This window comes from Arsenicicoccus sp. UBA7492 (assembly GCF_002479615.1).
Classification (GTDB): Bacteria; Actinomycetota; Actinomycetes; order Actinomycetales; family Dermatophilaceae; genus Arsenicicoccus; species Arsenicicoccus bolidensis.
This window is the reverse complement of record NZ_DLOE01000049.1, coordinates 1-56,200: the sequence shown is the minus strand read 5'-3', so window position 1 is coordinate 56,200 and position 56,200 is coordinate 1. Positions and strand designations below refer to the sequence as shown.

General features: G+C 72.0%; 55 protein-coding genes (1 of these 55 cut by a window edge). 32 read left to right on the top strand and 23 right to left on the bottom strand.

Features of this window, described 5'->3' with window-relative positions; genetic code table 11:
* A protein-coding gene (locus B4E97_RS15725) for a hypothetical protein (RefSeq protein ID WP_286960651.1) crosses the window boundary here: on the top strand, nt 1–231 show its 3' portion. The gene continues 237 nt to the left of window position 1, outside the view; 231 of the gene's 468 nt are visible here — the last part of the coding sequence; the start codon falls outside the window, past its left edge; its stop codon occupies nt 229–231.
* Entirely contained in the window at nt 231–1,868 is a 1,638-nt protein-coding gene (locus B4E97_RS15720; RefSeq protein WP_286960650.1) for a DNA repair helicase XPB, read from the top strand. The genes B4E97_RS15725 and B4E97_RS15720 overlap by 1 nt, the downstream gene beginning before the upstream one ends.
* 168 nt (nt 1,869–2,036) lie before the next feature.
* Here the strand turns inward: B4E97_RS15720 and B4E97_RS15715 are convergent, their stop codons facing one another.
* The gene (locus tag B4E97_RS15715) at nt 2,037–2,321 is read right to left on the bottom strand and encodes a hypothetical protein (RefSeq protein WP_286960648.1); all 285 of its coding nucleotides are present in this window, start codon (nt 2,319–2,321) and stop codon (nt 2,037–2,039) included.
* Nucleotides 2,322–2,327: 6 nt separating this feature from the next.
* On the bottom strand, nt 2,328–2,966 hold the full coding sequence (locus tag B4E97_RS15710) for a hypothetical protein (RefSeq protein WP_286960646.1): 639 nt from the start codon (nt 2,964–2,966) through the stop codon (nt 2,328–2,330).
* A gap of 318 nt (nt 2,967–3,284) precedes the next feature.
* On the opposite strand from B4E97_RS15710, the gene B4E97_RS15705 reads away from it, so the two are divergent.
* From B4E97_RS15705 to B4E97_RS15665, 9 genes are all read left to right on the top strand, one after another.
* Nucleotides 3,285–3,989 (top strand): response regulator transcription factor, encoded by a 705-nt coding sequence (locus B4E97_RS15705; protein WP_029212484.1) that lies wholly within the window; start codon nt 3,285–3,287, stop codon nt 3,987–3,989.
* Nucleotides 3,986–5,521, top strand: a complete 1,536-nt coding sequence (locus tag B4E97_RS15700) for a sensor histidine kinase (protein WP_286960642.1) — start codon at nt 3,986–3,988, stop codon at nt 5,519–5,521. Before B4E97_RS15705 ends, B4E97_RS15700 begins: the two co-directional genes overlap by 4 nt.
* Nucleotides 5,522–5,566: 45 nt before the next feature.
* A complete protein-coding gene (locus B4E97_RS15695) occupies nt 5,567–6,952 on the top strand; it encodes a S1C family serine protease (RefSeq protein ID WP_286960641.1) in 1,386 nt (461 codons plus the stop codon).
* A 154-nt stretch (nt 6,953–7,106) separates the two neighbouring features.
* Nucleotides 7,107–9,161, top strand: a complete 2,055-nt coding sequence (locus tag B4E97_RS15690) for a HelD family protein (protein WP_286960639.1) — start codon at nt 7,107–7,109, stop codon at nt 9,159–9,161.
* A gap of 23 nt (nt 9,162–9,184) precedes the next feature.
* The gene (locus tag B4E97_RS15685; RefSeq protein WP_029212480.1) at nt 9,185–9,832 is read left to right on the top strand and encodes a hypothetical protein; all 648 of its coding nucleotides are present in this window, start codon (nt 9,185–9,187) and stop codon (nt 9,830–9,832) included.
* Between the two features lie 53 nt (nt 9,833–9,885).
* Nucleotides 9,886–10,587, top strand: coding sequence for a FadR/GntR family transcriptional regulator (locus B4E97_RS15680; protein ID WP_019284346.1), 702 nt, complete (start codon nt 9,886–9,888; stop codon nt 10,585–10,587).
* Between the two features lie 87 nt (nt 10,588–10,674).
* Entirely contained in the window at nt 10,675–12,108 is a 1,434-nt protein-coding gene (locus B4E97_RS15675; protein ID WP_029212479.1) for a four-carbon acid sugar kinase family protein, read from the top strand.
* A 111-nt stretch (nt 12,109–12,219) separates the two neighbouring features.
* Nucleotides 12,220–13,131, top strand: a complete 912-nt coding sequence (locus B4E97_RS15670; RefSeq protein ID WP_286960637.1) for an NAD(P)-dependent oxidoreductase — start codon at nt 12,220–12,222, stop codon at nt 13,129–13,131.
* A gap of 3 nt (nt 13,132–13,134) precedes the next feature.
* Entirely contained in the window at nt 13,135–14,523 is a 1,389-nt protein-coding gene (locus B4E97_RS15665) for a GntP family transporter (protein ID WP_286960636.1), read from the top strand.
* 63 nt (nt 14,524–14,586) lie between these two features.
* Here B4E97_RS15665 and B4E97_RS15660 read toward each other — a convergent pair whose 3' ends face one another.
* On the bottom strand, nt 14,587–15,360 hold the full coding sequence (locus B4E97_RS15660) for a DUF4031 domain-containing protein (RefSeq protein ID WP_019284351.1): 774 nt from the start codon (nt 15,358–15,360) through the stop codon (nt 14,587–14,589).
* Nucleotides 15,361–15,513: 153 nt separating this feature from the next.
* Between B4E97_RS15660 and B4E97_RS15655 the strand changes: the two genes are divergently transcribed.
* Nucleotides 15,514–15,804 (top strand): WXG100 family type VII secretion target, encoded by a 291-nt coding sequence (locus B4E97_RS15655; protein ID WP_019284352.1) that lies wholly within the window; start codon nt 15,514–15,516, stop codon nt 15,802–15,804.
* Between the two features lie 175 nt (nt 15,805–15,979).
* On the opposite strand, the gene B4E97_RS15650 is transcribed toward B4E97_RS15655, so the two are convergent.
* From B4E97_RS15650 to B4E97_RS15615, 8 genes are all read right to left on the bottom strand, one after another.
* Nucleotides 15,980–16,903: an EamA family transporter gene (locus B4E97_RS15650; protein ID WP_019284353.1), complete on the bottom strand. Its 924-nt coding sequence runs from the start codon at nt 16,901–16,903 to the stop codon at nt 15,980–15,982.
* 523 nt (nt 16,904–17,426) lie between these two features.
* Nucleotides 17,427–19,052 (bottom strand): chaperonin GroEL, encoded by a 1,626-nt coding sequence (gene groL, locus B4E97_RS15645; protein ID WP_029212475.1) that lies wholly within the window; start codon nt 19,050–19,052, stop codon nt 17,427–17,429.
* Between the two features lie 155 nt (nt 19,053–19,207).
* Nucleotides 19,208–20,653, bottom strand: coding sequence for a diguanylate cyclase domain-containing protein (locus B4E97_RS15640; RefSeq protein WP_286960635.1), 1,446 nt, complete (start codon nt 20,651–20,653; stop codon nt 19,208–19,210).
* Nucleotides 20,654–20,809: 156 nt separating this feature from the next.
* Complete coding sequence (locus tag B4E97_RS15635) at nt 20,810–21,247, bottom strand: hypothetical protein (RefSeq protein ID WP_286956035.1); 438 nt, start codon at nt 21,245–21,247, stop codon at nt 20,810–20,812.
* 70 nt (nt 21,248–21,317) lie between these two features.
* Nucleotides 21,318–22,379, bottom strand: a complete 1,062-nt coding sequence (locus B4E97_RS15630) for a P1 family peptidase (RefSeq protein WP_286960632.1) — start codon at nt 22,377–22,379, stop codon at nt 21,318–21,320.
* Between the two features lie 81 nt (nt 22,380–22,460).
* On the bottom strand, nt 22,461–22,754 hold the full coding sequence (locus B4E97_RS15625) for a DUF3263 domain-containing protein (RefSeq protein ID WP_286956039.1): 294 nt from the start codon (nt 22,752–22,754) through the stop codon (nt 22,461–22,463).
* A 73-nt stretch (nt 22,755–22,827) separates the two neighbouring features.
* Nucleotides 22,828–25,377 carry an ABC transporter permease gene (locus B4E97_RS15620; protein WP_286956041.1) on the bottom strand — a complete coding sequence of 850 codons (2,550 nt, stop codon included), beginning with the start codon at nt 25,375–25,377 and terminating at the stop codon, nt 22,828–22,830.
* Nucleotides 25,378–25,383: 6 nt separating this feature from the next.
* Nucleotides 25,384–26,316, bottom strand: coding sequence for an ABC transporter ATP-binding protein (locus B4E97_RS15615; RefSeq protein WP_019284363.1), 933 nt, complete (start codon nt 26,314–26,316; stop codon nt 25,384–25,386).
* 177 nt (nt 26,317–26,493) lie between these two features.
* Between B4E97_RS15615 and B4E97_RS15610 the strand changes: the two genes are divergently transcribed.
* Together B4E97_RS15610 and B4E97_RS15605 are read left to right on the top strand one after the other, a co-directional pair.
* On the top strand, nt 26,494–27,174 hold the full coding sequence (locus tag B4E97_RS15610) for a uracil-DNA glycosylase (protein WP_037210818.1): 681 nt from the start codon (nt 26,494–26,496) through the stop codon (nt 27,172–27,174).
* Nucleotides 27,171–28,007: an SGNH/GDSL hydrolase family protein gene (locus B4E97_RS15605; protein ID WP_286956046.1), complete on the top strand. Its 837-nt coding sequence runs from the start codon at nt 27,171–27,173 to the stop codon at nt 28,005–28,007. The genes B4E97_RS15610 and B4E97_RS15605 overlap by 4 nt, the downstream gene beginning before the upstream one ends.
* Nucleotides 28,008–28,100: 93 nt before the next feature.
* On the opposite strand, the gene B4E97_RS15600 is transcribed toward B4E97_RS15605, so the two are convergent.
* Nucleotides 28,101–29,402: a Fic family protein gene (locus B4E97_RS15600; RefSeq protein ID WP_286960628.1), complete on the bottom strand. Its 1,302-nt coding sequence runs from the start codon at nt 29,400–29,402 to the stop codon at nt 28,101–28,103.
* Nucleotides 29,403–29,720: 318 nt separating this feature from the next.
* Between B4E97_RS15600 and B4E97_RS15595 the strand changes: the two genes are divergently transcribed.
* From B4E97_RS15595 to B4E97_RS15545, 11 genes are all read left to right on the top strand, one after another.
* Nucleotides 29,721–30,737, top strand: a complete 1,017-nt coding sequence (locus tag B4E97_RS15595) for an LLM class F420-dependent oxidoreductase (protein ID WP_286960626.1) — start codon at nt 29,721–29,723, stop codon at nt 30,735–30,737.
* A gap of 105 nt (nt 30,738–30,842) precedes the next feature.
* Nucleotides 30,843–31,994: an acyl-CoA dehydrogenase family protein gene (locus B4E97_RS15590; RefSeq protein WP_286960624.1), complete on the top strand. Its 1,152-nt coding sequence runs from the start codon at nt 30,843–30,845 to the stop codon at nt 31,992–31,994.
* 64 nt (nt 31,995–32,058) lie between these two features.
* Nucleotides 32,059–32,823, top strand: a complete 765-nt coding sequence (locus B4E97_RS15585; protein WP_239262975.1) for an SDR family NAD(P)-dependent oxidoreductase — start codon at nt 32,059–32,061, stop codon at nt 32,821–32,823.
* A gap of 189 nt (nt 32,824–33,012) precedes the next feature.
* Nucleotides 33,013–34,323 (top strand): trypsin-like serine protease, encoded by a 1,311-nt coding sequence (locus tag B4E97_RS15580; RefSeq protein ID WP_286960622.1) that lies wholly within the window; start codon nt 33,013–33,015, stop codon nt 34,321–34,323.
* Between the two features lie 174 nt (nt 34,324–34,497).
* Complete coding sequence (locus tag B4E97_RS15575) at nt 34,498–36,012, top strand: acetyl-CoA hydrolase/transferase family protein (RefSeq protein WP_286960620.1); 1,515 nt, start codon at nt 34,498–34,500, stop codon at nt 36,010–36,012.
* Nucleotides 36,013–36,140: 128 nt separating this feature from the next.
* Nucleotides 36,141–37,307, top strand: coding sequence for a glycine oxidase ThiO (gene thiO, locus B4E97_RS15570; RefSeq protein WP_286955475.1), 1,167 nt, complete (start codon nt 36,141–36,143; stop codon nt 37,305–37,307).
* Nucleotides 37,304–37,504: a sulfur carrier protein ThiS gene (gene thiS, locus B4E97_RS15565; RefSeq protein WP_239262935.1), complete on the top strand. Its 201-nt coding sequence runs from the start codon at nt 37,304–37,306 to the stop codon at nt 37,502–37,504. Before thiO ends, thiS begins: the two co-directional genes overlap by 4 nt.
* A 6-nt stretch (nt 37,505–37,510) precedes the next feature.
* A complete protein-coding gene (locus tag B4E97_RS15560; protein WP_286955478.1) occupies nt 37,511–38,320 on the top strand; it encodes a thiazole synthase in 810 nt (269 codons plus the stop codon).
* Entirely contained in the window at nt 38,320–38,925 is a 606-nt protein-coding gene (locus B4E97_RS15555) for a thiamine phosphate synthase (protein ID WP_286960618.1), read from the top strand. Before B4E97_RS15560 ends, B4E97_RS15555 begins: the two co-directional genes overlap by 1 nt.
* 49 nt (nt 38,926–38,974) lie before the next feature.
* The gene (locus B4E97_RS15550; protein ID WP_286960617.1) at nt 38,975–39,703 is read left to right on the top strand and encodes a hypothetical protein; all 729 of its coding nucleotides are present in this window, start codon (nt 38,975–38,977) and stop codon (nt 39,701–39,703) included.
* A 156-nt stretch (nt 39,704–39,859) separates the two neighbouring features.
* Nucleotides 39,860–40,561, top strand: coding sequence for a DUF3592 domain-containing protein (locus tag B4E97_RS15545; protein WP_422652882.1), 702 nt, complete (start codon nt 39,860–39,862; stop codon nt 40,559–40,561).
* Nucleotides 40,562–40,852: 291 nt separating this feature from the next.
* On the opposite strand, the gene B4E97_RS15540 is transcribed toward B4E97_RS15545, so the two are convergent.
* From B4E97_RS15540 to fgd, 4 genes are read right to left on the bottom strand one after another with little or no spacing between them, the layout of a single operon-like run.
* Entirely contained in the window at nt 40,853–41,620 is a 768-nt protein-coding gene (locus B4E97_RS15540) for a dihydrofolate reductase family protein (RefSeq protein WP_286960614.1), read from the bottom strand.
* Nucleotides 41,617–42,243, bottom strand: coding sequence for a hypothetical protein (locus B4E97_RS15535; protein WP_286955488.1), 627 nt, complete (start codon nt 42,241–42,243; stop codon nt 41,617–41,619). The genes B4E97_RS15540 and B4E97_RS15535 overlap by 4 nt, the downstream gene beginning before the upstream one ends.
* Nucleotides 42,240–43,112 carry a dihydropteroate synthase gene (gene folP / locus B4E97_RS15530; RefSeq protein WP_286955489.1) on the bottom strand — a complete coding sequence of 291 codons (873 nt, stop codon included), beginning with the start codon at nt 43,110–43,112 and terminating at the stop codon, nt 42,240–42,242. The genes B4E97_RS15535 and folP overlap by 4 nt, the downstream gene beginning before the upstream one ends.
* Before the next feature lie 3 nt (nt 43,113–43,115).
* Nucleotides 43,116–44,177, bottom strand: coding sequence for a glucose-6-phosphate dehydrogenase (coenzyme-F420) (fgd, locus tag B4E97_RS15525; RefSeq protein ID WP_286955490.1), 1,062 nt, complete (start codon nt 44,175–44,177; stop codon nt 43,116–43,118).
* Between the two features lie 90 nt (nt 44,178–44,267).
* Between fgd and B4E97_RS15520 the strand changes: the two genes are divergently transcribed.
* The gene (locus B4E97_RS15520; protein ID WP_286955492.1) at nt 44,268–45,380 is read left to right on the top strand and encodes a PLP-dependent cysteine synthase family protein; all 1,113 of its coding nucleotides are present in this window, start codon (nt 44,268–44,270) and stop codon (nt 45,378–45,380) included.
* 29 nt (nt 45,381–45,409) lie between these two features.
* Here the strand turns inward: B4E97_RS15520 and B4E97_RS15515 are convergent, their stop codons facing one another.
* Genes B4E97_RS15515 through B4E97_RS15505 form a run of 3 tightly spaced genes read right to left on the bottom strand, consistent with a single transcriptional unit; the run spans nt 45,410 to nt 47,018 of the window.
* Nucleotides 45,410–45,970 (bottom strand): NADPH-dependent F420 reductase, encoded by a 561-nt coding sequence (locus tag B4E97_RS15515; protein ID WP_286960676.1) that lies wholly within the window; start codon nt 45,968–45,970, stop codon nt 45,410–45,412.
* Nucleotides 45,952–46,152 carry an NAD(P)-binding domain-containing protein gene (locus tag B4E97_RS15510; protein WP_286960611.1) on the bottom strand — a complete coding sequence of 67 codons (201 nt, stop codon included), beginning with the start codon at nt 46,150–46,152 and terminating at the stop codon, nt 45,952–45,954. The genes B4E97_RS15515 and B4E97_RS15510 overlap by 19 nt, the downstream gene beginning before the upstream one ends.
* Before the next feature lie 59 nt (nt 46,153–46,211).
* Nucleotides 46,212–47,018, bottom strand: a complete 807-nt coding sequence (locus B4E97_RS15505) for an NADPH-dependent F420 reductase (protein WP_286960610.1) — start codon at nt 47,016–47,018, stop codon at nt 46,212–46,214.
* Nucleotides 47,019–47,190: 172 nt separating this feature from the next.
* On the opposite strand from B4E97_RS15505, the gene B4E97_RS15500 reads away from it, so the two are divergent.
* Complete coding sequence (locus tag B4E97_RS15500; protein WP_286960609.1) at nt 47,191–48,522, top strand: aminotransferase class V-fold PLP-dependent enzyme; 1,332 nt, start codon at nt 47,191–47,193, stop codon at nt 48,520–48,522.
* Between the two features lie 77 nt (nt 48,523–48,599).
* Nucleotides 48,600–49,106 carry a YbaK/EbsC family protein gene (locus B4E97_RS15495; protein ID WP_286955499.1) on the top strand — a complete coding sequence of 169 codons (507 nt, stop codon included), beginning with the start codon at nt 48,600–48,602 and terminating at the stop codon, nt 49,104–49,106.
* Nucleotides 49,107–49,114: 8 nt separating this feature from the next.
* On the opposite strand, the gene B4E97_RS15490 is transcribed toward B4E97_RS15495, so the two are convergent.
* A complete protein-coding gene (locus B4E97_RS15490) occupies nt 49,115–49,717 on the bottom strand; it encodes a TetR/AcrR family transcriptional regulator (RefSeq protein ID WP_239262909.1) in 603 nt (200 codons plus the stop codon).
* Nucleotides 49,718–49,811: 94 nt separating this feature from the next.
* Here B4E97_RS15490 and B4E97_RS15485 point away from each other — a divergent pair, with 94 nt between their 5' ends.
* Nucleotides 49,812–50,318: a flavin reductase family protein gene (locus B4E97_RS15485; protein WP_286955503.1), complete on the top strand. Its 507-nt coding sequence runs from the start codon at nt 49,812–49,814 to the stop codon at nt 50,316–50,318.
* Between the two features lie 27 nt (nt 50,319–50,345).
* Entirely contained in the window at nt 50,346–51,668 is a 1,323-nt protein-coding gene (locus B4E97_RS15480; protein WP_286955504.1) for an NtaA/DmoA family FMN-dependent monooxygenase, read from the top strand.
* Nucleotides 51,669–51,821: 153 nt separating this feature from the next.
* Here the strand turns inward: B4E97_RS15480 and B4E97_RS15475 are convergent, their stop codons facing one another.
* From B4E97_RS15475 to B4E97_RS15465, 3 genes are all read right to left on the bottom strand, one after another.
* Nucleotides 51,822–52,316: a diadenosine tetraphosphate hydrolase gene (locus B4E97_RS15475; RefSeq protein WP_286955506.1), complete on the bottom strand. Its 495-nt coding sequence runs from the start codon at nt 52,314–52,316 to the stop codon at nt 51,822–51,824.
* A 250-nt stretch (nt 52,317–52,566) separates the two neighbouring features.
* Nucleotides 52,567–53,112: a dihydrofolate reductase family protein gene (locus B4E97_RS15470; RefSeq protein ID WP_286960606.1), complete on the bottom strand. Its 546-nt coding sequence runs from the start codon at nt 53,110–53,112 to the stop codon at nt 52,567–52,569.
* Nucleotides 53,109–53,684: a sugar O-acetyltransferase gene (locus B4E97_RS15465; protein WP_286960605.1), complete on the bottom strand. Its 576-nt coding sequence runs from the start codon at nt 53,682–53,684 to the stop codon at nt 53,109–53,111. The genes B4E97_RS15470 and B4E97_RS15465 overlap by 4 nt, the downstream gene beginning before the upstream one ends.
* 56 nt (nt 53,685–53,740) lie before the next feature.
* Between B4E97_RS15465 and B4E97_RS15460 the strand changes: the two genes are divergently transcribed.
* Together B4E97_RS15460 and B4E97_RS15455 are read left to right on the top strand one after the other, a co-directional pair.
* Nucleotides 53,741–54,136 (top strand): hypothetical protein, encoded by a 396-nt coding sequence (locus B4E97_RS15460; protein WP_286960604.1) that lies wholly within the window; start codon nt 53,741–53,743, stop codon nt 54,134–54,136.
* Nucleotides 54,137–54,206: 70 nt separating this feature from the next.
* Nucleotides 54,207–56,117 (top strand): ABC transporter ATP-binding protein, encoded by a 1,911-nt coding sequence (locus tag B4E97_RS15455; protein WP_286960602.1) that lies wholly within the window; start codon nt 54,207–54,209, stop codon nt 56,115–56,117.
* Nucleotides 56,118–56,200 lie beyond the last annotated feature (83 nt).

Below are 56,200 nucleotides of genomic sequence, written 5' to 3'. Positions count from 1 at the left end.
GGACTGCCCAGCGCGATCCTCGGGATCATCGGTCTCGCCCAGCACGGCAACGACCCGCGGCGCGCCAACCGGTTGGCCAACATCGGGTGGATCGTGCTGGTGCTCAACGTGGTTCTCGGCGTGGTCCTGCTGATCGCCGGTGTCGCGGGCTTCCTGTGGTTCGTGGAGCAGGCGGACCTGCCGTCGATGACCCCCTCGCCGGCCCTGACCTCGACCCCGGCCGCCGTCTGATGCCCGACGGTCCCCTGATCGTCCAGAGCGACAAGACCCTCCTGCTCGAGGTCGACCACCCGGGGGCCGAGGCTGCCCGCCGGGCGATCGCGCCGTTCGCCGAGCTGGAGCGCGCCCCCGAGCACGTGCACACCTATCGCGTCACACCCCTCGGCCTGTGGAACGCCCGCGCCGCCGGCCACGACGCGGAGCAGGTCGTCGACGCCCTCCTCACCCACAGCCGGTATGCCGTCCCCCAGGCCCTGCTCGTCGACGTCGCCGACACGATGGACCGCTACGGCCGGCTGACGCTCGCCAAGGACCCCGACCACGGCCTGGTGATGCGCACGACCGACCGCGCCGTCCTCGCGGAGGTGCTGCGGCACAAGCGGATCCGCCCTCTGCTGGGTGACGCCGTGGACGACGACACCGTGGTGGTGCACCCCTCGGAGCGGGGCCACCTCAAGCAGGAGCTGCTCAAGGTCGGCTGGCCCGCCGAGGACCTCGCGGGCTACGTCGACGGCGAGGCGCACCCGATCGACCTCGACGAGAGCGACTGGGCGCTGCGCCCCTACCAGCAGCAGGCGATCGACGGCTTCTGGGACGGCGGGTCCGGGGTCGTGGTCCTCCCGTGCGGGGCGGGCAAGACCCTCGTCGGGGCCGGCGCCATGGCGCGTGCCCGGGCCACCACGCTGATCCTGGTGACCAACACCGTGTCCGCGCGGCAGTGGCGGGACGAGCTGGTCCGCCGCACGTCGCTGACCGAGGACGAGATCGGCGAGTACTCCGGCGCCCGCAAGGAGATCCGCCCCGTCACGATCGCGACCTACCAGGTGCTCACGACGAAGCGGAAGGGCATCTTTCCCCACCTCGAGCTGCTCGACGCCCGGGACTGGGGGCTGATCCTGTATGACGAGGTGCACCTCCTCCCGGCCCCGATCTTTCGCATGACGGCCGACCTGCAGGCGCGCCGACGGCTGGGGCTGACCGCGACCCTCGTGCGCGAGGACGGCCGCGAGTCCGACGTCTTCTCGCTCATCGGCCCCAAGCGCTACGACGCTCCCTGGAAGGACATCGAGGCGCAGGGCTGGATCGCCCCGGCCGACTGCGTGGAGGTGCGGGTCACCATGCCCGACGCGGACCGGATGGCGTACGCCGTGGCGGAGCCGGACGAGCGCTATCGCCTGTCGTCGTGCGCCGACGCCAAGGACGCGGTGGTGGAGCGCCTGGTGGCGCGGCACGCGGGCGAGCCCACGCTGGTCATCGGGCAGTACCTCGACCAGCTCGAGACGCTCGCCGCTCGCCTGGACGCCCCCATCATCACCGGCTCGACCACGGTCAAGGAGCGGCAGCGGCTGTTCCAGGCCTTCCGCACCGGGGAGATCTCGCTGCTCGTGGTGTCCAAGGTCGCGAACTTCTCGATCGACCTGCCCGAGGCCTCCGTCGCGATCCAGGTGTCGGGCACGTTCGGGTCGCGTCAGGAGGAGGCCCAGCGCCTCGGCCGGCTGCTGCGCCCCAAGGGCGACGGGCGCACGGCGCACTTCTACACGGTCGTCACGCGCGACACGGTCGACGCCGACTTCGCGGCGCACCGTCAGCGCTTCCTCGCCGAGCAGGGCTATGCCTACACGATCGTCGACGCCGGCGACCTCCCCTGACCCGTCCGACCTGACCCCACCCCACCCGCACGTCCGCATCCGCCGTCCCCCGTCCCCGCCACACTTCCGCACGCGCCGTCCCCGTCCCAGTCCCCGTCCAAGGGACGCAGATGTCGCGTTCCACGGCGTGCCGGACGCCTTTGCGTCCCCTCGATGCGCGGTCAGACGTCACCACGGCATCACCAGCGGCGAGGAGTCGACCGTTCGCACCAGCCGTCCCCCCACCGGGGCGCGGACAGGGACCATCGACGTGCGGAACTCCTCCACCGTCTCGTGCCGCCGGTCCGGCATCAGGTCGTCCGACGTCACGCGCAGCCTGCGATGCCCGAGCAGCAGCGCCCGCCGATCCGCCCTGCGGTCACCGCGCCAGCGTCCGCGCTGCGTGCGGTGACCGTCGCCGTCGAACTCACCGCCCAGCGCGAACTCCTCCCAGTAGAGGTCGAACCGGCACACCGTCGCTCAGTCCGCGTCCACCAGCCGGACCTGCTGCTCCGGCTCTGGCAGACCAGCCTGCGCCAGGAGGAGCCTGAGGTCGGTCTCGCGCGGGGACTCCGCGCCGTGCCTCGTGTCGCGCAGGGCCCCACGCAAGCGGCTCGCTCCTCGCCGACCGAGGGAGGCCAGCGCCACCAGGGAGCCGGCCGTTCCGCCGAGGTGGAGGTAGCCGTCGCACAGCCGGACGAGGTCCTCGTGCGTGGCGAGCGGGTCCGTCAGCACGTCTGCGACAGCCCAGATCCCGGCGACCAGGGGGATCCCACTCACGTCCACGACCCTGCGGCGCTCCAGACCCTTGCGCGACACGATCCCCTCACGCCGCACGCGCCCCGCGGCGGTCGGCACGCAGACGTGCACGGGGTCCCCCGGCTGCCACGGCCTCCGGTCGGGGAGCCCCAGGAGCTCGACCGCCGACCAGCCGCACACGGCCCAGGGACGCCGAATCACGGCACCGGCCTGGGCGATCGCCTCGTCGAGCGTGGTGGGGAGGTCAGCGGCCCAGAGACCGTGGTGGGTCCGCACGAGCCCGGACGCGGTGAGGGTCGCTCTCGTGACGCCTGATCGGCGGGCCTCGGCCGACGTCAGGTGGCGGGGCAGCTCGTCCATGGCGCGAGCATGCACTCGTCGTCACCATCACGGATGGGCACGCTCGCCCCCTGTGGACGGAGGCGGCGGGAGCGCGTCAGCCTGTGGACAAGCACCGTATGACGCTGCTCCCGCCAGCCGTGTGGCCTCAACACCCAGGTCGAGGGGACGCATCTGTGGCGTTCCACGGCGTGTCGCGCTCATCTGCGACCCCTCGATGGGATCGCGCCACACGCCCGTCCGGAGTCGCAACGATCGAGGCTGGGGCGGGCGGCATACGGCCTGGTGGTCCAGCGGTCTCCCAGGAACCTTCCAGCGTGAGCGGTCAGACTTGACGGCGTGACCACTACGCCCGAAGCCAGACTGCTGGTCGTCGAGGACCAGCCCAACATTCGTGAGCTCCTCGCGACCAGCCTGCGATTCGCGGGATTCGAGGTGTACACCGCCGGTGATGGCGGGGGCGCTCTGGTCCTCGCGGAGGAGCACGAGCCCGACCTGGTCGTCCTGGACGTGATGCTGCCCGACATGAGCGGCTTCACCGTCACGACCAAGCTGCGCGAGGCCGGCCGCCACGTGCCCATCGTCTTCCTCACCGCGCGCGACGCGGTGGACGACCGGGTCAAGGGGCTGACGATCGGCGGCGACGACTACATCACCAAGCCGTTCAGCCTCGAGGAGGTCGTCGCCCGCATCCGCGCCGTCCTGCGTCGCACCCGGCAGGACGAGCCCGAGGACGGCACGATCCGGTTCCACGACCTGGAGCTCAACGAGGACTCGCACGAGGTCCGCCGCGCCGGCAAGGTCATCGACTGCTCCCCCACCGAGTTCAAGCTGCTGCGCTACCTGATCCTCAACCCCAACCGGGTGCTGTCCAAGGCGCAGATCCTCGACCACGTCTGGGACTACGACTTCCGCGGCGAGGCCGGGATCGTCGAGTCCTACATCTCCTACCTGCGCCGCAAGGTCGACTCGATCGAGCCGCCGCTGATCCACACCAAGCGCGGCGTCGGCTACGTCCTGCGGCTGCCTCCCGAGATCTCGTGAGCCATCCAGCCGGACGGGTGTTGCTGCGGCCCCAGACCACCGTGGGCCTCGCGGTCCACCGGTGGCTGCAGCGGATGCCGCTCACCCACCGGCTGGTCCTGATCCTGGTGGTGCTCATGGCCGGTGCGCTGACGCTGACGACGAGCGCGACGACCTGGCTGCTGGAGCGTCAGCTCCTGCAGCGCACCGACCAGGAGCTGCGGCTCAGCGCCGGGGCGCTCGGCGCCAGCGCCCTCGGCGCGATCGCCAACGAGCAGGAGCTCGACAACTTCCCGACCAACTACGCCGTCGTGTTCTTCCCCAACGGGTCCAGCAAACCCATCCCCTTCCAGCCGCAGACCGAGGCGGAGCACCCCGACATCCCTCGCCTCGCGATGGACTCCCCCGAGGTCGTGACCCACCAGATCTTCGAGGTGCGGTCCAAGGACGGCAACCAGCGGTGGCGCGTGATCGCGGACAAGATCGACGGCGACTCCGGGACCTATGCCGTCGCCGTGTCGATGCGCGGGGTCGAGAAGACCACGAGCCAGGTGATGATCTTCTCGCTGCTCATCGGGCTGGCGGCGGTCACGGCGCTGATGATCGCGGGGTGGTTCGCGATCCGTCGCGCCTTCCGCCCGCTGCGCCAGATCGAGGACACCGCCAAGGCCATCGCTGGCGGGGACCTGACCCGGCGCGTGCCGGCCCGGTCCGCGGACGACGAGGTCGGCAGCCTGTCGGACTCCCTCAACGTCATGCTCAGCCACATCGAGCGGTCCTTCCAGCGCGTCGAGGCCAGCGAGACCCGCATGCGGCAGTTCGTGGCCGACGCCTCGCACGAGCTGCGGACACCGTTGGCCGCCGTGCGGGGGTATGCCGAGCTCTACCGCCAGGGCGCGGTGACCCAGCCCGAGCACGTGCGGCAGGTGTTCCAGCGGATCGAGGACGAGTCCACGCGCATGGGCGCCCTGGTCGAGGACCTCCTGTCGCTGGCCCGCCTGGACGAGCAGCGACCCATGGAGTTCACCTCGGTCGACCTCACGGTGGTCCTCGCGGACGCCGCCCAGGACGCCCGCGCCCTGGCGCCGGACCGCGACATCCAGATGGTCGGCCTGCACGGCCCCATCGAGGCCAACCCCGTGCGCGGCGACGAGTCCAAGCTGCGGCAGCTCGTGACCAACCTCGTCGGCAACGCGATCAACCACACCCCCGCCGGCACGCCGATCGAGCTGGCCGTCGGCCACGGCGACGGCGACGGCGACGGGCAGGATGGCGACGCGTGGACCACCATCGAGATCCGCGACCACGGACCGGGGATCGACCCCGAGCTGTCGGACAGGGTGTTCGAACGGTTCTTCCGCAACGACCCGTCCCGTGGCCGCACCGACCATCCTGGTGGCACCGGGCTCGGACTCGCGATCGTGGCCGCCATCACCGGTGCCCACCACGGAGATGTCACGATCGTCCCCACGCCCGGCGGCGGCGCGACCTTCCGGGTCCGCCTCCCCACCGATCCACAGCAACCCCACAGCGACGCACCAGCATCGGCCTAGGTCGATGGACCACCCTTCGAGACCTCAGGCCCCCGAGGAGTCACGATGAACGATCAGCACCAGCCCGGCTCGCCGTCCCCGACGCAGGGCGACCCGCAGCACACGCAGGAGATCCCGCGCCACAGCTCCACCCAGGAGATCCCCCGCGTCGTCGACCCGGGGTCGTCGAACCCCTACGCCGCGCCCGGTCAGCCGGGATCGCCGGCGGCGCCGGGAGGCGGCGGGCCGGCATACGGCCAGGGCGGCGTCGCGGGACCGACGGCCCCTCGGCGTCGTCGGTCCGGCTGGTGGCAGGTGCCGACGGCAGCCGTCGCGGCGGCCGCGCTGGCGAGCGGGGGGACGTACGCGTTGTTCGCGGGCCGTGACGGGCAGAGCACGACGAGCGTGTCCCGCACGGCGCCCACCACCAACCCGGCCCGCAACACGCAGGCCCCTCTCAACCAGGGTGGCACCAACGCCCCCGACTGGAAGGCCACGGCCCAGGCCGTCTCCCCCAGCGTCGTGTCGATCTCGGTGCAGAGCGGCAGCAGCGGTGGCGAGGGCTCGGGCGTGATCCTCGACGACCAGGGTCACATCGTGACCAACAACCACGTCGTCGGCGAGATCGGGTCGGGCGCCCAGATCGTCGTGACCCTCGACGACCAGCGCGCCTACCAGGCCAAGGTCGTCGGGCTCGACCCGTCGACCGACCTCGCCGTCATCAAGCTGCAGGGCGACGTCAAGGGCCTCAAGCCCATCGCGATCGGCAACTCCGACCAGATCGCCGTGGGCGCGCCCGTCATGGCCGTCGGCAACCCGCTCGGCCTGTCCGGCACCGTCACGACCGGCATCGTCAGCGCCCTCAACCGCCCGGTGTCGACCGACCAGTCCTCGCAGGGGCAGCAGGACGGTGGCCTGTTCGGGCAGCAGGCAGCCGACCCGGTGGTCACCAACGCGATCCAGACCTCGGCCCCCATCAACCCCGGCAACTCCGGCGGCGCCCTGGTCAACGCCGACGGCCAGCTCATCGGGATCAACTCCTCCATCGCCTCGATGGGGTCGTCCACGGGCGGTCAGGCCGGGTCGATCGGCATCGGCTTCGCCATACCGGTCAACGAGGTCAACTCCATCACCGACCAGCTGATCAAGAACGGCAAGGCGCAGCACGCGTTCATGGGCGTCTCGTCCAAGCCGGCCATGGTCAAGGACGGCGGCGGGCAGCGCGTGGCCGCCGTCATCGCCAACGTCGTCTCGGGGTCGCCCGCCGACAAGGCCGGACTCAAGACCCAGGACGCGATCATCGCGATCGACGACGAGCCCGTGACGGGGTCGCTGGCGCTGGTGGCCCAGGTGCGCGAGCGCACGGTCGGCGACACGGCCAAGGTGACCTATCTGCGGGGCGGCGAGCGGCGCGAGGTGCAGATCACGTTCGCCGAGAAGTCCTCCCAGTGACCTACCTCAGGTCGTCACGTCCGCCCGGCTTCGCACGCCAGGCCGATGTGACGACCTGAGGTAGGCACATCGGCCGGGGTTGGACGCGGGGTTGGACGCGCCTGGGCTAGGGTGGCGCGTCCCCCTCACGCCCACCCCGGAAGGTGCTGCCGTCATGCCCGCGCCCAGCGACACGCACCTCGACCCCGAGCTCCTGGCCGAGCAGGGACACCTCGACCGGGCCCGCACCGAGCTCGCCGCCATGCGCGAGCGCACCCTCGCCGTCGACGTGCAGGGCAGCGACCCGATCGCCGCGGAGCACCTGGCACGCACCCTCTGGCAGCGCGCCCGCTCGCTCGAGGACGACCCCGCGACCGCCTTGTTCTTCGGCCGGATCGACCTCGACGCGGAGCACGACGGCGAGCGCTGGTATGTCGGCCGACGCCACGTCACCGACGACGCCGGCGACCCTCTCGTCATCGACTGGCGGGCGCCGGTGTCGACCGCGTTCTACCGCGCCTCCCGCACCGAGCCCATGGGCGTGACGCTCCGACGCAGGTTCGGCCTGGACCGGGGTCGCATCACCGCCCTCGAGGACGAGCACCTCACGGATCGCACCGAGCAGCAGGCGAGCTCGCAGATCCTCGCCCGCGAGATCGAGCGTCCGCGCGTCGGTCCCATGCGCGACATCGTGGCCACGATCCAGCCCGAGCAGGACCTGCTGGTGCGCGTCGACGACAGCACGACCGTCTGCATCCAAGGGGCGCCCGGGACCGGCAAGACGGCCGTCGGCCTGCACCGCGCCGCGTGGCTCCTCTATGCCTACCGCGACCGCCTCACCCGCCAGGGCGTCCTCGTCATCGGCCCCAACGCGTCCTTCCTCGAGCACATCGGCGCCGTGCTGCCGGCGCTCGGCGAGGTGCAGGTCAGGCACACCACCATCGAGGGCCTGGTGGGCGAGGGCGTCCGCATCCGCGCCATGGACCCTCCCGGCCGGGCGACCCTCAAGGGCGACGCCCGCCTCGCCGACGTGCTGCGCCGCGCGGTCCGCGCCACCGTCCAGGACCCCGACGAGCCCCTCGTCGTCCCCCGCGGTGCCCGCCGGTGGCGGATCCCGGCCTACGAGGTGCGCGAGATCCTCGACGAGCTGCGCACCCGCGACGTGCGCCACGACGCCGCCCGCCAGATGCTCCCGCAGCGTCTCGCCCACGCGGTGCTGGTCCAGATGGAGGCCGCCGGCGACTCGCCCGACGACCGGGTCCAGGACGCGGTCGCCCGCTCCACCCCCGTCACGCGGTATGCCGACGCCGCGTGGCCCCGTCTCGACCCCGCTGCGGTCCTGCACCGGCTGTGGTCCGACCCGGCGGCGCTGGAGGCGGCGGCGGACGGCATACTCTCCCCTGCGGAGCAGGCAGACCTGGTGTGGGACCAGGCTCCTCGCACGCCGGGGTCCGCCCGCTGGACCCTCGCCGATGCCGTCCTGCTCGACGAGCTCGCGGACCTGCTGACCCGCACCCCCAGCCTCGGTCACGTGATGCTCGACGAGGCGCAGGACCTGTCGCCGATGCAGCTGCGGGCGGTCGGCCGGCGCTGCTCGACCGGCGCGGCCACGGTCCTCGGTGACATCGCGCAGGGCACGACCCCGTGGGCCACCGGCTCGTGGTCGGAGTCGCTGCGCCACCTCGGCAAGCCCGACGGCAAGGTCACCGAGCTGCGCCGGGGCTTCCGGGTGCCCGCGGCGGTGATCGAGTATGCCGCCCGCCTGCTACCCGTCATGGCGCCAGGCCTGGCGGCTCCGCAGTCCGTGCGCGACAACGTCGGCGAGCTGGACATCGTTGCGGTGCAGGCTGACTCGCTCTGGACAGAGACGGCCGACAGGGTCGCCGGCCTGGCCCGGCGGCCCGGCTCGGTCGGTGTCGTCGTCCCCGACGCCGGCGTCACCGCCGCGTCCGCCGCCCTGACCGACGCGGGGATCGAGCACGGCACGCTGGGCGCCGACCACGGCGACGTCGAGCACCAGGTCCACGTCGTGCCGGCGACCGTCGCCAAGGGTCTGGAGTTCGACCGCGTGGTGGTCGTCGAGCCGGCCGCCATCGCCGACGCGGAGCCCGACGAGCGGACCGGGCTGCGACGCCTCTATGTCGTCCTGACGCGAGCCGTGTCTGGTCTCAGCGTGATTCACGCCCGACCGCTCCCCGGACCGCTCACCGCGCCCACCCCCCTGGACTGACGACCGGATGAGAGGGTGGGGCCATGGATGAGCTCGTCGCCGCCTGCCAGGCCGACCTGCAGGCCCTCGCCCCTCGGGCCGACGCGGTCCCCCTCGAGCGCGCGGCCACGCGACTCGTCGACCACTGGCGCGAGCCGCACCGGACCTATCACGGCATCCACCACCTCGCCGAGATGCTCGCGGTCCTCGGCCGGCTCGCCGCCGACGACGCCCTCACCCCACCCCAGCTGCTGGCCTGCCGGGTGGCGGCGTGGCTGCACGACGCGGTCTACGACGTGACCGCCGAGCCCGGCGCCAACGAGGAGGCCAGCGCCGCCCTGGCCGTCGAGCTGCTCGACGAGCTCGACGCCGAGGTGGACCTGATCGAGCAGGTGGCCGGGCTCGTGCACGCGACCGCCGAGCACGGCCCGACGACGGACCCGGTGCACGCCGCCTTCCTCGACGCCGACCTGTGGATCCTCGGGGCGCCGGCCGACCGGTTCGACGAGTACTGCCGCCAGGTCCGCGACGAGTACCCCGCCGTCCCGGACGACGACTACCGGACCGGCCGCTCCCGCATCCTCGAGGCGCTCGTGGAGCGACCGCACATCTATGCCACGCCCGGCGCGCGCACCGCCTGGGAGGCGGCGGCCCGGGACAACGTCCGGCGAGAGCTGGCCCGGCTGGCCTGACCGGCCTCCTCCGCGTCCTATCCTGGCTGGCACCACCAGGAGGAGAGGGCCGTATGCCGCGCAGCTCGTTGGTCGACGAGACCGTCACGACCTTGCTGGACCGCATCGTGTCGGGCCGGCTCGGCCCGGGTGACCGGCTGCCCGGCCAGGACGAGCTCGCCACGCTGCTCGGCGTGAGCCGCCTGACGGTCCGCGAGGCCACCGCCACGCTCGCCGCCGGGCACGTGCTGCGGGTCGAGCACGGCAACGGGACCTTCGTGAACCCCGTCGACCGCTGGACCGACCTCGACGCGGTCAGCCGCGCCGCGCGGGCCGGCGGCCAGGGGTCCGACGCCACGGCCCAGTCGCTGATCGAGATCCGCCGGATGATCGAGGTCGGGGCCTGCGCGCTCGCCGCCCGGCGAGCCACCGAGCGCGACCTGGACCTCCTGCAGCAGCACTGCGAGGCCATGGCGGAGGCCGTCACGCAGTCCGACCTCGAGTCCTTCGTCCGCCACGACATGGCCTTCCACGCCCGGATCCTCGAGGCCGCCGGCAACCCCTTCCTCGGGGCCGTCTACGACCCGCTGCGCCGGGTCCTCGAGCGGGCCCGCTACCAGACCTCGGAGGTCCCGGTCATCCGCGAGCACGCGCTCGACCACCACCGACGGGTGCTGGCTGCGCTCCGCACGGGCGACCCCGAGGCGGCCCAGGCCGCGATGGACGCCCACATGGACCAGACCTCCGACGACCTGGCGACCCACGTGCGGCTCTGAGGCCGAGATCGCGCCACCCCTTCCCTCCTCGGTGGTCCCCCGCTACCCTCTCTAGACATCAGACCTCTGATCTCAAAGGAGAGACCCGTGAGCGTCACACTCGACGACCTGGTGCGCCACCACGCCGCCGGCCCCCACCAGCCCGCCGCCGAGATCGCGGCCGAGGTCGCCCGCCGCGGCCGCGTCCTCGTCGTCCTCGACGACGACCCCACCGGCACCCAGTCGGTCGCCGACCTGCCCGTGCTCACGGCGTGGGACGTCGACTCCCTGGCCTGGGCCCTGCAGCAGCGCGAGCCCGCGGTCTACGTCATGACCAACTCCCGCAGCCTCGCCCCCGCCGACGCCGCCCGCGTCAACCGCGAGGTCGTCACCTCCGCCCTGGCCGCCGCCCGCGAGACCGGCGTCACCGTGGGGTTCGTGTCCCGCTCCGACTCCACCCTGCGCGGTCACTTCCCGCTCGAGACCGACACCATCGCCGAGACCCTGGCCGAGCTCGACGGCCCCCACGTCGACGGCGTCGTCCTCGTCCCGGCCTTCGGCGACGCGGGGCGCGTCACCGTCGACGCGGTGCACCACGCCGGCAACCCGGTCGACGGCTACACCCCCGTCGGCGAGACCGAGTTCGCGCGCGACGCGACCTTCGGCTACGCCAGCTCCGACCTGCGCGACTGGGTGGCCGAGAAGTCCGGGACCACCCGCGAGCAGTCCCGGGTCGTCTCCCTCGGGCTGGACCTGCTGCGCCAGGACCGTGCCGGCACCGTCGCGCTCCTGCGCTCGCTCACCCACGGCCAACCGGTCGTCGCGGACATCGTCGACGAGAACGACCTGCGCCTGCTCAGCGCCGCCCTGCTCGAGGCCGAGGCCGCCGGCTCCACCTTCCTCTACCGCGTCGGCCCGCCCTTTCCCCGCGCGTTCATCGGCCAGGAGCCCCGCACCCCCCTCACCTCCGCGGAGGTGGCCCGCATCCGCGACGGCGGGCTGGCCGAGGACGCCACCGGCGGCCTCGTCGTCGTCGGCTCCCACGTCGCCCTGACCACCCGCCAGCTGGACGCCCTGCGCGAGCGCACCCAGCCGGTCGAGCTCGAGATCGACGTCCCCACCGTCCGCTCCGAGGACCGGGACGCCCACCTGCTCGCCGTGGTCGACACCGTCGTGGAGGCCCTCGCCACCGGCACCGTCGTGGTCCGCACCAGCCGCACCCTCGTGCGCGGCGACGACGCCGACAGCTCCCTCGACATCGCCCGCACCGTGTCCACCGCGGTCGTCGAGGTGGTCCAGCAGGTCCTCGCCCGCCGGGCGCCGCGCTTCGTCGTGGCCAAGGGCGGCATCACCTCCTCGGACGTCGCCAGCCGCGGTCTCGGCATCGCCCGCGCCTACGTCCGCGGCCCGATGCTCCCCGGGATCGTGTCGCTGTGGGAGCCGGTGGACGGACCCGCCCGCGGCATCCCCTACATCGTCTTCGCCGGCAACGTCGGCACCGACGCCTCCCTCGCCGACGTGGTGGACACCCTCTCCCGCTGACGTCGGTCCCACGCGCACCACGCACCTGCCGTATGGCGCCCCGCCGCACCCCTCCGCGCCCCATCGCCCCATCGCCCCAACCGCTGCACCCTCACGATCGAAGGAGATCCCGTGACCCCCACCGTCGCCGTCCTCGGACTCGGCGCCATGGGCCTGCCCATGGCCACGCACCTCGCCCAGACCTTCCCCGTCCGGGCCTACGACCTCGACCCCTCCCGCGCCGCCGGCCTCGGCACCACCAGCGCCACGGGCCACGCCAGCGCCCGCGAGGCCGCCACCGACGCCGACGTCGTGCTCGTCGCCGTCCGCAACGCCGAGCAGCTCGAGGCCGCGCTGTGGGGTGACGACGGCGTCACCGAGGTCCTCGAGCCCGGCAGCGTGGTGCTGCTCACCTCGACGGTCGGCATCGCCGCGGTCGAGGACGTCGCGACCCGCCTCGCCGACCAGGGCCTCGGCCTCGTCGACGCGCCCGTGTCCGGTGGCCCCACCCGCGCCGGCAACGGCGACCTGCTCGTGACGGTGGGCGCCGAGGACACGGCATACGACCTCGCTCGTCCCGTCCTCGAGGCGATGGCCTCGACGCTGCGCCGGGTGGGTGACCGCGCCGGTGCCGGCCAGGCCATGAAGACCGTCAACCAGCTCCTGTGCGGCGTCCACATCGCCGCCGGCGCCGAGGCGCTCGCCCTGGCCGACGCGCTCGGGCTCGACCCCGCCGCCGCCCTGGAGACGCTGGGTGCCGGCGCCGCGGCGTCGTTCATGCTCGGCGACCGCGGGCCGCGCATGCTGCAGGCCTACGACGAGGACGGGGCCGAGGTGCGCAGCCGTCTCGACATCTTCGTCAAGGACATGGGCATCGTCGCGACCGCCGCCAAGGGCGCGGGTCTCGCCACGCCCGTCGCGGCGGCGGCGCAGCAGCTCTACCTGCTCGGCCAGTCCCACGGCCTGGCGGCCTCCGACGACTCGAGCGTCATCCGGGTCCTCGCCCCCACCCGCGTCACGACCCCCGACGTCCAGGGGGCCTGAGCCATGTCCACGGCATACCTGCTCTGCCTGGCCGCCGGCGCGATCGCGGTCATGCTCCTGCTCGTCATCAAGCCCAAGATGCCGGCGTTCGTCGCCATGATCCTGGTCAGTCTCGTGACCGCGCTCGCCGGCGGCATCGCCCCCGAGAAGGTCATCACCGTCCTCACCAACGGCATGGGCAAGACCCTCGGCTCCGTCGCGATCATCGTCGGCCTCGGCGCGATGCTCGGCCGGATGATCGAGCTGTCCGGCGGCGCCGAGAACCTCGCCCGCCGCTTCACCGCCCGCCTCGGCGAGAAGCGCGTCGTGCTCGCTGTGACCTGCGCCGCCTTCGTGCTCGGCATCCCCGTGTTCTTCGACGTGGGCGTGATCATCCTGGCGCCGATCGTGTTCGGCTTCGCGGCCGTCGCCCGCATCTCGCCGCTCAAGATCGGCCTGCCGGTCGCGGCCGTGCTGCTGGCGGTCCACGTGGCGGTGCCGCCGCACCCTGGTCCCGTCGCGGCCGCCGCGACGCTCGGCGCCGACGCCGGCCTGCTGACCATCCTCGGCCTGCTCGCCTGCATCCCGATGGCCGTCGTCTGCTACCTCGTGTCCCAGCGGATGCGCTACGACCGGATCACCCTGCAGGACTCCCCCGCCACGGAGGCCCTCAAGACGGCCGAGCACTCCACCGACCTCGCGACCGGCTCGTATGCCGGGGGCGCCGACGCACCGCGCCGCAAGGTCCCGAGCGCGGGCACCGTCATGGCCCTCATCCTCATCCCCATCGGCATGATCATGGCCGGGACGACGGGCGCGATGCTGCTGCCCAAGGGCACGCTGCGCAACATCCTCTCGCTCGTGGGCGCCCCGCCGTTCGCCCTGCTCGTGGGGGCGCTGCTGGCGCACTACGTGATCAGCCTCAACCAGGGCTGGAGCATGGAGAAGGGCGGCGAGCTGATGGACTCCGCCCTGCCGATGGTCGCCGTCATCATCTTCGTGACCGGGGCGGGCGGCGTCTTCGCCAACGTCCTGATCGAGACGGGCGTCGGCAAGGCCCTGTCCGGGTCCCTGGCGGGGCTGGGCATGCCCGTCCTGCTCATGGCCTACCTCATCGCGGTGGGGCTGCGCGTGGCGCAGGGCTCCGCGACCGTGGCGATCCTGACGACGGCCGGCTTGGTCCAGCCCTCCATCGCCTCAGGGGGATTCAGCTCGGTGCAGGTCGTGCTGATCCTGCTGGCCATCGCCTTCGGCGGGTATGCCGCCTCCCACGTCAACGACTCCGGCTTCTGGATCGTGACGCGCTACCTGGGACTCAGCGTGGCGGACGGGCTCAAGACCTGGACCGTCCTGTCGACCATCGGCAGCCTCGTGGGCTTCGCGACGGTCGCGGCCGCCTGGGCGCTCGTCTGAGCCGCCGCTGCTCGTCGGGTGCTGCCCGGCTCGGTCCCGGCCGGCTGATTCCTGCGACGCCCCTCAGCGCTGCTGCAGGAACCAGTCCAGCACCGGCCACCAGAACTGCGCCGAGCAGTGCTCGGGGACCTGGTCGAGCGGCACCCAGACCGCGTCGTGGACCTCGGTGCGGTATGGCGTGAGGGAGGGCCCGTCCACGTCCAGGTCCGCGGCATAGATCGCCACGTGGCAGTGCGGCAGGTGCGGCCAGCGCGGTGACGGCCGGCTCTGAGTGATCCGCTCGTAGCCGATCGGCCGCAGCAGCGCCTCGTCGAGGTCAAAGCCGGTCTCCTCGCGCACCTCGCGGACCGCTCCGGCGCGCGGGGTCTCGCCGGGCTCGCGGGCCCCGGCCGGCGCCTCCCACCCGCCACGGGCGCGGCTGTGGACCATCAGGAGGCGATCGGACCGGTCGAAGACGAAGGTCGCCGCCGCCGAGGTCGTCGGCTCGGGCGGCTCCTGGTCGGAGACGATCACGTCGAGGTGGTGCGGTCCGGCGACGGTCGGCACCACGTCCGGGTAGCGGCCCATCGGGCGCTCGCCCTTGCGCTTGCGGAAGCGCAGTCCCGTGGCGTGGAGCAGCCGGACCACCTCCCGACCGTCGACGAGGCGCGCCCCGGCCGCGACCACGTCTGCGTGGCGCTCCTGCGGGACGTCGTAGTGGTCACCGTCGTAGGACCGCGGGTGCAGTCCCACCTCCGCCGCGAAGGCGTGCAGCTCGTCGTAGGAGCAGTCCGAGATGAGGTGGGCGAAGTGGCGGCCGTGCGCCGGCCACTGCGGAGCGTCGACATAGAGCGTCACGCGGTCACCGTCCCCATGCTGGCAGGCTAACCGACCCCGCCTGTGGATGAGCGGACGAGGTCACGGGCCGGGCGGGGCAGAGTTGCTCTCAGCCGGTCCGGGCACACCGGACGGACGGGCCACCAGGGTCGAACGCGAGCAGAGGATTCGGACATGAGCGCAACCTTCACCGTCGACACCGAGCGCATCTCGGCGGCCTCGGCCGACATCGGCCAGATCTCCGCGGAGATCGAGACGCAGGTCGGGGCCATGATGGGCCGCCTGACCGCCCTGCAGGACGCCTGGCAGGGCAGCGCCTCCGCCGGCTTCCAGGGGGTCATCGCGCAGTGGCGCGGCACCCAGTCGCAGGTGCGCGAGTCGCTGGAGTCGATCAACCGGCTGCTCCAGCAGGCCGGGGTGCAGTATGCCGACACCGAGCAGGCCAACACCGCGATGTTCCGCTGACCCCACGAGCTCCCGGGCGGGCCCACGGGCTCGGCCCGCCCGGGTCGGGAGGGTCGCGGCGGGGGGTCCCCCAGCCCCGCCGCGGCCTTCTTCCGGTTCGGTGTCCCTCGACGGTCTGGCGGAACCGGGAACCGGGCGCGTCGCCAGGAGCCGGTCGCCCGAGGCGGCCCGAGCCTCAGAGACCCGCGGGCTCTGAAGCCGGGTGCTCCCGGTCCGGCAGGTCCGACCGTGGCCGTCGACGCGGGCCGATCACACCGAGGGCCATGAGCACGCCGACGATGATGACCACCGCCCCGACCAGGCCGAGGACCGTCGGGGTCTCACCGTTGTAGAAGTAGGCGGCGACCGTGCCGATGACCGGCACGAACATCGACCACGGCGACACCGTCGACGCCGCATGGCGCGACAGCAGCAGGTTCCACAGGCCGTAGCCCGCCATCGAGGCGCCGTAGGTGACGAACGCCAGCCCCAGCACCGACGTCAGCGTCAGGTGCGTCAGCGCATGCAGGTCCCGCTCCCAGCCCTCCAGCCACAGCGACAGACCGAGCAGCGGCAGCGGCGCCACCAGGGCCGACCAGACCACCAGCGAGAAGCCGTCCCGCGGCGGACGGCGACGGGTGAGCACGTTGCCCATCCCCCACGACGCGGCGGCCGCGATCGTCATCACGAACGGCAGCACCGGCGCCGCCACCATGAACTCCCACCCCACCACGACCATGCCGAGCACCCCGATGGCGATGCCCGCCACCTGCCAGCGCGTCGGCAGCTCCCGCAGCACCAGGGCCGCGATCGTCACCGTGAACACCGTCTGGATCTGCAGCACCAGCGACGCCAGCCCCGCCGGCATCCCGAGGTTCATCGCGGTGTAGAGCAGCGCGAACTGCCCCGCCGACATCGTCGCTCCGCACGCCAGCACCGTCCGCCACCCGTTGCCCGGCGGCCGGACGAACAGCACCGCGGGGAACGCGACCAGCGTGAACCGCAGCGCCGCGAACAGCAGCGGCGGGATCACCTCCATGCCGTACTTCGCCGCCACGAAGTTCACGCCCCAGATGAGGATGACCACGCAGGCGAGGAAGGTGTCCTTGCGCGGCATCATGCTGGGGCTCCTGCGGTGTCGTCGACGTGGTCCGACCACGACTCTCCCCCGACCGGGCCCTGGAGCGCACGTCCACCCACGGTTCGGACGGCATGACGTCGCTCACGTGCCCGGGGGCCGGCATACGACTCGGCTGGTGCGCCAAGACGCGCTCGCAGGCACGGCGAGCGCCCACCGACGGTCGGCAGCGCGCACAACTGCTGCACATCGGAGCTCGTCCCGGACGAATTCCGTTGCGGCACAACACCCCGGTTCACGCTCGACCCGGTATGTGCAGCAGCTGCGCACGCGAAGGGCGGCCCACCGTGATCGGTGAGCCGCCCTTCGTGAATCTCGTGCGTCAGAAGCCTGTGCTTGATCGGGCTTCTTCCTCGGACTCCGCTACGACCGGGTCCTCGCAAGCTCGGACCCAACCTTCGCATGCGTCCTTCGTCAGAAGCCTTGCTTGATCGGGCTTCTTCCTCGCACTCCGGCTCGGCCGTGTCCCTCGTTCCTCGGGACTAGGCCTCACCTACATGCTTCGTCAGAAGCCCATACCACCCATGTCGTCGCCACCAGGCGCCGCCGCCGCAGCCTTCTCCGGCTTGTCGGCAATGACGGCCTCCGTGGTGAGGAACAGCGCGGCGATGGACGCGGCGTTCTCCAGGGCGGAACGGGTGACCTTGGCCGGGTCGATGATGCCGGCCTTGATCATGTCGACGTACTCGCCCGTGGCGGCGTTCAGGCCCTCGCCCGGGGTGAGGTGGCGGACCTTCTCCGCCACGACGCCACCCTCGAGACCGGCGTTGATCGCGATCTGCTTGAGCGGAGCCTCGGCAGCGACGCGGACGATGTTGGCGCCCACGGCCTCCTCGCCCTCCAGCGAGAGCTTGGCGAAGGCAGCGTCGGTGGCCTGCAGCAGGGCCACGCCACCACCGGCGACGATCCCCTCCTCGACGGCAGCCTTGGCGTTGCGCACCGCGTCCTCGATGCGGTGCTTGCGCTCCTTGAGCTCGACCTCGGTGGCCGCGCCCGCCTTGATGACGGCGACGCCACCGGCGAGCTTGGCGAGGCGCTCCTGGAGCTTCTCGCGGTCGTAGTCGGAGTCGCTGCGGTCGATCTCGGAACGGATCTGCGCGACGCGACCGGCGATCTGGTCGGCGTCGCCGGCACCCTCGACGATCGTGGTCTCGTCCTTGGTGACGACGACCTTGCGCGCCCGGCCGAGCATGTCGAGCTCGGTGGTGTCGAGCTTGAGGCCGACCTCCTCGGAGATGACCTGGCCACCGGTGAGGATGGCGATGTCGCCGAGCATGGCCTTGCGACGGTCACCGAAGCCCGGGGCCTTGACGGCGACGGACTTGAAGGTGCCGCGGATCTTGTTGACGATCAGCGTGGACAGGGCCTCGCCCTCGACGTCCTCGGCGATGATCGCGAGCGGCTTGCCGGACTGCATGACCTTCTCGAGCAGCGGCAGGACGTCCTTGATCGCGGAGATCTTGGAGTTGACGATGAGCACGTAGGGGTCCTCGAGGACGACCTCCATGCGCTCGGTGTCGGTGACGAAGTAGGGCGCGATGTAGCCCTTGTCGAAGCGCATGCCCTCGGTGAGCTCGAGCTCGAGGCCGAAGGTGTTGGACTCCTCGACGGTGATGACGCCTTCCTTGCCGACCTTGTCCATGGCCTCGGCGATGAGCTCGCCGATCTGGGGGTCAGCGGCGGAGATCGAGGCGGTGGAGGCGATCTGCTCCTTGGTCTCGATGTCCTTGGCCATGTCGAGCAGCTCGGCGGAGACGGCCTTGACGGCGGTCTCGATGCCGCGCTTCAGCGCCATGGGGTTGGATCCGGCCGCGACGTTGCGCAGGCCCTCCTTGACCATGGCCTGCGCGAGGACGGTCGCGGTGGTGGTGCCGTCACCGGCGACGTCGTCGGTCTTCTTGGCAACTTCCTTGACGAGCTCGGCCCCGATCTTCTCGTACGGGTCCTCGAGCTCGATCTCCTTGGCGATGGACACGCCGTCGTTGGTGATGGTGGGGGCTCCCCACTTCTTCTCCAGGACGACGTTGCGGCCCTTGGGGCCGAGGGTGACGCGGACGGCGTCGGCAAGGATGTTCATGCCGCGCTCGAGACCGCGACGGGCCTCCTCGTCGAAGGCAATCAGCTTGGCCATTCGGGGGTTTCCTCCCACACGAAACGGATGTGTCGGTCGCAGGACGCCCGCGACGGACGGCTCGTGGCCGCTGGGTTCACATCACCCGGCGACCCCGGACCTCGTCATACGACCGGGCTCTTATCACTCTCGCCAGGAGAGTGCTAACACCATCATTAGCACTCGGCACCCCCGAGTGCAAATGACGACGGCACCGTATGCCGGGCGCCGCCCGCCCCCATGAAGGACCCCCACGACGCGAGCTCGCGCAGGCTCTGGAGCCGCTCGGCGTCGGCGGGGGCCCGCAGGCCCTGCACGGTCTGCGTGGACCGGGGTCCGCGATCCACCATGGCGTCCTCGGCGAGCTCCAGGTGCACGTCGGTCGGCCGCAGCCCGCCTCGCCGCAGCATCTCCTCGAGCCGAGGCGCCACGTCATCGACGTCCAGCAGCGCGGTCGGGAGGTTGACCGAGACGGGGATCCCGCCCGGCCCGAGCCGCCGCAGCGAGGTCACGGTGCCGGACAGGACCCACTCCGTCAGTCGCGTCATGTGGCCGGTGCGCGTCGCGTAGTCGAGGACCGTGGCAGGCCCCACCACCCGGCCGTCGGCACCCACCCAGCGCAGCAGGGCCTCCACCGAGTGCACGGCCAGGTCGTGGGTGCGCACGATGGGCTGCAGGTAGAGGCGGACCGACTCCGCGCCCCAGGCCCGCGTGATCTCGTGGTCGGCGTCGGCCCGGCGCTCCGCCGCCGCGCGCATGCCGGGGTCGTACGCGCGCCAGGCCTCGTTGGACTGCTTGGCGGCGTACATCGCGAGGTCGGCCCGCTGCAGCAGCTCCTCCGGACCGACGCCGGGCTCCTGAGGGTCCGCCGCCGCGACACCGATCGAGGCTCCGACCTGGTGCACCCGGTCACCGAGTCCGTAGGGCTGGGCGAGCGACTCGTGCACGCGCTCGGCCAAGGCCGTGGCCTCGTCGAGCCCGGCGGACGCCACCACCGCGAACTCGTCCCCGCCCAGGCGGGCGAGCAGCCGGTCCGGCCCGATCTCGCTCGTGATGCGCGCGGCGACCTCGCGCAGGAGGGCGTCACCCGCGTGGTGGCCGCTGGAGTCGTTGACCTGCTTGAACCGGTCCAGGTAGATGAAGATCACCGCCACCGGCGTCGCCCTGCCCGCCTCGTCCAGCAGGGTGGCGAGACGCTCGAGCAGCTGGCGGCGGTTGGCGAGCCCGGTCAGCGTGTCGTTGTAGGCGAGCGCGTGCAGCCGCTCGCGCAGCTCCACCCGCTCGGTGACGTCGCGCACGGCGACCACGAACCCGTCGGGACGCGGGGCGACCGAGGTCTCGAGGACCCGACCGTCGGTCTGGACGTCGAACAACGCGGACCCCTCGTCCTTCGCCAGGCGCAGCGCTTCCGTGACGACGGTGGGATCGACGAGCAGCACCTCGGCCAGCGTCGAGGACCGCGGGTCGTCGACGCTGCGGAGGGCCTCCTCGGTCCCGATCACCCGCTCGGCGACGGGTGAGACGTACTCCAGCACCCCACGCCCGTCGCAGATCATGATCACGTCCTGCGAGTCCTGGACGAGGCTGCGGAAGTATTCCTCCTGCTGACGGCTCTCGGCCATCGCCTCGCGGAGCCTTCGACGAGCGGGCGCCGGCGCGTCCTCTGCATCAAGTATGACGAGCGTTACCCTCCGCGTCTGAAGAAATCGCGTCCGTGACGCCGATCGACCCAGCGTGACCTGCGTCGGCGGGCCGCTCGGGTCCTGTCAGGCCGGTTGTCAGGAGGCCGCGGCCCTCAGCTCGCCGTCGGCCTCGCTGCTCACGGGGTCGTCCAGGTCGTCGACGTAGACCACGACCAGGTCCCGCGCGGGGTTGGACTCGATCTCGCCCAGCAGCCACCGCCACGCCACGAGGTTGGGGTGGTCGACCGAGGTGCAGGCCTCGGCCGGTGAGAGGTCGTCGATCGCGCGTCGCAGCACGTCCACGGTCACCGGCAGCGTCTCGGTGGTCTGCGAGTGGCGGACGAGGCGCCCGAGCACCACCGCGGGCAGGTAGGCCCCGCCCTGGTTGACGCACGGGAACTCCCACTCCGGCTCCGACGACGCTGCGCTGATCCCGACGCCCCACAGGGCGGGCCGTCGCCACCCCGGCACGGTCGCCTCGGTGGCGTCGCGCATGGCGGCGAGCTTCTCCGGTGTGTCCCACTGCTCCGTCATACGACCACTCTCCCAGACTCCGCGAGGCTCGGCCGGTCCGGCCACGTCAGTCGGTCAGTCATCCAGTCAGTCAGCCGTATGCCGAGGGGAACGCGGCCCGGTAGGAGCGCCAGGCCGCGCCGCCGTCCGCCGTGCGGTCCACGGACTCGGCCGCCAGCACGGCGTGCACCACCGCACGCGTCACGCAGTCCGCCCCGGCCTCGAAGAGCAGGGCCAGCTCGGGCAGGGACAGCTCTCGCTCGTGGCGCCCCGAGCCGAGGGCGAAGAGGGTGTCGCCGTCGAAGTAGGTGTGGACCGGCTTGAGCGCCCGCGCGAGGCCGTCGTGCCCGACGCCCGCCATCTTCTGGCACTGCGCCTTGGTGAGCCGCGCGTCCGTCGCGATCACGCCGATCGTCGTCGCCATGCCCGGCATGCCCGCGAACCGCTCCGGCAGGCTCCCTGCTGCCACGCGTGACGCCGCGACGTCCTGCGCGGACGGTGACCTGAGCCCAGCGAGCTCCTCGTCAAGCTCGTGCCGCGCTCCCCACAGCTCGCCCGTGGTCTCGTCGACGGCGGACCCGATGGCGTTGACCACGCACAGGGCGGCCACCGTCACGCCGTCGTCGAGCACGCACGACGCCGAGCCCACGCCGCCCTTGAAGCCCCCGACCTTGGCGCCCGTCCCGCCACCGACGGCGCCCATCGGCACCGGCCGCGCACCCGAGTCGCGCGCATCGGCATACGCGGCCTGACCGTCCCGGAAGCCGGGGTGGTGCCGCCACTCGCCGCCCCGCCCGAGGTCGAAGACGACCGCTGCGGGGACGATGGGCACGACCTGCCCGGGCGAGCCCATGGGCCACCCGATGCCGTCCTCCAGCAGCCCCTGGACGACGCCGTCGACCGCGGCGAGCCCGAGGGCCGAACCGCCGGACAGGACCACGGCGTCGACCCGGTCGACCAGGTTGCGCGGGTCGAGCAGGTCGGTCTCGCGGGTCCCGGGGGCCGCGCCGCGCACGTCCACGCCGGCGACGCAGCCGCCGTCCGGCGGGAGCACGACGGTGGTCCCGGTCAGCCAGCCCGTCTCGTCCCGGGTCGCGTGACCGACCCGGAACCCGGCGACGTCGACGAGGGTGTTGGTGGGTCCGGTGCGCATGCCCGCGAATCTACTCCCGGCCCCCGGGATGCCGATGGCCCCCGTCCTGTGCGAGGACGGGGGCCTACGGGTCTGTGGGGGTCAGAGCTGGACGCCGAGCCGGCGTGCTGACCTGGCGCGCTGCCGCTGGGCGCGCATGCGCCGCAGCCGCTTGACGAGCATGGGGTCGTGCTCCAGGGCCGCCTGCGTGTCGATCAGGGCGTTGAGCACCTGGTAGTAGCGCGTCGCGCTCATGTCGAACAGCTCCTTGACGGACTGCTCCTTGGCGCCTTCGTACTTCCACCACTGGCGCTCGAACGCGAGGATCTCGCGCTCCCGGTCGCTGAGGGAGGCGACGGGACGCGTGGCCGACGTGGGGTGCAGTGCGGCGCTCATGAGCCTCAGGGTAGCGGCCGAATCACACGCATGTCATTCGTGCCGCGCCCCTGATCACCCACATGGCCGCCGCTCACTCGGTCTGGATCGCCCGCAGCACGTCCATCCGCGCGGCGCGGTGGGCCGGCCACAGCGCGGCCAGCACCCCCACGATCCCCGCGACGACGAGGAACGCCAGCAGCTGCACCCACGGCACGTGCAGGGCCAGCCCGTCGCCCTCGAGCGCCCGGACCAGCGCGAAGCCGAAGAGCAGCCCCATGCCGAGACCGAGCACCGAGCCGAGCAGCGCGATCGCCACCGACTCGAGCCGGATCATCCGCCCCAGCTGTCCCCGCCGCAGGCCGATCGCCCGCAGCAGCCCGATCTCGCGCGTCCGCTCGATGACGGACAGGGCGAGCGTGTTGACGATGCCGAGCACGGCGATGACGATCGCCAGCCCGAGCAGGGCGTAGATCATGTTGAGCAGCAGGTCGATCTGCCCCGTCTGGGTCTTGGCGAACTCCTGGTTGTCCTTGACGGTCACCATGGGCAGGTCCTTGACGATGGTCTCCAGCTGCTGACGGACCTTGGCCTTGTCGGCGCCGCCCGCCACGTCCACCACCACGCGCATGTCGGTCGCCGGCACCCCGGCGTCCGCGAGGGTGTCTAGGGTGGTGTAGAGCCCGCCGTCCATCCCCTCGTCCTGCTGGTAGGTCATCGCGAGGGTCAGGGGCAGCGGCCCGCTGGGGAGCGCGACGTCGACCTTCTGCCCGAGCGCCCAGCCCTTGTCGGTCGCCATCTTCTCGGGCACCATGACCGTGCCCTTGCGGAAGTCCGCGAGCGAGCCCCGGCCGGCCTCCTGCTTGAAGATCTTGTCGAAGTCGCTCGGCGCCATCGCTCCCAGGATCGTCTGCTCGCCCCCGAGCGTCCCGAACGCCATCCGCATGCGGTGCACACTGGCCACCCCGTCGACCTTGGCCGCCTGGTCGGCGATGGCGGGCGAGAAGGGCTGGAAGGCCGGGTTGGAGTACATGTAGTCCCCGCGGAGCCCGCCCTCGATGATGCCCGTCAGCGAGGTCTTGGCCGACTGGCCGAGCACCGCCATCGTGGTCACGAGGGTCAGGCCGATCATCAGGGCCGAGGCGGTGGCGGCCGTGCGGCGTGGGTTGCGGGTGGCGTTGGTCTCGGCGAGCGCTCCGACCTGGCCGAACATCCCGCGGTAGACCCGGCCGAGGCCCCACAGGACCGGCTTGCCCAGCACCGGCGAGGTGAAGGCCACGCCGAGCAGCGTCAGGAGCGCGCCGGCCCCGATCCACCACGTGCGCCCGGGGGCGTCCTCCCAGAAGAGCCCGGCGAGCAGCCCGGCGACGCCCAGGCCGGTCAGGGTCAGGCCGATGGCCAGCCGTCGTCCGAGGTCGGACCGGCCGGTCAGCGCGTCACCGGTCATGGCGGCGACCGGGGGCACCGAGGACGCCTTGCGGGCCGGGACATAGGCCGCGAGCATCGTCACGAGCAGACCCACGACGTATGACGCCGCCACCGCCTGCAGCGTGAGCCGAGGTGGGGTGGACCCCATGTCGAGGCCGAACGTCGAGAACATCGCCGAGATGCCCTGGGCGATCCCCAGGCCGAGCAGCAGCCCGAGGGTGGCGCCGACGAGCCCGACGACGAACGCCTCGAAGAGCACGGCCCGGCGCACCTGCGGCCGGCTCGCCCCCATGGCCCGCAGGAGCGCCAGCTCGCGGGAGCGCTGCGCGACGAGGATCGAGAAGGTGTTGACGATGAGGAAGGACCCGACGACGAGGGCGATGCCGGCGAAGACGAGCAGGAAGGTCGAGATGAACGACAGCGCCTGCCCGACCTGGTCCTCGCTCTTCTTGGCCAGCTCGGCGCCCGTCAGGGTCTCGTAGCCGGCCGGCGTCAGGGCGCGGACCCGCTCGGCCAGGGCGTCGACGTCCTGCCCGGGCTCGGCCGTGACCCAGGCCGCCTGGTAGGCGTCCTTGCCGCCCATCCACTGCTGCTGCGCGGTCCGGTCGTCGAACATCGCGTAGGTCGCGCCCGCCGTGGACCCCTTGGAGCCCCACAGGACCGTCCCGACGATGGTCGCCCGCATGGTGGGCTCGGCCCCCGAGCTGGCGATGGCGATGGTGTCGCCCAACCGGTAGCCGGACTTCTCGAGGGAGGCGGGGTCGATCGCGACCTCACCCTCCCGCTGGGGCGTCCGTCCGCTCTTGACGACCATGCCCTGCTGGCCGCCGAAGGCCGGCTCGGTGATGACGTTGCCGCCGATGGACGGCGGCCCCACGGTGGCGAGGACCTTGCCGTTCTTGCCGACGAGGTAGGCGTCGGTGACGGTGATGGCGCCCACGGACGACCGGACGCCCTCCACCTGGCCGATCCGGTCGATCTGGGCGCGGGTGAGGACGCTGCGGGACCCGGACGTCGCGCCCCCGGCCGACGAGCCCTTGGGCTGGACGTTCACGTCGGCGACGGTGCCGTTCATGATGCCGTTGAAGGTGCTGCCGAGCATGTCGGTGAAGATCAGGGAGCCGCTGACGAAGGACACCCCGAGGACGATGGCGAAGGCGCTCATGAGGAGCCGCAGCTTGCGGCCCATCAGGGACTTCCACGATGTGCGGAGCATGGCGGGTCAGCCTGCCCGCTGGGGCTGGCGGCGCCCCTGGACCAGCTCGTCCAGGTGGGCCATGGTGTCGAGCACGTCCTCGCGGGTCGGGCTCTGCAGCTCGTCGACGAGCTCGCCGTCGGCGAGGAAGACGACGCGGTCGCAGTAGGCCGCGGCCACGGGGTCGTGGGTGACCATGACGATCGTCTGACCGAACTCGTCGACGCTGCGCCGCAGGAAGCCGAGGATCTCGGCCCCGGAGCGGGAGTCGAGGTTGCCGGTGGGCTCGTCGGCGAAGATGATCTGGGGCTTGCTGGCCAGCGCGCGGGCGCAGGCGACGCGCTGCTGCTGGCCGCCGGACAGCTCGGACGGCTTGTGCCGCAGCCGGTCTCGAAGCCCGACGGTGTCGATGACGGTGTCGTACCACTCCGGGTCCGGCTTGCGCCCGGCGATCGACAGCGGGAGCAGGATGTTCTCCTCCGCCGTCAGGGTCGGGATGAGGTTGAAGGCCTGGAAGACGAAGCCGATGCGGTCGCGCCGCAGCTCGGTCAGGTCCTTGTCCTTGAGGCCGCCGATCTCGGTGTCCCCGACGAAGACCTGCCCGGCGGTCGGCGCGTCCAGCCCGGCCGCGCAGTGCATCAGGGTCGACTTGCCGGACCCCGACGGTCCCATGACGGCGGTGAACCGCCCCTTCTCGAACGCGATGTCGACGCCCCCGAGCGCGACCACCCGGGCGTCGCCCTGCCCATAGACCTTGGCCAGGCCCCGCGTCGAGGCGGCGACCTCGCCCTGGACCGCCCGCTGCTCGTATGCCGGCGCGCGGACCTCCCGGGTGGCCACCGTCTCGTGCGTGGCCACCGTCTCGTGCGTGGCCGCCGTCTCGCGCGGGTCGCCGGCCTCGACCACCGGCTCCGTCTGCTGTCGTGCGTGACGTGGCTGCTGCCTCTTGAACAGTCCCATCCCTGACATCCCCTCCGATAGGTCCCCGCTGCCGCGAGTCCGGTGGCGGTCCAGCCGGGAGGCCGACCGCTGCTCCCTCGACGCTACTGGCCTGACGCTGCGTCAGGGCCAGGGGAAACCCCTGGCCGGACCCTGAGCGACACCTGATGGCGCCGGGATCCGTCTAGGGTGGTCGCCGTGACCCCGCCCCAGCCGCTGTCCGAGATCGTCCACCCCACGTGGGCGACGGCCCTCGAGCCGGTGGCCGACCAGGTGCGGGCCATGGGGGACTTCCTGCGGGCCGAGGTCGCGGCGGGTCGCCCCTACCTCCCGGCCGGGGCCCACGTGCTGCGCGCCTTCGAGCAGCCGCTGCCCGACGTGCGGGTGCTGATCGTCGGCCAGGACCCCTATCCCACCCCGGGTCACGCGGTGGGCCTGTCCTTCTCGGTCGCCCCGGACGTGCGCCCGATCCCCCGCTCGCTGGTCAACATCTATCAGGAGCTGACGACGGACCTCGGTGTCCCCCAGCCAGGCTCGGGCGACCTGTCGCCGTGGGCGGACCACGGCGTGCTGCTGCTCAACCGCGTCCTCACGGTCCAGCCCGGCAAGCCTGCCAGCCACCGGGGCAAGGGCTGGGAGGCCGTCACGGCCTGCGCGATCACGGCGCTGGTCGAGCGCGGCGGCCCTCTCGTGGCGATCCTGTGGGGTCGCGACGCCCGCAACCTGGCGCCCCACCTTCCCGGCATACCATGCATCGAGTCCGCCCACCCCTCACCCCTGTCGGCGCACGCCGGGTTCTTCGGCTCGCGACCGTTCAGCCGCGCCAACGCCGCCCTGCAGGAGCAGGGCGCCGAACCCATCGACTGGAGGCTCCCGTGAGCATCGCCCGTGATCCGAGGTCCTGGGGCCGCTACGTCGCCATCGGCGACTCCTTCACCGAGGGGATGAGCGACCCGGACCCGGCCTCTCCCGACGGTGACGTGTATGCCGGATGGGCGGACCGCCTCGCGGCGATGCTGGCCGTCGTGGCCGCCAAGGACGACCGGGAGCTGCGCTACGCCAACCTCGCCATCCGGGGCCGCCTGCTCGACGACATCGTGACCCGGCAGGTCGACGACGCGCTCGCGCTGGAGCCCGACCTCGTGTCGATCGTGGGCGGCGGCAACGACATCCTGCGACCACGCGCCGACATCGACGCGCTGGCGTCCCGCCTGGAGGAGGCGGTCGCCCGCATCCGCGCGACCGGCGCCGACGTCCTCATGGCGACCCCGACCGACCCCAAGGACGCCCCCCTCGTCGGCCTGACTCGCGGCCGCGTGGCGACCTACATCGCGCACATCGTGGCCATCGCGCAGCGGCACGAGTGCTACCTGCTCAACCAGTGGGCCCTCACGCCGCTCAAAGACTGGCGCATGTGGTCCGAGGACCGCATCCACATGACGCCGGACGGCCACGAGCGCGTCGCCGCCGAGGCCTTCCAGTCGCTGGGCTTCCCACCCGAGCTCGCCGACTGGCGCACGCCGCTGCCGCCCATGGCCGCACCCGCCCGCTCCGAGGCGCTGCGCGGCAACGTCGAGTGGGCCCGCACCTACGTCGGCCCCTGGGTCCAGCGCCGCCTCACCGGCCGGTCGTCCGGCGACGGCCGCGCCCCCAAGTACCCCACGCTGCAGGTCGTCGACCCGCGCCGCGCCTTCGCCCCCTCCCAGCACTGACGGCCGCAGCCGCTGAGCTCTCAGAGCTTCTCGCAGGCGATCCCGCGCAGGACATCGCAGCAGGGCCAGAGCTTGTCGATGAGCCTGTCGGAGTCAGTCATGAGCGGGCCTTGCCGGAGGGGCTGTGGGAGCGCCGCGGTGAGGCGCGCTCTGTCTCGTGTCGAAGCGGGTGCTCGCGAGCCGACGTTCGGCCCAGGTGATCATGTCGAGGAGGTCGTCGGCCACGTAGGCCTGCCGCCCCGGCCCGATGGCCTTCCTCGTCAGGATCCGTGCTACGTAGAGCTCGTCCAGCGCCTTCCCGGCTGCGGTCCGCGAGACGCCGTGGATCCGGACCACGGTGGCTACGGTGAGGACTGGCGTCGCAGGAAGGTCCGCGAGGATCGCCGCCGTGGCCGAATCGCTACGCAGGCCGCGGGTGGCACCCTTCTTCGTCCGCTCCTCCGCAATCCTCGTGTCCCAGTCAGCGCGCAGAGCCGCCAGCTCGCTCGCGATCCGCTCCGCCTGGTCACAGGCAAGGATCGTCGCCGTCGAGAAGACGGCGATCCAGGCCGAGCGCACCGCCATCCCTGTCACCGAGTCCGCACTGGCGGCGACCCGGTATGTCGTCAGTCCCTCGACATACCGGCTGCGCATCGTCGACAGGACGAGGCTGATGGGCAGCACCGCGTCGCGAGTCAGTCCGCGGCGGGCGAGCACGGTGTGGATGAGTGCGCGGCCCACCCGGCCGTTGCCGTCGGTGAAGGGGTGAATCGTCTCGAACTGGGCGTGCGCCAGCGCCGCCTGGGCGATAGGCGAGTGCAGTCCTCCGGCGAGATAGGCGACGAGATCCTGCATGAGGGCGGGCACTCGCTCGGGGTCGGGAGGGACGAAGTCGGCGTCGAGGGGATGCCAGTCAGAGCCGCCGATCCAGTTCGGCACCTGCCGCAGCCCGTGGTGGTGCTCCTCCCGGGGGAGAAGGGACCGATGCAGGGCCTCGATGTCCTCGACCGCCACGTGATCGACGCCGACGAGGCGGGTGGTCGCTTCACGGACGACGGTCATGTTGTTCGCAACCATCTGCGCCTGCTCGCCGACCCCCTTGACCTCCTCGCTCTGACCCAGCTCGGCGAGCGCCACATTTCGGGCGGACGGCGCGATCCCCTCGATGCGCGACGACGCGATCGCCTCGGAGCGCAGGAGGAAGCGGGAGATCCCGGCAAGATCTCGAAGGTCCCCGTCGAGCGAACGCACACGCCGCTCGGCCTCCGCGACGAGCCGATCCGTCTCCGGGTCGAGAGCCAGCGCGGCGCCGACCAGCAGGTCCGGCACATATCGCGGGTAGCGCCCCGAACGCCGCTCGCGCCGAGGCAGGCTGGGCTCGGACGAGTCCCACCACGCCTGCTCCCACGTGCCCATAGTCGCTAGCCTTTCGTCGAGATGCCCTAAGATGCCCTGTGGCAACCTTAACGCTTAAAGTTGCCTCGACGGGGCCGCGGCGACACCTTGAGCCCTAAGGTCGGACGGCTGCCAGCTGCCGACTCGGCCCCGCGGCTCTCCCACACCCCTGACGAGCCGAGCGGTGAGATCCACTCGATCCGCCGCCACGCCGTCCTCACCGTCTGTGGATGGACCGTCCTGCGCGCGAGCGGGTGGGGTTCGTCATACGGCCTCGTCCTGGTCCCGCCCGGGCACCCCGGGCATACTGACCGGTAATCCAACGGTGAGGAGCAGGCGATGAAGCTGGGTCTGGGACTGGGCTACTGGGGCGCGGGCAAGCCCGAGGGGATAGAGGAGGCCGTCGCAGCCGCCGAGGAGTGCGGCTTCGACTCCATCTGGACGTCCGAGGCCTACGGGTCCGACGCCCTGACGCCGCTCGCGTGGCTCGGGGCCCGCACGACGCGGCTCACGCTCGGCACCGCCGTCATGCAGATGTCGGCGCGCACCCCCGCCGCCACCGCCATGGCCGCGATGACCATGGACCACCTCTCCGACGGACGGTTCGCGCTCGGCATCGGCGCCAGCGGCCCGCAGGTCGTCGAGGGGTGGTACGGCCAGCCCTACCGGCAGCCCCTCGCCCGGACCAGGGAGTATGTCGAGATCCTGCGCACCGCCATGCGTCGCGACGTCGTGCAGCACACCGGCCGGCACTACCAGGTGCCGATCGAGGGCGGGACCGGCCTCGGCAAGCCGCTCAGGTCCACGCTGCACCCCGTCCGCGAGACCATCCCGATCCTCGTCGCTGCCGAGGGGCCCAAGAACGTCGCCCTCGCGGCCGAGATCGCCGATGGCTGGCTGCCGCTGTTCTACTCCCCCTACGAGGACTCCTTCTACCGCCACTGCCTCGACGAGGGCTTCGCCGCGCGCGGGGGGCACCCGGACGGCTTCGAGGTGCCGCTGCCGGTGCAGGTCGTCGTGGACGAGGACGTCGAGCGTGCGGCCGACCGCCTGCGGCCGCACGTCGCCCTCTACGTCGGCGGGATGGGCGCCAAGGGCCAGAACTTCCACTACGACGCGGTCGCGCGCCTGGGCTTCGAGGCGGAGTGCGCGCGGATCCAGGAGCTGTTCCTGGCGGGGCGCAAGGAGGAGGCCGTGGCCGCCGTCACGACCGAGATGGTGTCGCGCATCGCGCTCGTCGGCCCGGTGGCCAAGATCAAGGACGAGCTCGCCGCGTGGGAGGAGTCGCTAATCACCACGATGGTCGTCCACGGCAACGCCCGCACCGTGCGGCAGATCGCCGAGATCGTGCTGTAGGTCTGCGTGCTGCAGGTCTCCGTGCTGTAGATCACGGTCGCTGCGGGCCCCGGGCAGCGCTCCCGGGCCTGCGCCTTCCGCGACGTCAAGTCCTATCCTCAGGGCATGCCAGCCGAGCGCCTGATGCCCAACGACGAGTCCCAGGACCTCATCGACCTCACCCGCGAGATCTGCCGCGACAAGCTCGCGCCCCAGGTCGATGCCATGGAGGCCGCCCACGAGTTCCCCCGCGAGACCTTCACGCTGCTCGGCAGGTCGGGCCTGCTGACGCTGGCCTACCCCGAGGAGCTGGGCGGCGGCGGCCAGCCCTACGAGGTCTACCTGCAGGTGGTCGAGGAGATCGCCTACGCCTGGATGTCGGTGGCCGTGGGCGTGTCGGTGCACTCGCTGACCTGCTTCCCGGTCGCGACCTACGGCACCGAGGAGCAGCAGCGCGACCTGCTGGCCGGGATGCTCTCGGGCGAGCAGCTCGGGGCCTACTGCCTGTCCGAGCCGCAGGCCGGGTCCGACGTCGCCTCGATGACGACCCGGGCCACGCGCCAAGGGGACTCGGGTCCCTACGCCCTGCGCGGCACCAAGGCCTGGATCTCGCACGCCGGCCACGCCGACTTCTACACGACCTTCGCCCGCACGAGCGACGAGGGCGCCAAGGGCCTGTCCTGCTTCATCGTGCCGGGGGACGCGGCGGGGCTGGGCTTCGCCGAGCCCGAGCGCAAGATGGGCCTGCACTGCGACACGGTCCGCCAGGTCTACCTCGAGGGGGTCGAGGTCGACGAGGGTCGTCGCATCGGTGCCGAGGGTCAGGGTATGCCGATCGCGCTGGCCGCCCTCGACGCCGGACGTCTCGGCATCGCGGCGTGCGCCACGGGTCTGGCCCAGGCCGCGCTGGACGTGTCCGTGCGCTACGCCAAGGAGCGGGCGCAGTTCGGGCGGACGATCGGCGAGTTCCAGGGCCTGGCCTTCCTGCTCGCCGACATGGAGGCCGCCGTCCACCAGGCGCGGTCGACCTATCTGATGGCCGCCCGCATGAAGGACGCCGGGCGCAGCGTCGGCAAGCAGGCGTCGGTCGCCAAGCTCACGGCCACCGACGCGGCGATGAAGGTCACCACGGACGCGGTGCAGGTGCTCGGCGGCGCGGGCTACACGATGGACTTCCCCGTCGAGCGCTACATGCGCGAGGCCAAGGTCGCCCAGATCTTCGAGGGGACCAACCAGATCCAGCGCCTCGTCATCTCGCGGGCGCTGCTCCGCGGCTGAGCTCGTCCGGCTGCGGCCAGACCTATCATCCGATCGTCAACATCCCTCCAGGACAGGACATTTCGTGAAGATCACCGACCAGACCGTAGCCCTCGTCACCGGCGGCGGCTCGGGCCTCGGCGAGGCCACCACCCGCGCCCTGCACGCCGCCGGCGCGGCCGTCGTCATCGTCGACCTCGAGACCTCGCGCGGGGCCCAGGTCGCGGAGGAGCTGGGTGAGCGCGCGCGCTTCTGCCCCGCCGACGTGCGGGACGAGGACGGGGTGCAGGCCGCCGTCGACGTCGCCGCCACGCTCGGCGAGCTGCGGATCGCGGTGTCCTGCGCGGGAGTGGCGACGCCGGGTCGCGTCGTGGGTCGCGGTGGCCCCCTCGCGCTGGAGAAGTTCCGGACCGTCGTCGACATCAACCTCGTCGGCACCTTCAACGTCATGCGCCTGGTGGCGGCGGCGATGGTCGACAACGAGCCCGTCGACGGAGACCGTGGCGTCATCATCAGCACCGCCTCCATCGCGGCCTACGACGGGCAGGTCGGGCAGGCGGCATACGCCTCCTCCAAGGCCGGCATCGTCGGGCTGACGCTCACCGCCGCCCGGGACCTCGCCGACAAGGGCATCCGCGTGATGACCATCGCCCCCGGCACCATGGAGACCCCGATGATGGCCGGCATGCCGGAGGAGACCCGCGCCAGCCTCGGCGCGATGGTCCCGCACCCGTCACGCCTCGGCCGCCCCGAGGAGTTCGCTGGGCTCGCGGAGCACATCATCGCCAACCCCATGCTCAACGGTGAGGTGATCCGCCTGGACGGGGCGCTGCGCATGCCGCCTCGCTGACGAGTCGTGAAGCCTGGACCGAGGGCACGTTCCGTGACGGGACGTGCCCTCTGCGTATCTCGTGGCGTGTTGACCGATCCAGAAACAATTAGTGGCCAGAAGGTCTTTACAGGGGATCGCTGACGGTCCAGGATGATCCCCCATACGGCCCTCCCATCCCCAGGCCGTGCTCACCCACAGGAGTCATCGATGCGCCATCTGGCCGTGCCCCGCCCTGCCCTCTTGTCCCTCGCGACCGTCGCCGCCGTCACGCTCGGTGCCGGCGTCCTCGCCCCCGTCGCCCAGGCCGGCGCTCCCGCCGCACCGCCGGACGTCAACCCCATCGTCGGCGGCGGCCAGGCCCCCGAGGGCCGGTGGCCCATGGCCGTCAAGATCAAGATGACCACCTCGGGCGGCACCTTCGGCTGCGGCGGCACCCTCATCAGCCCCGACACCGTCCTGACGGCCCAGCACTGCCTCGACGAGACCCCCTCGACGATGACGGTCCAGGCCCTCATCGGCAAGGTCGACTACACCCAGGGTGAGTCCCGCAAGGTGGTCACGTGGAAGACGGGCGCCGGACCGCGCAAGGGCGACTGGGCGGTGGGCAAGCTGGACCGCCCGTCCACGATCACGACCTTCGCCCCCATCACCCCGGACACGTCGCTCGACCGCTCCCCCTGGTTCACCGCCATCGGCTGGGGCCGGCTCACCGAGGGCGGCGCGAGCACGCAGTACCTCCAGCAGGTGGACCTCCCCCTGCACACCGGCAGCGGCTGCCTCCCCTATGCCGACGCCGAGATCTGCGCCTCCGGCAACGGCACGGCCGGCACGGACACCTGCAACGGCGACTCCGGCGGCCCGCTCTTCGCCAAGAACGCCTACGGCCGTGACGTCCAGGTCGGCATCACCTCGTGGGGCGTCGGCTGCGCCCGCGCCAACGACGCGGGGCACTACACCAAGATCTCGGCCTACCGCTCGCAGATCCTGTCGGCCATCGACGCCATCGGCGGCACGCGACCCGGCGGCACGACGCCCACCCCGACGCCGACCCCGACGCCGACCCCGACACCGACGCCCACCCCGGGCAGCAACGCGGTCGTCAACGGTGGCTTCGAGTCCGGCCAGACCGGCTGGACCGGCACCACCGGCCCCATCACCAACAACGCCGGACGCCCCGCCCACACCGGCACCTGGAAGCTCTGGCTCGGCGGCAACGGCGCCACCGCCACCGAGTACGAGCAGCAGACCCTCACCGTCCCCGCCGGCCACAAGCTCACCTACTGGGTCGCCGTCGACAGCGCCGAGACCTCCAGCTACACCGCCTACGACAAGGCCACCGTCACCATCAACGGCTCCGCCGTGGCGTCCTACTCCAACCTGACCAAGACCAACGGCTACGTCCAGAAGACCGTCGACCTGTCCAGCTACGCCGGCCAGGCCGTCACCCTCAAGATCAGCGCCACCGAGGACTCCTCCGCCCAGTCCAGCTTCGTCTTCGACGACATCACCGTCCAGTAACCCCAGCGTCACCCCAGACAAACACAGCACGCAGAGGCCGTATGCCGGGTCCCCCTTCCCGGCATACGGCCTCGCCGTCCGTCACCGCGCCAAGGGCCACCCCACCGCATCACCCGACCGACCCCGGTCCTAGGGTTGGACCGACCCCAAGGACCGACCCCCGAGGTGATCTCGATGAGCTCCCGCGTCGCCAACCCCGCCCTCCGCAGCAAGATCATGACGGCCGATGACGCGGCCGCTCTCATCAGCCACGGCGACAACGTCGGGATGAGCGGGTTCACGGGCGCGGGCTATCCCAAGGCCGTCCCCAAGGCGCTCGCCGACCGGATGACCGCCGCCCACCAGCGCGGCGACGACTTCCGGGTCGGGGTGTGGACGGGCGCCTCGACGGCCCCGGAGCTGGACGGCGCGCTGGCCGAGGCCGACGGCGTGGAGCTGCGGCTCCCCTACCAGTCCGACCCGATCAGCCGCGCCAAGATCAACGCCGGCACGATGGAGTACATCGACGTCCACCTCTCGCACGTCGCGCAGATGACCTGGGAGGGCTTCCTCGGCAGGCTCGACGTCGCGCTGGTCGAGGTGGCCGCGGTCAACGAGGACGGCACGCTGCTCCCGTCGGCGTCCGTGGGCAACAACAAGACCTGGATCGACCAGGCCGACAAGGTGATCCTCGAGGTCAACGCCTGGCAGCGCCTGGAGCTCGAGGGCATGCACGACATCTACTACGGCACCGCCCTGCCACCCCACCGCAAGCCGGTCATGATCACCGACGCCGCGGACCGCATCGGAGACCCCTTCTTCCGCTGTCCGCCGGACAAGATCATCGGGATCGTCGAGACCGACGCCCCCGACCGCAACACGGCGTTCAAGGCGCTCGACGACGACTCCAAGGCCATCGCCGGTCACCTGATGGACTTCCTGCAGTCCGAGGTCCGGGCCGGCCGCATGCCGGAGAAGCTGCTCCCGCTGCAGAGCGGCGTCGGCAACATCGCCAACGCCGTGCTCGCCGGGCTGTCGGAGTCCCCGTGGAAGGGGTTGCAGGCCTACACCGAGGTGCTGCAGGACGGCATGCTCGACCTGATCGAGAACGGCACGATCGAGGTGGCGTCCGCGACCGCGTTCTCGTTGTCCCCCGAGGGAGTTCAGCGGTTCAACGACGACATCGACTTCTTCAGCAAGCGGATCATCATGCGTCCGCAGGAGATCTCCAACCACCCCGAGGTGATCCGCCGGCTCGGGGTCATCGCCAGCAACGGGCTGATCGAGGCCGACATCTACGGCAACGTGAACTCGACGCACATCATGGGCTCGCGGATCCAGAACGGCATCGGCGGCTCCGGCGACTTCGCCCGCAACGCCTTCCTGTCGACCTTCGTCACGCCGTCGACGGCCAAGGGCGGCGCCCTGTCCTGCATCGTCCCGATGGTCACGCACGTCGACCACACCGAGCACGACGTGCAGGTGCTGATCACCGAGCAGGGTCTTGCCGACCTGCGCGGCTGCTCCCCGCGGCGTCGGGCGCAGCGGATCATCGACCACTGCGCGCACCCCGACTTCCGGCCGATGCTGCAGGACTACTTCGACCGGGCCCAGCGCGGCGCGTGGGGGATGCAGACGCCTCACCTGCTGGGCGAGGCGTTCAGCTGGCACGAACGGTTCATGCAGACGGGCACGATGCGTCCCGCCTGACCGCCTGACCGGCCTAGGATGGCGAGGTCCTCGCGGGAGCCCGGTGCACCGGGCTGAGAGGAGACCTGGAGCCTGGTCTCGACCGCTGCACCGACCCGGTCATGCGGGTCAGGGAGATCGGAGCGCAGATGTCCTCACCCGGCCCCAGGGTCGTCGTCCTCGGTGGCGGCGTCATCGGTCTCGCCTGCGCGTGGTCGCTGGCGAGCCGCGGGGCGGACGTCGAGCTGTGGGATCCCGCGCCCGGGCAGGGCGCCTCGCACGCCGCCGGCGGCATGCTGGCTCCGGTCAGCGAGGCGACCTACGAGGAGGAGGACCTGCTCGCCCTGGCGCTCGCGTCGCACGCCCGGTGGCCGAACTTCGCGGCGCGGCTCGAGGCTGCGTCGGACATCTCGCCCGACCTGCACACCGAGGGCGCCCTGCACGTCGGGATGGATCTCGACGACGCCCGCGAGGTATGGCGGACCGCCGACCTGCTGGAGCGCTACTCCCTTCCCTACCAACGGCTCTCGTCACGCGAGCTGCGTCGGGTGGCTCCCGCTCTCGCGCCCGGTGCGCGTACCGCGCTGCTCGTCGAGAGCGACCTGTGGGTCGACAACCGGTTCGTGGTGCAGGGGCTCCGCGCGGCGGGGGTCCGGGCCGGGGTGGAGCTGGTCGCGCGGCGCGGGGCGCCGGTCGTCGAGGACGGACGGGTCGTCGCGGTGGCGTCCTGCGACCACGACACGCCACGCGAGTCCCGTTGCGACACCGTGGTCCTCGCGGCGGGCGTCGACAGCGGTGCGGTCCCGGGCGTCGCCGAGCTGGTCACCCTGCCGCTGCGCCCGGTCAAGGGGCAGATCCTGCGCATGGGCGGAGCCCGAGGCCTCCTCGACCACACGGTCCGGGGGACGGTGCACGGCGACCACGTCTATCTCATCCCCCGCATCACCGGCGAGCTCGTGATCGGCGCGACGTCCGAGGAGCTGGGCGACACCGACGTGACCGGGCGCGGCCTGCTGGAGCTGCTGCGCGCCGCCACCACCCTGCTGCCCGAGGTCGGTGAGCTGACGCTGGTCGACGCCGTCGCCCGGCTGCGCCCCGGCACCCCCGACAACGGACCCCTGCTCGGACTCGTCGGCACGCCCGGCCTGGTCGTCGCCACCGGTCACTTCCGCCACGGGATGCTGCTGACCCCCGTCACCGCCGACCTCGTGACCGACCTCGTGCTCGACGGTGTCACCGACATCGCCGAGGCGACCCCCTTCGCCGCCACCCGCTACCCACCTCCCTCCCGTCACCACCCTGAGGACAGCCCATGACCATCACCGTCAACGGCGAGAGCCGTTCCGTCGCAGACGGGCTCGACATCACCGGCCTCGTCGCCGAGCTCGGCCTGACCCCCGACGGCATCGCCGTGGCCGTCGACCACACCGTCGTCCCCCGCGGACGCTGGCAGGGCCGCACCCTCGACGACGGCGCCCAGGTCGAGATCGTCACCGCCATGCAGGGAGGCTGAGCCGCCATGTCCCCCACCACTCCTCACGCCCCGGCGGGCGCCACACCGTTGGACGACCCGCTCGTGGTCGGCGGGCACGAGCTCTCGTCCCGGCTGTTCCTCGGCACGGGCGGCTCGCGGCGCATCGCCGACCTCAAGGCCGCGGTGCTCGCCGCCGAGCCGAGCCTGGTCACCGTGGCCATGCGCCGCATCTCGACCACCGGCAAGGACGACACGCTCGGCCTGCTCCGCCGCCTCGGGTGCCGGCTGCTGCCCAACACGGCCGGCTGCTACACCGCGCGGGAGGCCGTGCTCACCGCCCAGCTCGCCCGGGAGGCGCTCGGCACCGACCTGATCAAGGTCGAGGTCATCGCCGACGACCGCACCCTGCTCCCGGACGTCGTCGAGCTCCTCGACGCGTGCGAACGGCTCGTCGACGACGGGTTCACGGTGCTGCCCTACACGACCGACGACCCCGTGATCGCGCGTCGGCTCGCCGATCTCGGCTGCGCCGCCGTCATGCCGCTGGGCTCCCCCATCGGCTCGGGCCTCGGCATCCGCAACCCGCACAACATCGAGCTGATCCGTGAGGCCGTCACCGTGCCCGTGGTGCTCGACGCAGGCATCGGCACCGCCTCGGACGCCGCCCTCGCCATGGAGCTCGGCTGCGACGCCGTGCTCGTCGCGTCCGCCGTCACCCGGTCCGAGCACCCCGCCGCGATGGCCGCCGCCATCCGCCACGCGACCATCGCTGGGCGCCTCGCCCATGGCGCCGGCCGCATCCCGGTCCGACGCCACGCTCTCGCGTCCTCCCCCATGCAGGGCCGCATCGACTGATGCCCTCCCGGCTGCTGGTCCTCACCGACCGCTCGCAGCTGCCGGCCGGCCGGTCGCTGGTCGAGCAGGTCGAGCGCTGCATCGATGCCGGGGCGTGCTGGGTGTGCCTGCGCGAGCGCGACCTGCCCGACGACCAGCGACTCGCCCTCGCCACGTCGCTCGCCGGCCTCCTGCGGCCGGTGGGTGGTCGGCTCGTCGTGGCGGCGCCCCTGCCTGCCGCGGCGGCGTGGGGCGCGGTGGCGGACGGCGTGCACCTGCGACGCAGCGATCCCGTCCCGCCGCACGCGTCGCTGGTGGGGCGCTCGACCCACGACGTGGCCGAGCTGCGTGCTGCGGTGGAGCAGGGGTGCGACTACGTCACGCTCTCGCCGTATGCCGCAACCGCCTCCAAGCCGGGCTACGGCCCCGCGCTCGGACCCGCAGGGCTTCGCCGGGTCATCGATGCGGTGCCCCTCGGCGAGACGAAGGTCCTTGCGCTGGGCGGCATCTCGGGCGAGACGGCCGCCGAGGCCATGGGCGCGGGTGCGCACGGGGTGGCCGTCATGGGCGAGGTGATGCGGGCGGGCGACCCCGGTCGCGTCATACGCGCGCTCCTGCCGGACTGAGCCGATCGCGCCCCTGGCGGGTCGGCCGTCGCCCTGCCACCCTGGGACGATGAAGCCGCTCCTGGCAGCGGGCCTCGTGGCCCTCACGATCGCCCTCGCGGGGTGCGGCGGAGGCGATCCGAGCACGACGGGCAGCACCGCTGCGGGGTCATCACCGGCGGGCTCCGCCACGGCCACGTCCACGTCCGCTCCCGCTCCGTCGTCGCCGTCCGAGACCGTCACCATCACCATGACCGCCTCTCCCCAGACCGGTTCGCCATCGACGGCCCCCGGCGGTGCCCCGGCCACCCCGACGCCGCCGGCGCCCGCGACGGCCACCCCCACCTCGAGCTCGGGTGGCCCGTTCACGCTGGCCCGCGCCCTGGCGGCCGTCCGCGACGGAGTCCAGGAGCACGGATACGTCCGCGAGGCGTCGTTCGTCAGCCACGACGGGTCGGTCTATTGCCAGATCGCGTCCAGCGAGGGCGGCGGCGTGTGCGAGCTCACCGACGGCGCGGGGATCGAGGCGCCCGGGGTGTGCGCGGCCGGCGACGGACGCTCTCAGGTCGGCCGGATCGAGGTCGACGAGCGCGGACGGGTCGTCCCCGTGTGCAACTCGGACACCATCGTCAGCGTCGACCCGGCCACCCTCCCACGCCTGCAGGAGGGGCGCGTCGCACAGGTCAAGGGCGCGCCGTGGTCCTGCCTCGACACCGCTCGAGGCATCACCTGCGTCGACCCGCAGGGACGCCGGGCGTTCCGGCTCGGGCGTTCTGGCTACGCGGTGGCCCGCCGCTGACCGCGGTCCCCTAGGGTGGAGGCACCACATCGACCGGGGGGATCATCGTGGAGATCGCTGTCGCACTGTTCGCGCTGGGCTGCGTGGGCTCCGGCACCTGGAGCCTCGCCCAGATCCTTCTTGCGCCGCTGGCGTTGGCCGACCGTCGCCGCGACCGTGGAGGACGTCCGGCAGCTGACGGTGCGGGCCAGCGAGGGTGATCCGATGGGGGTGCCGCACGTCCGCTACCGCTATGCCGGGCCGGACGGCCGCGAGCACGAGGGTGAGGCACGGCTGCCGTCGGCCCTCCCGGTCGAGCCCGGCCAGCCCATCTCGGTGCAGGTGCACCCGCAGGACCCGGGCCGGTCGGTGATCCCTCCCCGTGCGTGGTCCGCCCCGGTCGTGACCGCCGTCCTCCAGGTCGTCGTGCCCGTCGTGGGGCTCGCGGTCTGGCAGGCCACGCGGGGCGGAGGCGGAGGCGGGGGTGACCAGGCGGTCGGCTCGGCCGCCATCTCACTGGCCGGCCTGGCGTTCGCGGGCGCAGCGCTCCACCCGCTCTGGTCCTCCCGGCACTGGACCACGGCGACGGCCACGGTGCTGCAGCTCGCCCACCGCGCGGCGCCGGGAGGTGGCCCCACGCTGGTCGCGGACCTGGAGCTCCAGGACCCGCACGGTCCCCTGCGGCGGGTCTCCGTCCCCTGCTCCGGGGTCCCCCACCTGCAGGTGGGTGACACCGTCGAGGTGGCTGTCGGTCCCGGTCCGCAGGACCTACGCCTGCCTGCTCCCCGGCCCCTCCCTGACCTGTTCGGCGGTGCGGTCGGTCTCATCGTCGCGATCATCGCGGGCCTGGGTGCGTTGTCGTCCATCGCCCAGTGGTAGGCCGTCGGGCCGGGTCGCAGCCTGCACGCCGGGGCTAGGCCCGCGTCCGGCCCGCCGACCTGCCCGACGGGTCACTTCCGGTCGGGTCGCGTGCGAGTTGACCGCTCGGCGTGACCCGACAGATCACGTCCGGTCGGGTGCAGGTGGCGGATGAGGAGCTCGCCGCCCCGACGGGTCACTTCCGGACGGGTGCAGGTGGCAGATGGGGAGGACCGCGCCCCGACGGGTCACTTCTGGTCGGATGGCGCGCGAGTTGACCGCTCGGCGACCCGACGGGTCACTTCCGGTCGCCTAGGGGGCTAGGAGCCAGCGGGTCAGCAGCGTGCCGCTCTCTTCGAGGACCAGCACCGGTCGTATGTCGCGCCGCAGCTCCAATCCCTCGACCAGGCGCGGGCCGTGGCCACCCACCAGCAGGGGCGAGGTGGTGAGGCACAGCTCGTCGAGCACGCCGCCGAGCAGCATCGCTCGCAACAAGGTCGGTCCGCCCTCGCACAGGATCCGGGTGGCTCCTCTGCGGACGAGCTCTCCCCGCAGCCAGACCGGGTCGACTGGGCCCGCGCCACCGACGATCACGTGGGGCTCCCCCAGCTGCCGGACGGCCTCGCCCAGTGCCTCGGCGGGGGCCTGCGAGGTCGTCGCAAGCATGACCGCCCCCGGTGCCGCGCCGAGCAGACCGGCGGGGATCTCGGCCGAGGCACTGACCACGAGCAGGCGGGCAGGCGTGGTCCGGCCCACGGCCCGGCGGCGCACCGCGGCCAGCTCGTCCGTCAGGGGCTGGACCGGCCCGTATCCCTCCGCCCGCGCCGTCCCCGCGCCCACCACCACGACGTCCGCCAGCGCCCGAAGCAGGTCGAAGACGACCTTGTCGGCGGCGTTGTTGATCGTGCCGGTGCGGCCGTCGGCGCCGGTGACCGCGCCGTCGACCGTCGTCACGAAGTTGGCTCGCCACCAGTCCTCGGGCGTCGCGTAGAGCTCGGCGAGCTGGTCGAGGTCACGGACCGGGCCCAACGCTGCACGGTGGTCCAGGACCTCCACCGGTCCCCCGTCGTCGAGGATCACCCGCACGACCACACCCCCACGAGATAGGCCACGCCCCAGCGGTCCTCGTCGAGCAGCACCGTGCTCTGGACGCGACTCTCACCCACCGCACCGGCGAGAACCTGCAGCGGAGCACGCCCGCGGGCCAGCAGGTCGGCGGCGAGCTCCGGCTCCAGGGCGCGCAGCTCGTCCACGTCGCCGTCCCGCAGGGCCGCGCGCCACCGGTCGTCATAGGCGAAGGCACGCTCGTCCAGGTAACCCGGCGCCTTGACACCGCGACGGGCCGACCCGTCGGCGATGACGAGAAGTGCTGTGTCGCCAGGCAGCTCGCACAGCTGTCGACCGAGGCACGCTGCGGCGTCGCGGGTCTCGTCGGGTGCCACGACCACCTCCTGCACCGAGGGAGCGTCGAGCCCCTCGAGCAGCTCACGAGCAACCCTGACGGACAACGGGTCCCGCGTCGTGTGCCGGGCCTCCGGCCCCGGCCCCGCCCCCACGACCACCAACCGGCGCGGCTCCGCGCCGAGCACGAGGGACACCGCCTCGCGACAGGTCTCCCGCAACGAGGCGAATGGGTCTGCGGTGCTGCGGTATTCGCGCAGCAGACCGGCCGGCTGGGGGCAGATCGCGGCCGCCGCGATCACACGAGCCCCCGGACGGTCCGCGCGGGCGCGCGCCGGCCCTGGATCGTCGAGACCATGTCGAGGACCTGACGCGTCTCGGAGACCTCGTGCGCGCGATAGATCATCGCGCCGTGCCACGACGAGATCGCCGTGGTCGCAAGCGTTCCCGTCAGGCGTTGGTCGACGGGCAGGTCGAGCGACTCCCCCACGAAGTCCTTGTTGGACAGCGATACCAGCACCGGCCGGCCGCGGGCGACGAGCTCGTCGAGGCGCCGGGTCACCTCCAGCGAGTGCCAGGTCTGCTTGCCGAAGTCGTGGGCGGGGTCGACGATGATCCGGTCCCTCGCGACACCGGCGCGTTCCGCCCGCTCGGCATAGGCGGTGGTGTCGTCGATGACGGATGCGACGACGTCGTCGTACTCCACACGATGCGGGCGGGTCCGCACCGGCACCCCGCCGGTGTGCGTGCAGACGATCCCCACGTCGAACTCGGCTGCCACGTCGACGAGCTCGGGATCGGCACCGCCCCACGCGTCGTTGAGCAGGTCCGCCCCTGCCGCGCACACTGCCGCCCCCACCGACGCGCGCCAGGTGTCGACGCTGATGATCACCCCGGGGTGGTGCTGGCGGACGGACGCCACGAGATCGACCACGCGAGAACGCTCCTCGGCCTCACCGATCTCCTCGCCCGGGGCTGCCTTGATCCCGCCGATGTCGACGATCTCCGCTCCGGCTGAGACCAACGTGTCCACGCGGCGCAGGGCGGCGTCCTCGGCCCAGGTCGCACCCTGGTCGTAGAACGAGTCAGGCGTCCGGTTGACGATCGCCATCACGAGCCGGTCGTCCGCGGTGAACGAACGACGACCCAGTCTCAGGATGGATTCGCCCATGGGTCAGGCCGACTCGCTGTCGGAGGCGGTCGCCGGCGGCTCGGGCAGCGGCGCGGGAACAAGCTCGCGCAGCGCAGGGAGCACCTGCTCCGCCAGGGACCGCAGGTATCGCTCCTGGTCGTGACCCGGACCGTGCAGGACCAGGTGGTCGAAACCGAGGTCGGTGTAGAAGCGGACCTGCTCGACGACCTCCTCCGGCGTCGAGGCCACGATCCAGCGCTGGGCCACCTGCTCGATGGGCAGGGCGTCGGCCGCGGCCTCCATCTCGGCGGGGTCGTGCAACGAGTGCTTCTGCTCGGCGGTGAGGGACAACGGCGCCCAGAACCGGCAGTTCTCCAGCGCGGCAGCGGGATCCGGGTCATAGGACAACTTGATCTCGATCATCCGGTCGATGCCAGAGGGGTCGCGTCCCACCTTGCCCGCAGCCTCCACGACGGCGGGGACGAGCTTGTCGGCATACAGCTCGCGGCCCTTGCCGGAGGTGCAGATGAAGCCGTCGCCCTTGCGGCCGGCATACCTCGCGACCATGGGCCCGCCGGCCGCGACGTAGACGGGCACGGGAGACTCGGGCCGGTCGTAGACCGTCGCGTCCGTCGTCCGGTAGTAGTCGCCGTCGAAGGTCACGCGCTCCTCGGTCCACAGGCGGCGCATGAGCTCGACGGACTCGCGGAGCCGCGCGAAGCGTTCCTTGAACTCGGGCCAGTCCCCCTGCACCGAGCCGACGGCGATCTCGTTGAGCGCCTCGCCCGTGCCGACGCCGAGGACCAGGCGGCCCGGGTGCAGGCACGCCAGCGTCGCGAACGACTGCGCCACCATGGCCGGGTTGTAGCGGAAGGTCGGGGTCATCACGGAGGTCCCGAGCACGATCCGCTCGGTGCGCGCAGCGACGTGCGCCAGCCACGGGATGCTGGACGGGGCGTGGCCGCCGGTGTGACGCCACGGCTGGAAGTGGTCCGCGATGAACGCGCTGTCGAGTCCGAGCTCCTCGGCCAGGACCGCGTAGTCGGCGAGCTCCCGCGGGGCAAACTGCTCCGACGATGCCTTGTATCCGATGCGCAACGCCATGGTTCGTCTCCTTCGTCGGTGGGTCCGGGCCAACGGGCGGCGCCGTCGCCGGCCCGCTTCACCATAGGGCTGCAGGCTACCCTCGGAGCCATGACCCTGCAGGCCACCGCACGTGACGTCGATCGCAGCGACCCCGCCCGGCGAGCCTGGGTGGCCCAGGCGATCCGCGCGGTCCAGGCCGACGCCAACCGCTCCGCCGACACGCACCTGCTGCCCGTGCGGCTGCCCGAGGCCTGGGGCATCGAGCTCTACCTCAAGGACGAGTCCACCCACCCCTCGGGCTCGCTCAAGCACCGCCTCGCGCGGTCGCTGTTCCTCTACGCCCTGTGCAACGGGTGGGTCGGCCCCGAGACCCCGATCATCGAGGCGTCCAGCGGCTCGACCGCGGTCAGCGAGGCGTGGTTCGCGCGGCTGCTGGGCCTGGAGTTCATCGCGGTCATGCCGCGCTCGACCAGCCAGACCAAGATCGACCTGATCGAGCGCAACGGCGGCCGCTGCGAGTTCATCGACGACCCCGCCACGCTCTACCCCCGCGCCATCGAGCTCGCCGAGCGCCTCGGTGGTCACTACATGGACCAGTTCACCTTCGCCGAGCGCGCCACCGACTGGCGGGGCAACAACAACATCGCCGAGTCGATCTTCGAGCAGATGCGGCTCGAGCCGCACCCCGACCCCGCGTGGATCGTCACCGCCGCCGGGACCGGTGGCACCTCCGCGACCATCGGCCGGCACCTGCGGTATGGCGGACACCTGACCCGCCTGTGCGTCACGGACCCCGAGAACTCCGCCTTCTTCGACGCGTGGTGCGACGCGGACGCAGGCGTCACGACGTGCGTCGGCTCGCGGATCGAGGGCATCGGGCGTCCTCGGGTGGAGCCGAGCTTCATCGCCGGCGTCGTCGACCGGATGATCTCCGTCCCGGACGCCGCCTCCATCGCTGGCATCCACGTGCTGCGCTCCCGCACCGGGTTGTTCGCCGGAGGGTCGACCGGCACCAACCTCTTCGGGGCGCTGAAGGTGGTGTGCGAGATGCGTTCTCGCGGCCAGCAGGGGTCCGTGGTGACGCTGCTGTGCGACGGCGGCGGACGCTACGCCGACAGCTACTACTCACGAGAGTGGTTGTCCCGCAAGGGGCTCGACGTCGACCGGTGGATCCCGACCTTCGAGCGCGCGCTGGACCAGGGCGTCTGGCTCGAGCCTTGATCGCAGCGCGCGCCGAGGGTCCCGCACGCCTACATGAACAGGGCTCGGGACAACCGGGTGCCGTAGTCCGAGTCCGGGTTGGTCGTCCCGTCGCCGACCCGCTCCGCGATGGCCGCGACCGACAGGTCACGTCGCTTCGGCGCCCGGGCCGCGTCGGCCGTCGCCAGCGCGTCCGGCAACTGGGCGCTCGTGAGCTCCGTGCCGTAGGCCGGCGTCCCAGGCTGCTGCCGCCAGGACTCCTCGAGCGAGCCCGCGTCGAAACCGTCGAAGCCGGTGTCCTCGACCAGCGCCATCCCGACCCGGCGACCACGCTCGTCACCAGCCACCGCCACCGCGAGTCGATCCGGGTCGCCGGCAGGCAGGCCCTTGTCGGACAGCGCGTGGCTCCCGATCATGTTCCACGCCTTGACGACCCGGCGTCCCAGCTGCTCCGAGACCCAGAGACTCTCGGCCTGACCTGCCTCGATGCCCTCGATCACACCGTCGCGCTGCGGGTAGTAGTTGGAGGTGTCGACGACGACCGTCTCCTGAGGCAGCTCCCGGATCAGGGGGGCCAGCTGCGGGATCCGGCTCAGCGGGACGGAGAGGATGACGACCTCGGCCCCGCCGACGGCGTCCGGTGCCGAGGCCGCGCGTGCACCGTCCCGAGCAGGTCTGCCTCGATGGTCTCGGGGCCGCGCGAGTTCGCGACCGCGACGTCGTGGCCGGCGGCGCTGAGCTTGCGCACCAGGGTCTTGCCGATGTGTCCCGTGCCGATGATGGCGATCTTCATGTGCTGTCGTTCCTCTCGTCCGTGACTCTGTGGCCGTGCTCCGTCTGCCATGTCCGTGCTCACTGGTAGAGCACGCGGTTCAGCCGCGTGAGGAAGTCCCCGTCGACCGTGCGGGTGGGGTCCTGCGCGCGGTCGGTGATGACCGCTATCGCCAGGTCCCGCCGCCCCGCCGAGCGGTCGCGCTGCGCCGCCGCCAGAGCATCGGGCACCTCCGCGGCCGTGAGGCTGGTGCAGTAGACGGGCGATCCCGGCTGCTGGCGCCAGGACTCGGCGAGGGAGCCCGCGTCGACCGCGTCGAAGCCGCTGTCCTCCACCAGGCCAAGCGCGACGCTCTTGGCGTCCTCACCGTCACCCGCGACCGGGATCGCGGTCCGCTCGGGGTCCCCCGCCTCGCGGTCTCCGTCGACGAGGCGCTGGGCGAGGATGGCGTTCCACGCCTTGAGGACGGGGCGCCCCAACTGCTCGGACACCCACTCGCTCTCGACCTGACCGCCGTCGAGGGCCTCGATCGCTCCGTCGCGGGCTGGGTAGTAGTTGCCGGTGTCGATCACCACGGTCTCGGCGGGCAGGGTGCCGACGATCGGGGCCAGGTCCGGGATGCGGCTCAGCGGGATGGAGAGGATGAGGACGTCGACGTCCGTCGCCGCCTCCTCCGCCGTCACGCCATGGGCGCCGGTCGACGTGACCTCCGCGTCCAGCGTCTCGGGGCCGCGCGAGTTCGCGATCTTGACCTGGTGACCCTTGGTCGGCAGGCGGCGGGCCAGGACGCCGCCGATGTTGCCCGCGCCGATGATGCCGATGTTCATGAGAGACCTCTCGTGGTTGTCGGGTGTCGTCCGAGCAAACGGAGAGATGGTCCGGATCATTCCGACGCGTGCCGCCCGCCTGCTGCCGGGCGGTCGCCGCCATACGGCTCGATCGGTTGTCCGCCTCGACACGTCGACGTCACGCATCGGCCACGGCCCGGCCACCTGGTGGGAGTGGGCTGGTCGCGTGCGCGCTGGAGCGCCGGCGCCCTTGTGCTGGAAGGACATCGACATGGACATCGACCGCCGCCACGTCCTGGCCGGAGCGGGTGCGAGCGCCATCGGCTGCGCCGCCGTCCTGGCCTCGCCGATGCAGGCCCAGGCCTCGTCGGGGCCGGGCCGCCGCCCCCGTCCCATGCCCAAGGCGCCCGACGTCCCCGCTGCCCGGCTGGCCCGGGACGAGCGGTTCTGGGCGAGGGTCCGCGCCGAGTACGACCTGCCCCGCGACTACGTCAACTACGAGAACGGCTACTTCGGCACCACCCCGCGACGCGTCGTGGAGGAGTACAAGCACCACATCGACGTGCTGGCCCGCGACAGCTCCTACTTCATGCGCACGGCCTACCCCGCCAAGGAGCAGGCGGCCCGCGAGCGCGTCGCCCGGCTGCTGGGCGTCTCGGTCGAGGAGATCGCGCTCACCCGTGGCGCCACCGAGGCGCTGCAGAACCTGATCGGCGGCTACAACAAGCTCCGCCCGGGCGACCAGGTGCTGTACGTCGACCCGGACTACGACTCGATGCAGTACGCCATGGACTGGCTCAAGGACCGACGCGGCGTCACCGTCGTCAAGGGCGTCATCCCCGAGCCCGCCACGCACGCCTCGGTGCTCGCGTACTACGAGTCCTTCCTCAAGGCCAACCCCAAGGCCAGGCTCCTCCTCCTCACGCACCTCTCGCACCGCACCGGCCTGGTGATGCCGGTGCGGGAGATCGTCGCCATGGCGGCGGCACGGGGCGTGGACGTGATCGTGGACGCCGCCCACTCGTGGGGCCAGATCCCCTTCACCGCCAAGGATCTCGGAGCCGCGTTCGTGGGCTACAACCTGTACAAGTGGATCAGCGCGCCGCTCGGGATCGGGTTCATGTACATCCGCAAGGACCGGCTGGCCGACATCGACCGCGACCACGGCGACCAGGACTACCCCGCCACGGACATCCGCTCGCGGGTGCACACGGGCACGTCCAACAGCGCCAACCTGCTCTCCCTCCAGGTCGCGCTGGACCTGCACGAGTCCATCGGGGTCGCCAACAAGCACGCGCGCCTGCAGTACCTGCGGGACCGGTGGGTCCGCCAGGTCCGCGACGTGCCGCGGCTGCAGATCCTGACCCCCGACGACCCCCGCATGTACTCCGCGCTCACGTCGTTCAGGGTCCAGGGGCGCGTGACCAAGGCCGACACCACGGCCATGACGGCGTGGCTCATGGAGCGGCACCACATCTTCACGGTGCGCCGCGGGGGCGTGGCGAGGGGTGAGGTCGTGCGGGTCACGCCCGGCCTCTACTCCAGCGCCCGCGACAGCGACCGGATGGCCCGCGCCCTGGCAGAGATCACCCGCGTCTTCTGAGCCCGGCCCGCCATCGCGCCGGCCGAGGGGTGGGCGGCGGTTGGCGGCACACGACTGGTCGTGATGGGCTGGGCCGTATGACGACTGCGCCCGACGCCACCTCCTCCTCCGACCTCCCGCGCCGCGCCCAGGACGTGCAGGCCGCACTGGACGAGGCCGGCGTCGAGAGCCGGGTGCGGGTGCTGGAGGAGCCCGCCCGCACGGCCAAGGACGCAGCGGAGGCGATGGACTGCGAGGTCGGCGCCATCGCCAACTCGCTGGTGATCATGGCCGACGGCGCGCCCATCCTGGCGATGACCAGCGGCGCGCACCGGGTCGACTTCGAGGTGCTCGAGCGCGCGCTCGGCGTCGTCGAGGTGCACATGGCGTCCGCCGACGAGGTGCGCTACGCCACGGGGCAGGTCATCGGTGGCGTCGCCCCGGTCGGGCACCCCGCTCCCCTGCGCACCGTCGTCGACGAGGCGCTGCGGCAGCACGAGCAGCTGTGGGCCGCGGGCGGGACGCCGGACACGTTGTTCCCCATCACCTTCGACGAGCTCGTCCGCATCACGGGCGGCGAGGTCGTGCAGGTCGCCGCCGACTGAGCCGGCTGTCAGGAGGCGGGCGCGGCGCCCTCACCGCTGAGCGCCCAGCCGGAGCGCAGCATCTCTCGCAACCCCTGCTCGACGGACCCGTCCGCAGACTCCGTGCCCGCCGCCCACACGACGGCGAGCGTGCCGAGGTAGAGGTCCCGGCCACGGATCCCCTTGCGCGCGTGGCCGTCTCGCTGCGCCGCCGCCAGGAAGCGGTCGGTGGTGGCTATCACGTCCCGGCAGGTCGGCGCGAGGGGGGATCCCTGCTCGCGCAGCGCCGATCGGAGCGGGTCGGGCAGTCCGTCATACGCCCGCATGAAGGCACTGACCGCCTCGAGCCACCGCTCCAGGGCCACCCGGGAGTCCGACTCGCCGTCCTCGATGGCGACCCGCTCGCGCTCGAGGTCCGGGCTGCGCGCCTCCATGACTGCGGCGACCAGCGCCTCCCGGCTCGGGAAGTGGCGATAGAGGGTGCCCGCGCCGACCCCGGCGCGCTTGGCGATCGCGTCCATCGACACCTCGACCCCCAGGTCCGCGAACCCCTCCTCGGCGACCGCGATGATGTGCGCCCGGTTCCGCTGCGCGTCGGTTCGCGTGGGCCTGCTGGCTGCGGGTGTCGTCATGGCTCTGGATCCCTCTGGGTTGCGTAGCGGAGATGCTCTCCGTATCGTTGATGGTGAAACGGAGACCTTCTCCTCATTCTCCCCTAGGAATCCCATGAAGACCAATCCGCTCCGCGACGCCACCGCCTCCCCCACCCCGGACGCCATGCGGCACGCCCTGTCCGCGTTCCCCACCGGCATCGCCGTCGTGGCCGCGCAGGTCGGGGGGCGGACGGCGGGGATGCTGGCCAGCTCGTTCAGCTCGGTGTCGCTCGACCCGCCGCTCGTGTCGCTGGCCTTCGCCCGCACCTCGACCACCTGGCCGGTCCTGCGGCAGGCCGACCGCTGGGGCATCAGCGTCCTCGGCGACGGGGACGAGTCGCTCATCCGGCCGCTGAGCCGCCCGGCCGACTCCCGGTTCGACGGCGTCGCGACCCACACCGGCGCGGACGGCAGCGTCCTGATGGCCGGCGCCATGGCGACCTTCACCGTCGCGCGGCACGCCGAGATCGATGCCGGCGACCACGTCCTCACGCTCCTGCGGGTGCTCGACCTGCACCGCGACGCCCATCAGTCACCGCTCGTCTTCCACGGCAGCACCCTGCGCCGGCTCGCCGCCTGACCCCCCGACAAAGCCAGAAGGAACCCCATGAGTGACCGTCAGATGATCCTCGGCCTGCAGCTCGGCAACGCCTACGGCTCCCAGGCGATGGCCTGGCGCGCGCCCGGCGTCGACCCGAGCAACTACACGAGCTTCGACGCCCAGGTGCGCTACGCCCGGGCCGCCGAGCGGGGGAAGGTGCAGTTCTTCTTCCTCCCCGACTTCGCGGGCCTCACCAGCGACCTCACCCACGAGGCGCCGATGCTGACCCTCGACCCCCTGCTGACGATCGCCGCCGCCGCCCGCGCCACCGAGCGCATCGGGTTCGTGGCCACGGGGTCCACGACCTTCAGCGAGCCGTACAACCTGGCCCGCCAGTTCAAGACACTCGACATCATGAGCCACGGCCGGATCGGCTGGAACGCCGTGACCACCAGCGACGCCACGGTGGCCGCCAACCACGGCGCCGAGATCGCGCCGCGGCCCGAGCGCTACCAGCGGGCCCACGAGACCATCCAGATCGTGCAGGCCCTGTGGGGCAGCTGGGGCAAGGACGCCTGGCTCAAGGACGTGGAGCAGGGGCTCTTCGCCGACCCGGACCAGATCACGCCGATCAACCTGCAGGGGCAGTATGTCGCCTCGCGGGGCCCGCTGCCGATCCCGCCGTCCGAGCAGGGCCAGCCCGTCATCTTCTCCGCAGGCGGTGGCGAGTACGGCCTCGGCATCGCGGGCCGCTATGCCAGCGGGGTCGTGGGGGCCGCCTACACGATCGAGGATGCCCGCGCCCAGCGCCAGGCCGCCCGCGACGCCGCCGAGCAGGCGGGTCGGGACCCCGACGAGGTGAAGTACTTCGCCGGCGTCATGCCCGCGATCGCCCCCACCGTGCGCGAGGCCGTGGACCGGCGCCTGCGCATCAGCGAGTTCCTCCTGCCGACGCGGGTGCCCTACCTCGGCTCCATGCTGGGCACCCCGCTGAGCGTCTCTCAGATCGACGAGCCGCTCACGGCCGAGCAGCTGTCCGCCGCTCGTCCCAGCCCGTTCGACCCCCGCTCCCCGCGCGCGCTGGAAGTGGCGCGCGAGGGGTGGACGATCCGCGAGATCCTCGCCCACGGTGTCATCGACTACCACCCCACGCCGGTGGGCCCGGCCTCCGTGACGGCCGATCACCTGCAGGAGTGGTTCGAGGCAGGCGCGGCCGACGGCTTCTGGATCTCGATCGACGCCTACGAGGACGGGATCGATACCTTCGTCGACGAGGTCGTCCCGATCCTGCAGGAGCGCGGCCTGTTCCACACCGAGTACGAAGGCACCACGCTGCGCGAGCACCTCGGCGTCCCCGAGCAGTACGGTCTCGACCCGCGCGTCAGCTAGTCCGCGCGCGGCGCACCCCACTGCCTCCGCGCGTGCACAACTGCTGCACAACGAGACGCGCCGCCAACGAATTCCGTTGTGCCCCAACGCGCGGGCTCCGGTGGGGTGCCGTCATCTGCAGCAGTTGTGCACGCCACTGCCCCCGGCCAGGCGCTACCCGTCCAGGCGCACGTCCTCGTGGCGCTGCTCGTCGAGGTGACGCCGGATGGAGCGACGGAGCGGGTCGTGGGCAGGGCCCAACGCTGTCGTCTCGCCATAGAACGAGTCCGGGTCGTAGCGCCATACCGGCAGCCCGACGTGAGCGGCGTCCTCCCACTCATAGCGCGCGAACACGTGTGCGTGCAGGAATCCGTCGGTGTTGCCGAGGATCTCGTAGTTGAGGCGGCGAAAGGCGGAGTCGTGCTCCCGGCACGCTGCCGAGACGGCCTCTCCCAGCCGGTCCATCGAGTCGAGGAACCGCAGCCGTCGTGGCCGTGGCAGGTCCGTGAGCTGACCGATGGTCGGGTCGTCGACGAGCAGGACGCAGTAGCCGGGGAGGAACTGGGCGTCCCCGATCGCGGCGAAGCTCTCTTGGAGGCGGGCGATGACGGTGGGGTTGGCCCCGGCGAGCGCAGCGCCGATGCGGTCCCGCCGCCAGTCCTCGGTCATGCGGCCACCCTAGGCCTCCGTCGTCGCCGGCCCGGATCTGGGTCGCGACGGGCGTGGCGAGGCTCCCCGTGGTTGGGTAACGTGCACAACTGCTGCACATCGGGACGCGCCGCCCGCGAATTCTGTTGTGCCCCAACGCGCAGGCTACGCGGGTTGCCGCTATCTGCAGCAGTTGTGCACGACCACGCCCGTCACCGAGCGCATCGGGCTCGCCGCGCAGGCGTGGGGGCGGGCCAGGCGGATGGGCGGGCTAGGAGAGCGGGCCCTTCACGTCATACGTGGCGCAGACGAACGACCGGTTGCGGGTCACCTCGGTGAGCTCCAGCGCGAATCGCCGTGGGAACAAAGGCCGCCCGGATCCCAGGGTCACGCCGGCGATCGACACGACGAGCTGGTCGAGCAGCCCGGCGTCGGCGAACTGCGCCGCCAGGTCACCGCCCCCGACCACCCACACGTCCTTGCCGTCAGCGGCCTCGACGAGTGCGGCGTACACGCCCCCGACGTCGCCCTGCGCCCACCGCAGGTCGGCGCCGTCGATGCCGGGCAGCTCGGCGTGGCTGAGCACCCAGGCGGGCACGGCGTACGGCCACTGCTCCCCCGCCGTCTCGAGGTGGCGACGCAGCCACTCGTACGTCGTCCGCCCCATGACGAGCGCGCCGACCCCGGCCATGAACGCGTCGTGGCTGTTGGGGCCGGCGTGATCGATGTCCTGGACGAAAAGCCATTCCAGAGAGTCGCTCTCGTCGGCGAGGTAGCCGTCTAGCGTCGTGGCGGTGTAGAAGATCGTGCTGGTCATGCGTCGAAGCCGGTCATGCGGATCACGCGGGCCGGGACGCCGGCGACGATCGCGTTGGCGGGCACGTCCTTGGTCACCACGGCGCCGGCGCCGACGATCGCGCCGTCCCCGATGGTCACGCCCGGCACGAGGGTGACCGAGGCGCCCAGCCAGACCTTGCGGCCGATCACGATCGGCGCGGGGATCATGTCGGCGCGCCGGTCCGGGTCGACGCCGTGGTCGAGCGTCGTCAGCGTGCTGCCGTGCCCGATCAGCGAGCCGTCCCCGATGGTTATGCCCCCGGCGTCCTGGAAGCGGCAGCCGATGTTGATGAACACGTCCTCGCCGAGGTGCAGGTTCTTGCCGAACTCGCTGTAGAACGGCGGGAACACCGCCAGCGACTCCGGCACCGGCCGCCCGGTCAGCTCGCTCATCAGGGCCCGCACCTCCTCGGGGGTGCGGTAGGAGCCGTTCAGCTTCGCCAACGTACGCAACGCCTCCTGGGACGCCGCGTGCATGAACCGGTGCGCCTCCGAACCGTCCTCGATCACGGCACCGCTGTTGCAGTGGTCCAGAAATTCGTGGAGCTCCATGCCCCGAGCCTCGCACTCGTCCGACGCCCGCGCGCGTCGTGATGCAGGATGGACAGATGCTGACGCTGGACCTGGCCCGCCGCCTCGCCGCCGCGGGCGTGCTGTGGGAGCCGCAGCCGGGCGACCGGTTCGCGATCGACGTGGACACCCTCACCGACCAGACCTACTGGATCAGCGACCTCACGATCGAGCTGCACCACTACGCCGACCAGTCCGTGCTCGGCTTCAACGGGACGACCGAGTGGGCCCTGGACTCGGTCGGGCTGGACCAGACGGTCTGGCTGCCGCGCGAGGACCAGCTGCGCGAGCTGCTGGGTGACCGGCTGCGGTCGGTGCACCACGAGACAGCGGCCGTATGGCGTGTCGTCACCAACGACGGGCAGCGGGACCGGCATACGACCAACGTCGACCTCGAGTGCGCCTATGCGGAGGCACTGCTCGACCTCTGCTGAGGGTCCCTGGGAAGAGTCTGACCACCCTCGGTGTTGACCTCATGTCCGCTTGATGTCGTCTCGTGGACGCATGAGCACCGCCACCGAGGAGTCCCCCTTGAGCACCAGCGCCACGGCCGCCACGCGCGCCACCCCCAGCAGCGGGGCGGCCCCCGAGGGGCCGTCAGAGCAGTACGAGCCGCCGGAGCAGGGCATCTTCGCCACGCTGGGCCACATCATCCGCTTCACCTCCGAGCTGCGCCCCTACTACCTGGGCGTCGCGGCCTGCGCCATCGTCACGGCGAGCGCCGGCCTGGCGACGCCCTTCCTCGTCGGCCGGGCCACCGACACGATCGTCGACGCGGTCCAGGACGGACGGGGGACCTCCGTCTTCCCGACGCTGGCGATCCTCACGCTCGCGATCCTCGCGGCCGAGCTGGTCAGCACCGTCGTGTCCAACCTGGGCGGCTACACCGGCGACGTCCTCAGCAACCGGATCCGCGCGATCCTGTCGACGCGCTACCTCGACAAGTTGCTGCGCCTGCCGCAGAGCTGGTTCGACGACGAGATGACCGGGACGATCGTGTCGCGGCTCAACCGCTCGATCACCGAGGTCTCCAACTTCGCGAAGTCTCTGGCCAACACCTTCTTCACCATGCTGATCCAGACGGCGGCGGTGCTGGTGATCAGCGCGATCTACTACTGGCCGCTGGCGGTGCTGCTGGCCGTCGTCTTCCCGACCTATGTCTGGCTCACGGGGCTCACGTCGCGCAAGTGGCAGCGGCTCGAGGCCGACAAGAACCACCACGTCGACACGGCCGGTGGCCGCTTCGCCGAGGTCGTGGGGCAGATCCGCGTGGTGCGGTCGTTCACCCGCGAGCGGCACGAGCTCGACACGTTCACGGACCACTTCATGCGGACCGACAGCACGACCAAGGAGCAGTCGCGGCACTGGCACACGATGGACATCATCCGTCGCGGCGTGCTCAACCTGGCCTTCGCGGCCATGTACCTCCTGATCTTCTGGCGGACCCTCGGCGGCGGCTTCTCCGTCGGCCAGATGGTGCTGCTGATCCAGCTGATCGCCATGGCCCGCATGCCCGTCGAGATGATGAGCTGGGTGCTGGACGCCTCGCAGCGTGCGGTGGCCGGGTCGCGCGACTACTTCAAGGTCATGGCGGCGACCGAGGTCGAGCACGTGCGCGAGATGCCGGCGCTGCCCGCCCGCGCCGAGGGCGACGCCGTCCTCGAGTTCGAGGACGTGCGGTTCGGCTACGGCGACGGTCCGGACGTGCTGCGGGACGTCACGTTCGACATACGGCCCGGCGAGCGTGTGGCCCTGGTCAGCGAGTCCGGCGGCGGCAAGACCACCCTGGTCAACCTGCTCCTCGGCCTCTATCCGCTGCGGGGCGGCCACATCCGCCTCGACGGCGTGGACATCGCCACGCTCCCCCACGACGAGCTGCGTCGCCGCATCTCCCTCGTCTTCCAGGACCCGTCGCTGTTCTCCGACACCGTCGGCGAGAACATCCGCTACGGCCACCCCACCGCCAACGCGGACGAGGTCGCCCTGGCCGCCGAGCGCGCCAACGCCAGCGGCTTCATCGGCGGGCTGGAGGGCGAGTTCGACGCCATGATCGGCGAGCGCGGCCTCAAGCTCTCCGGCGGTCAGAAGCAGCGCATCTCCGTGGCCCGTGCCATGCTCAAGGACGCCTCCGTGCTGGTCCTCGACGAGGCCACCAGCGCCCTCGACACCCGCTCGGAGCGGGCCGTCCAGGAGGGGCTCGTGCAGCTCATGGCCGGCCGCACCTCGCTGATCATCGCCCACCGCCTCTCCACCATCGCCGGCGTCGACCGCATCGTGACGATCAAGGACGGCCGGGTCGACGAGATCGGCTCGCCTGCCGAGCTGTCCACCTCCGGTGGCGTGTATGCCGAGCTGCTCGCCATGCAGCGCCGCGGCGAGGACTCGTACCTCAACGCGTACCAGACCGCCCAGTGATCACAGGTGCACGTGGGGGGCTCCCCACTCGTTAGTGTCACTTGACGCCTAAGTGATGCTAACGCCCCCGGAATCCCCAGCTG

Excerpts from the sequence above, each read along its gene's own strand:
- B4E97_RS15690 (WP_286960639.1), top strand. The coding sequence starts at position 7,107 with ATGCCCGCGCCCAGCGACACGCACCTCGACCCCGAGCTCCTGGCCGAG.
- B4E97_RS15640 (WP_286960635.1), bottom strand. The coding sequence starts at position 20,653 with ATGGCCGAGAGCCGTCAGCAGGAGGAATACTTCCGCAGCCTCGTCCAG.
- B4E97_RS15495 (WP_286955499.1), top strand. The coding sequence starts at position 48,600 with ATGACGACTGCGCCCGACGCCACCTCCTCCTCCGACCTCCCGCGCCGC.
- groL (WP_029212475.1), bottom strand. The coding sequence starts at position 19,052 with ATGGCCAAGCTGATTGCCTTCGACGAGGAGGCCCGTCGCGGTCTCGAG.
- B4E97_RS15500 (WP_286960609.1), top strand. The coding sequence starts at position 47,191 with ATGGACATCGACCGCCGCCACGTCCTGGCCGGAGCGGGTGCGAGCGCC.
- thiS (WP_239262935.1), top strand. The coding sequence starts at position 37,304 with ATGACCATCACCGTCAACGGCGAGAGCCGTTCCGTCGCAGACGGGCTC.
- B4E97_RS15695 (WP_286960641.1), top strand. The coding sequence starts at position 5,567 with ATGAACGATCAGCACCAGCCCGGCTCGCCGTCCCCGACGCAGGGCGAC.
- B4E97_RS15455 (WP_286960602.1), top strand. The coding sequence starts at position 54,207 with ATGAGCACCGCCACCGAGGAGTCCCCCTTGAGCACCAGCGCCACGGCC.
- thiO (WP_286955475.1), top strand. The coding sequence starts at position 36,141 with ATGTCCTCACCCGGCCCCAGGGTCGTCGTCCTCGGTGGCGGCGTCATC.
- B4E97_RS15590 (WP_286960624.1), top strand. The coding sequence starts at position 30,843 with ATGCCAGCCGAGCGCCTGATGCCCAACGACGAGTCCCAGGACCTCATC.
- B4E97_RS15520 (WP_286955492.1), top strand. The coding sequence starts at position 44,268 with ATGACCCTGCAGGCCACCGCACGTGACGTCGATCGCAGCGACCCCGCC.
- B4E97_RS15575 (WP_286960620.1), top strand. The coding sequence starts at position 34,498 with ATGAGCTCCCGCGTCGCCAACCCCGCCCTCCGCAGCAAGATCATGACG.
- B4E97_RS15625 (WP_286956039.1), bottom strand. The coding sequence starts at position 22,754 with ATGAGCGCCGCACTGCACCCCACGTCGGCCACGCGTCCCGTCGCCTCC.
- B4E97_RS15550 (WP_286960617.1), top strand. The coding sequence starts at position 38,975 with ATGAAGCCGCTCCTGGCAGCGGGCCTCGTGGCCCTCACGATCGCCCTC.
- B4E97_RS15480 (WP_286955504.1), top strand. The coding sequence starts at position 50,346 with ATGAGTGACCGTCAGATGATCCTCGGCCTGCAGCTCGGCAACGCCTAC.
- B4E97_RS15630 (WP_286960632.1), bottom strand. The coding sequence starts at position 22,379 with ATGCGCACCGGACCCACCAACACCCTCGTCGACGTCGCCGGGTTCCGG.
- B4E97_RS15470 (WP_286960606.1), bottom strand. The coding sequence starts at position 53,112 with ATGACCAGCACGATCTTCTACACCGCCACGACGCTAGACGGCTACCTC.
- B4E97_RS15560 (WP_286955478.1), top strand. The coding sequence starts at position 37,511 with ATGTCCCCCACCACTCCTCACGCCCCGGCGGGCGCCACACCGTTGGAC.
- B4E97_RS15680 (WP_019284346.1), top strand. The coding sequence starts at position 9,886 with ATGCCGCGCAGCTCGTTGGTCGACGAGACCGTCACGACCTTGCTGGAC.
- B4E97_RS15650 (WP_019284353.1), bottom strand. The coding sequence starts at position 16,903 with ATGATGCCGCGCAAGGACACCTTCCTCGCCTGCGTGGTCATCCTCATC.
- B4E97_RS15485 (WP_286955503.1), top strand. The coding sequence starts at position 49,812 with ATGAAGACCAATCCGCTCCGCGACGCCACCGCCTCCCCCACCCCGGAC.
- B4E97_RS15580 (WP_286960622.1), top strand. The coding sequence starts at position 33,013 with ATGCGCCATCTGGCCGTGCCCCGCCCTGCCCTCTTGTCCCTCGCGACC.
- B4E97_RS15475 (WP_286955506.1), bottom strand. The coding sequence starts at position 52,316 with ATGACCGAGGACTGGCGGCGGGACCGCATCGGCGCTGCGCTCGCCGGG.
- B4E97_RS15615 (WP_019284363.1), bottom strand. The coding sequence starts at position 26,316 with ATGGGACTGTTCAAGAGGCAGCAGCCACGTCACGCACGACAGCAGACG.
- B4E97_RS15465 (WP_286960605.1), bottom strand. The coding sequence starts at position 53,684 with ATGGAGCTCCACGAATTTCTGGACCACTGCAACAGCGGTGCCGTGATC.
- B4E97_RS15600 (WP_286960628.1), bottom strand. The coding sequence starts at position 29,402 with ATGGGCACGTGGGAGCAGGCGTGGTGGGACTCGTCCGAGCCCAGCCTG.
- fgd (WP_286955490.1), bottom strand. The coding sequence starts at position 44,177 with ATGGCGTTGCGCATCGGATACAAGGCATCGTCGGAGCAGTTTGCCCCG.
- folP (WP_286955489.1), bottom strand. The coding sequence starts at position 43,112 with ATGGGCGAATCCATCCTGAGACTGGGTCGTCGTTCGTTCACCGCGGAC.
- B4E97_RS15635 (WP_286956035.1), bottom strand. The coding sequence starts at position 21,247 with ATGACGGAGCAGTGGGACACACCGGAGAAGCTCGCCGCCATGCGCGAC.
- B4E97_RS15720 (WP_286960650.1), top strand. The coding sequence starts at position 231 with ATGCCCGACGGTCCCCTGATCGTCCAGAGCGACAAGACCCTCCTGCTC.
- B4E97_RS15685 (WP_029212480.1), top strand. The coding sequence starts at position 9,185 with ATGGATGAGCTCGTCGCCGCCTGCCAGGCCGACCTGCAGGCCCTCGCC.
- B4E97_RS15620 (WP_286956041.1), bottom strand. The coding sequence starts at position 25,377 with ATGCTCCGCACATCGTGGAAGTCCCTGATGGGCCGCAAGCTGCGGCTC.
- B4E97_RS15710 (WP_286960646.1), bottom strand. The coding sequence starts at position 2,966 with ATGGACGAGCTGCCCCGCCACCTGACGTCGGCCGAGGCCCGCCGATCA.
- B4E97_RS15655 (WP_019284352.1), top strand. The coding sequence starts at position 15,514 with ATGAGCGCAACCTTCACCGTCGACACCGAGCGCATCTCGGCGGCCTCG.
- B4E97_RS15595 (WP_286960626.1), top strand. The coding sequence starts at position 29,721 with ATGAAGCTGGGTCTGGGACTGGGCTACTGGGGCGCGGGCAAGCCCGAG.
- B4E97_RS15510 (WP_286960611.1), bottom strand. The coding sequence starts at position 46,152 with ATGAAGATCGCCATCATCGGCACGGGACACATCGGCAAGACCCTGGTG.
- B4E97_RS15665 (WP_286960636.1), top strand. The coding sequence starts at position 13,135 with ATGTCCACGGCATACCTGCTCTGCCTGGCCGCCGGCGCGATCGCGGTC.
- B4E97_RS15555 (WP_286960618.1), top strand. The coding sequence starts at position 38,320 with ATGCCCTCCCGGCTGCTGGTCCTCACCGACCGCTCGCAGCTGCCGGCC.
- B4E97_RS15490 (WP_239262909.1), bottom strand. The coding sequence starts at position 49,717 with ATGACGACACCCGCAGCCAGCAGGCCCACGCGAACCGACGCGCAGCGG.
- B4E97_RS15460 (WP_286960604.1), top strand. The coding sequence starts at position 53,741 with ATGCTGACGCTGGACCTGGCCCGCCGCCTCGCCGCCGCGGGCGTGCTG.
- B4E97_RS15505 (WP_286960610.1), bottom strand. The coding sequence starts at position 47,018 with ATGATCCGGACCATCTCTCCGTTTGCTCGGACGACACCCGACAACCAC.